60 protein-coding genes and 1 pseudogene (1 of these 61 cut by a window edge) are annotated in these 54,586 nt (G+C 58.1%); 23 read left to right on the top strand and 38 right to left on the bottom strand.

Features of this window, described 5'->3' with window-relative positions; genetic code table 11:
* From VB780_RS05230 to VB780_RS05190, 9 genes are all read left to right on the top strand, one after another.
* On the top strand, positions 1-49 hold the final stretch of the coding sequence (locus tag VB780_RS05230) for a hypothetical protein (RefSeq protein ID WP_323350084.1). Its footprint begins 233 nt before the window's first position; the window shows 49 of its 282 coding nt (coding positions 234-282); its start codon lies off the left edge, out of view; it ends in the stop codon at positions 47-49.
* Between the two features lie 3 nt (positions 50-52).
* A complete protein-coding gene (locus tag VB780_RS05225; RefSeq protein ID WP_323350083.1) occupies positions 53-223 on the top strand; it encodes a hypothetical protein in 171 nt (56 codons plus the stop codon).
* The gene (locus tag VB780_RS05220; protein WP_323350082.1) at positions 220-459 is read left to right on the top strand and encodes a hypothetical protein; all 240 of its coding nucleotides are present in this window, start codon (positions 220-222) and stop codon (positions 457-459) included. Before VB780_RS05225 ends, VB780_RS05220 begins: the two co-directional genes overlap by 4 nt.
* Before the next feature lie 2 nt (positions 460-461).
* On the top strand, positions 462-926 hold the full coding sequence (locus tag VB780_RS05215; RefSeq protein ID WP_323350081.1) for a hypothetical protein: 465 nt from the start codon (positions 462-464) through the stop codon (positions 924-926).
* Between the two features lie 307 nt (positions 927-1,233).
* Positions 1,234-2,493: an IS110 family transposase gene (locus VB780_RS05210; RefSeq protein WP_323350080.1), complete on the top strand. Its 1,260-nt coding sequence runs from the start codon at positions 1,234-1,236 to the stop codon at positions 2,491-2,493.
* Between the two features lie 60 nt (positions 2,494-2,553).
* On the top strand, positions 2,554-3,327 hold the full coding sequence (locus VB780_RS05205) for an ABC transporter permease (RefSeq protein WP_323350079.1): 774 nt from the start codon (positions 2,554-2,556) through the stop codon (positions 3,325-3,327).
* A 127-nt stretch (positions 3,328-3,454) separates the two neighbouring features.
* On the top strand, positions 3,455-4,303 hold the full coding sequence (locus tag VB780_RS05200; RefSeq protein ID WP_323350078.1) for a glutamine amidotransferase: 849 nt from the start codon (positions 3,455-3,457) through the stop codon (positions 4,301-4,303).
* A 58-nt stretch (positions 4,304-4,361) separates the two neighbouring features.
* Complete coding sequence (locus tag VB780_RS05195; protein WP_323350077.1) at positions 4,362-5,243, top strand: NAD(P)-dependent oxidoreductase; 882 nt, start codon at positions 4,362-4,364, stop codon at positions 5,241-5,243.
* A gap of 432 nt (positions 5,244-5,675) precedes the next feature.
* Positions 5,676-5,867: a DUF2949 domain-containing protein gene (locus tag VB780_RS05190; RefSeq protein WP_323350076.1), complete on the top strand. Its 192-nt coding sequence runs from the start codon at positions 5,676-5,678 to the stop codon at positions 5,865-5,867.
* Positions 5,868-5,949: 82 nt separating this feature from the next.
* On the opposite strand, the gene VB780_RS05185 is transcribed toward VB780_RS05190, so the two are convergent.
* The 12 genes from VB780_RS05185 to VB780_RS05130 all read right to left on the bottom strand — a co-directional run bounded on the left by VB780_RS05185 (position 5,950) and on the right by VB780_RS05130 (position 15,594).
* A complete protein-coding gene (locus VB780_RS05185) occupies positions 5,950-6,492 on the bottom strand; it encodes a Uma2 family endonuclease (RefSeq protein ID WP_323350075.1) in 543 nt (180 codons plus the stop codon).
* 48 nt (positions 6,493-6,540) lie between these two features.
* Positions 6,541-7,656 (bottom strand): FAD-dependent oxidoreductase, encoded by a 1,116-nt coding sequence (locus tag VB780_RS05180; RefSeq protein WP_323350074.1) that lies wholly within the window; start codon positions 7,654-7,656, stop codon positions 6,541-6,543.
* Positions 7,657-7,677: 21 nt separating this feature from the next.
* Positions 7,678-8,124, bottom strand: coding sequence for a photosystem II protein PsbQ (gene psbQ / locus VB780_RS05175; RefSeq protein WP_323350073.1), 447 nt, complete (start codon positions 8,122-8,124; stop codon positions 7,678-7,680).
* Between the two features lie 96 nt (positions 8,125-8,220).
* Positions 8,221-8,451 (bottom strand): hypothetical protein, encoded by a 231-nt coding sequence (locus VB780_RS05170; RefSeq protein WP_323350072.1) that lies wholly within the window; start codon positions 8,449-8,451, stop codon positions 8,221-8,223.
* A gap of 36 nt (positions 8,452-8,487) precedes the next feature.
* Positions 8,488-8,748: a type II toxin-antitoxin system RelE/ParE family toxin gene (locus VB780_RS05165; protein WP_323350071.1), complete on the bottom strand. Its 261-nt coding sequence runs from the start codon at positions 8,746-8,748 to the stop codon at positions 8,488-8,490.
* The gene (locus VB780_RS05160) at positions 8,735-8,932 is read right to left on the bottom strand and encodes a hypothetical protein (RefSeq protein WP_323350070.1); all 198 of its coding nucleotides are present in this window, start codon (positions 8,930-8,932) and stop codon (positions 8,735-8,737) included. The genes VB780_RS05165 and VB780_RS05160 overlap by 14 nt, the downstream gene beginning before the upstream one ends.
* Positions 8,933-8,987: 55 nt before the next feature.
* A complete protein-coding gene (locus VB780_RS05155; RefSeq protein WP_323350069.1) occupies positions 8,988-11,720 on the bottom strand; it encodes an NACHT domain-containing NTPase in 2,733 nt (910 codons plus the stop codon).
* A gap of 96 nt (positions 11,721-11,816) precedes the next feature.
* Positions 11,817-12,695 (bottom strand): dihydropteroate synthase, encoded by an 879-nt coding sequence (gene folP, locus VB780_RS05150; protein WP_323350068.1) that lies wholly within the window; start codon positions 12,693-12,695, stop codon positions 11,817-11,819.
* Between the two features lie 88 nt (positions 12,696-12,783).
* Positions 12,784-13,506, bottom strand: a complete 723-nt coding sequence (locus VB780_RS05145) for an amino acid ABC transporter ATP-binding protein (protein ID WP_323350067.1) — start codon at positions 13,504-13,506, stop codon at positions 12,784-12,786.
* Positions 13,499-14,158 (bottom strand): amino acid ABC transporter permease, encoded by a 660-nt coding sequence (locus VB780_RS05140; protein ID WP_323350066.1) that lies wholly within the window; start codon positions 14,156-14,158, stop codon positions 13,499-13,501. Before VB780_RS05140 ends, VB780_RS05145 begins: the two co-directional genes overlap by 8 nt.
* Positions 14,159-14,530: 372 nt before the next feature.
* Positions 14,531-14,881: a DUF2200 domain-containing protein gene (locus tag VB780_RS05135; protein ID WP_323350065.1), complete on the bottom strand. Its 351-nt coding sequence runs from the start codon at positions 14,879-14,881 to the stop codon at positions 14,531-14,533.
* A 119-nt stretch (positions 14,882-15,000) separates the two neighbouring features.
* A complete protein-coding gene (locus tag VB780_RS05130) occupies positions 15,001-15,594 on the bottom strand; it encodes a PAP/fibrillin family protein (RefSeq protein WP_323350064.1) in 594 nt (197 codons plus the stop codon).
* A 119-nt stretch (positions 15,595-15,713) separates the two neighbouring features.
* Here VB780_RS05130 and VB780_RS05125 point away from each other — a divergent pair, with 119 nt between their 5' ends.
* From VB780_RS05125 to VB780_RS05100, 6 genes are all read left to right on the top strand, one after another.
* Complete coding sequence (locus tag VB780_RS05125; RefSeq protein ID WP_323350063.1) at positions 15,714-15,965, top strand: DUF3134 domain-containing protein; 252 nt, start codon at positions 15,714-15,716, stop codon at positions 15,963-15,965.
* 189 nt (positions 15,966-16,154) lie between these two features.
* Positions 16,155-17,249: a phospho-N-acetylmuramoyl-pentapeptide-transferase gene (gene mraY / locus VB780_RS05120; RefSeq protein WP_323350062.1), complete on the top strand. Its 1,095-nt coding sequence runs from the start codon at positions 16,155-16,157 to the stop codon at positions 17,247-17,249.
* Between the two features lie 28 nt (positions 17,250-17,277).
* Positions 17,278-18,063, top strand: coding sequence for an isochorismatase family cysteine hydrolase (locus VB780_RS05115; protein ID WP_323350061.1), 786 nt, complete (start codon positions 17,278-17,280; stop codon positions 18,061-18,063).
* A gap of 346 nt (positions 18,064-18,409) precedes the next feature.
* Positions 18,410-19,081, top strand: coding sequence for a hypothetical protein (locus tag VB780_RS05110; protein ID WP_323350060.1), 672 nt, complete (start codon positions 18,410-18,412; stop codon positions 19,079-19,081).
* 225 nt (positions 19,082-19,306) lie between these two features.
* Positions 19,307-19,645 (top strand): P-II family nitrogen regulator, encoded by a 339-nt coding sequence (locus VB780_RS05105; RefSeq protein ID WP_275332835.1) that lies wholly within the window; start codon positions 19,307-19,309, stop codon positions 19,643-19,645.
* A gap of 197 nt (positions 19,646-19,842) precedes the next feature.
* Positions 19,843-21,177: a folylpolyglutamate synthase/dihydrofolate synthase family protein gene (locus VB780_RS05100; protein ID WP_323350059.1), complete on the top strand. Its 1,335-nt coding sequence runs from the start codon at positions 19,843-19,845 to the stop codon at positions 21,175-21,177.
* Positions 21,178-21,242: 65 nt separating this feature from the next.
* Here the strand turns inward: VB780_RS05100 and VB780_RS05095 are convergent, their stop codons facing one another.
* Positions 21,243-23,111, bottom strand: coding sequence for a metallophosphoesterase family protein (locus VB780_RS05095; RefSeq protein ID WP_323350058.1), 1,869 nt, complete (start codon positions 23,109-23,111; stop codon positions 21,243-21,245).
* Positions 23,112-23,281: 170 nt separating this feature from the next.
* Here VB780_RS05095 and VB780_RS05090 point away from each other — a divergent pair, with 170 nt between their 5' ends.
* The 3 genes from VB780_RS05090 to VB780_RS05080 all read left to right on the top strand — a co-directional run bounded on the left by VB780_RS05090 (position 23,282) and on the right by VB780_RS05080 (position 27,585).
* Positions 23,282-24,130 (top strand): hypothetical protein, encoded by an 849-nt coding sequence (locus tag VB780_RS05090; protein ID WP_323350057.1) that lies wholly within the window; start codon positions 23,282-23,284, stop codon positions 24,128-24,130.
* Positions 24,131-24,223: 93 nt separating this feature from the next.
* Positions 24,224-25,186: an RpoD/SigA family RNA polymerase sigma factor gene (locus tag VB780_RS05085; protein WP_323350056.1), complete on the top strand. Its 963-nt coding sequence runs from the start codon at positions 24,224-24,226 to the stop codon at positions 25,184-25,186.
* Positions 25,187-25,335: 149 nt separating this feature from the next.
* Positions 25,336-27,585, top strand: a complete 2,250-nt coding sequence (locus tag VB780_RS05080) for an AAA family ATPase (protein WP_323350055.1) — start codon at positions 25,336-25,338, stop codon at positions 27,583-27,585.
* Positions 27,586-27,842: 257 nt separating this feature from the next.
* Here the strand turns inward: VB780_RS05080 and VB780_RS05075 are convergent, their stop codons facing one another.
* Complete coding sequence (locus tag VB780_RS05075) at positions 27,843-28,721, bottom strand: LysR family transcriptional regulator (protein WP_323350054.1); 879 nt, start codon at positions 28,719-28,721, stop codon at positions 27,843-27,845.
* Positions 28,722-28,919: 198 nt separating this feature from the next.
* Between VB780_RS05075 and VB780_RS05070 the strand changes: the two genes are divergently transcribed.
* A complete protein-coding gene (locus VB780_RS05070) occupies positions 28,920-29,624 on the top strand; it encodes a pirin family protein (protein ID WP_323350053.1) in 705 nt (234 codons plus the stop codon).
* An 81-nt stretch (positions 29,625-29,705) separates the two neighbouring features.
* Positions 29,706-29,942, top strand: coding sequence for a CDGSH iron-sulfur domain-containing protein (locus VB780_RS05065; RefSeq protein ID WP_323350052.1), 237 nt, complete (start codon positions 29,706-29,708; stop codon positions 29,940-29,942).
* Positions 29,943-30,120: 178 nt separating this feature from the next.
* Here the strand turns inward: VB780_RS05065 and VB780_RS05060 are convergent, their stop codons facing one another.
* From VB780_RS05060 to VB780_RS05045, 4 genes are all read right to left on the bottom strand, one after another.
* The gene (locus tag VB780_RS05060; protein WP_323350051.1) at positions 30,121-30,306 is read right to left on the bottom strand and encodes a hypothetical protein; all 186 of its coding nucleotides are present in this window, start codon (positions 30,304-30,306) and stop codon (positions 30,121-30,123) included.
* Between the two features lie 167 nt (positions 30,307-30,473).
* Positions 30,474-30,941: a hypothetical protein gene (locus VB780_RS05055; protein ID WP_323350050.1), complete on the bottom strand. Its 468-nt coding sequence runs from the start codon at positions 30,939-30,941 to the stop codon at positions 30,474-30,476.
* Between the two features lie 153 nt (positions 30,942-31,094).
* Positions 31,095-33,128 (bottom strand): asparagine synthase (glutamine-hydrolyzing), encoded by a 2,034-nt coding sequence (gene asnB / locus VB780_RS05050; protein ID WP_323350049.1) that lies wholly within the window; start codon positions 33,126-33,128, stop codon positions 31,095-31,097.
* Between the two features lie 274 nt (positions 33,129-33,402).
* A complete protein-coding gene (locus tag VB780_RS05045) occupies positions 33,403-34,002 on the bottom strand; it encodes a hypothetical protein (protein ID WP_323350048.1) in 600 nt (199 codons plus the stop codon).
* Between the two features lie 401 nt (positions 34,003-34,403).
* On the opposite strand from VB780_RS05045, the gene VB780_RS05040 reads away from it, so the two are divergent.
* Positions 34,404-35,120, top strand: a complete 717-nt coding sequence (locus VB780_RS05040) for a DUF1028 domain-containing protein (protein ID WP_323350047.1) — start codon at positions 34,404-34,406, stop codon at positions 35,118-35,120.
* 121 nt (positions 35,121-35,241) lie between these two features.
* Positions 35,242-36,156, top strand: a complete 915-nt coding sequence (locus VB780_RS05035; protein ID WP_323350046.1) for a branched-chain amino acid transaminase — start codon at positions 35,242-35,244, stop codon at positions 36,154-36,156.
* A 14-nt stretch (positions 36,157-36,170) separates the two neighbouring features.
* Here the strand turns inward: VB780_RS05035 and VB780_RS05030 are convergent, their stop codons facing one another.
* From VB780_RS05030 to VB780_RS05005, 6 genes and pseudogenes are all read right to left on the bottom strand, one after another.
* Complete coding sequence (locus VB780_RS05030) at positions 36,171-36,638, bottom strand: GNAT family N-acetyltransferase (protein WP_323350045.1); 468 nt, start codon at positions 36,636-36,638, stop codon at positions 36,171-36,173.
* A 176-nt stretch (positions 36,639-36,814) separates the two neighbouring features.
* Positions 36,815-38,134, bottom strand: coding sequence for a phosphatidylserine/phosphatidylglycerophosphate/cardiolipin synthase family protein (locus VB780_RS05025; protein WP_323350044.1), 1,320 nt, complete (start codon positions 38,132-38,134; stop codon positions 36,815-36,817).
* Between the two features lie 86 nt (positions 38,135-38,220).
* Entirely contained in the window at positions 38,221-39,513 is a 1,293-nt protein-coding gene (gene codB / locus VB780_RS05020; RefSeq protein WP_323350043.1) for a cytosine permease, read from the bottom strand.
* A 160-nt stretch (positions 39,514-39,673) separates the two neighbouring features.
* Positions 39,674-40,255 (bottom strand): annotated as a pseudogene (locus tag VB780_RS05015) (Uma2 family endonuclease).
* A 14-nt stretch (positions 40,256-40,269) separates the two neighbouring features.
* Positions 40,270-40,968 (bottom strand): PspA/IM30 family protein, encoded by a 699-nt coding sequence (locus VB780_RS05010; RefSeq protein ID WP_323350042.1) that lies wholly within the window; start codon positions 40,966-40,968, stop codon positions 40,270-40,272.
* A gap of 147 nt (positions 40,969-41,115) precedes the next feature.
* Positions 41,116-42,522: an SPOR domain-containing protein gene (locus tag VB780_RS05005; protein ID WP_323350041.1), complete on the bottom strand. Its 1,407-nt coding sequence runs from the start codon at positions 42,520-42,522 to the stop codon at positions 41,116-41,118.
* 212 nt (positions 42,523-42,734) lie between these two features.
* Here VB780_RS05005 and VB780_RS05000 point away from each other — a divergent pair, with 212 nt between their 5' ends.
* Positions 42,735-45,047 (top strand): ComEC/Rec2 family competence protein, encoded by a 2,313-nt coding sequence (locus tag VB780_RS05000; RefSeq protein WP_323350040.1) that lies wholly within the window; start codon positions 42,735-42,737, stop codon positions 45,045-45,047.
* Positions 45,048-45,111: 64 nt separating this feature from the next.
* Here the strand turns inward: VB780_RS05000 and VB780_RS04995 are convergent, their stop codons facing one another.
* The 14 genes from VB780_RS04995 to VB780_RS31335 form a co-directional block, all read right to left on the bottom strand.
* Positions 45,112-45,327 carry a hypothetical protein gene (locus VB780_RS04995; protein WP_323350039.1) on the bottom strand — a complete coding sequence of 72 codons (216 nt, stop codon included), beginning with the start codon at positions 45,325-45,327 and terminating at the stop codon, positions 45,112-45,114.
* Between the two features lie 112 nt (positions 45,328-45,439).
* On the bottom strand, positions 45,440-45,928 hold the full coding sequence (locus tag VB780_RS04990) for a hypothetical protein (RefSeq protein ID WP_323350038.1): 489 nt from the start codon (positions 45,926-45,928) through the stop codon (positions 45,440-45,442).
* Positions 45,929-46,111: 183 nt separating this feature from the next.
* Positions 46,112-46,483 carry a hypothetical protein gene (locus VB780_RS04985; RefSeq protein ID WP_323350037.1) on the bottom strand — a complete coding sequence of 124 codons (372 nt, stop codon included), beginning with the start codon at positions 46,481-46,483 and terminating at the stop codon, positions 46,112-46,114.
* 39 nt (positions 46,484-46,522) lie between these two features.
* Positions 46,523-46,870, bottom strand: a complete 348-nt coding sequence (locus VB780_RS04980) for a hypothetical protein (protein WP_323350036.1) — start codon at positions 46,868-46,870, stop codon at positions 46,523-46,525.
* Positions 46,871-46,954: 84 nt separating this feature from the next.
* Positions 46,955-47,326 carry a hypothetical protein gene (locus tag VB780_RS04975; RefSeq protein WP_323350035.1) on the bottom strand — a complete coding sequence of 124 codons (372 nt, stop codon included), beginning with the start codon at positions 47,324-47,326 and terminating at the stop codon, positions 46,955-46,957.
* 453 nt (positions 47,327-47,779) lie between these two features.
* A complete protein-coding gene (locus tag VB780_RS04970; RefSeq protein ID WP_323350034.1) occupies positions 47,780-48,235 on the bottom strand; it encodes a hypothetical protein in 456 nt (151 codons plus the stop codon).
* Between the two features lie 247 nt (positions 48,236-48,482).
* Positions 48,483-49,403, bottom strand: coding sequence for a glycosyltransferase family 2 protein (locus VB780_RS04965; protein WP_323350033.1), 921 nt, complete (start codon positions 49,401-49,403; stop codon positions 48,483-48,485).
* 9 nt (positions 49,404-49,412) lie between these two features.
* Positions 49,413-50,318: a glycosyltransferase family 2 protein gene (locus VB780_RS04960; protein ID WP_323350032.1), complete on the bottom strand. Its 906-nt coding sequence runs from the start codon at positions 50,316-50,318 to the stop codon at positions 49,413-49,415.
* 6 nt (positions 50,319-50,324) lie between these two features.
* Entirely contained in the window at positions 50,325-51,587 is a 1,263-nt protein-coding gene (locus tag VB780_RS04955) for a glycosyltransferase family 1 protein (protein WP_323350031.1), read from the bottom strand.
* Positions 51,584-52,354: a class I SAM-dependent methyltransferase gene (locus tag VB780_RS04950; protein ID WP_323350030.1), complete on the bottom strand. Its 771-nt coding sequence runs from the start codon at positions 52,352-52,354 to the stop codon at positions 51,584-51,586. The genes VB780_RS04955 and VB780_RS04950 overlap by 4 nt, the downstream gene beginning before the upstream one ends.
* On the bottom strand, positions 52,351-53,466 hold the full coding sequence (locus tag VB780_RS04945) for a DegT/DnrJ/EryC1/StrS family aminotransferase (protein WP_323350029.1): 1,116 nt from the start codon (positions 53,464-53,466) through the stop codon (positions 52,351-52,353). The genes VB780_RS04950 and VB780_RS04945 overlap by 4 nt, the downstream gene beginning before the upstream one ends.
* 6 nt (positions 53,467-53,472) lie before the next feature.
* Positions 53,473-53,943, bottom strand: coding sequence for a hypothetical protein (locus VB780_RS04940; RefSeq protein ID WP_323350028.1), 471 nt, complete (start codon positions 53,941-53,943; stop codon positions 53,473-53,475).
* Positions 53,944-54,069: 126 nt separating this feature from the next.
* Positions 54,070-54,237, bottom strand: coding sequence for a hypothetical protein (locus tag VB780_RS04935; protein WP_323350027.1), 168 nt, complete (start codon positions 54,235-54,237; stop codon positions 54,070-54,072).
* Between the two features lie 36 nt (positions 54,238-54,273).
* Positions 54,274-54,408, bottom strand: coding sequence for a hypothetical protein (locus VB780_RS31335; protein WP_416349200.1), 135 nt, complete (start codon positions 54,406-54,408; stop codon positions 54,274-54,276).
* Positions 54,409-54,586: the final 178 nt, after the last annotated feature.

Here is a 54,586-nt window from a genome sequence, read left to right as displayed (position 1 = left end):
GCAAGAGCGCAGCAGCGGCCCAGTTTTGCCCAACGTGAGAGGTTTTTAGCCTATGGAGGAATGGCGAAAGATCGCGATCGCCGAGGTTAACGAGTTGGCCCACTTGCTAAATGAAGGGCCAAGCTTTACCCCCGCTGACCTTTGCGATCGCCTGCATGGACTGCTGGAGTACATGCAGTTAGACCCAACCAAAGAGCCCATCAATGAGGACTGTGATTCATGACCCGAGACGAGTTGATTAGCAGAATTGGCGCGGCCTGCACCGTGCTAGAGCTAGAGCGCCTGCGCCGGGTAGCCAAAGTTGCCTACGAGCAGCTAGAGCACCAGAAGCGGGCGATCGCCCTACAGGCCCAGCTAGATCCCTTCTGGGCAGACAGTGACACCCCCACCACCGCCGACCCCGCCGAGGTTATGGGGGCAGAGCCCGAGAGTGTTGTCTATGCCCCAGGCCAGGAGTAGCCATGACTCCCCAAGAAATTATCGCCCGTGTTGCCCGCTCTCAGGAGTTAATCGAGTTTGCCACCAGCCCCGGTAGAGCGTTCATCCTGATAGCTCAACTCCAGCTGGCGCTGAGGCACCCCGAGAACCGAGGCCCGAGCGCAGAGTTTGCGCGGCAGATCATCACTAACCTAGCGATGGCGATCGCCCAGCAGACCGAAACGCCCGAGTTCGCGGGCATGGTCGCCCAGGGCTATCACCCCGAGTTCGATCTAACCGACGCAGAAGCCGACGAATACTTTGGCGAGAGGCCCAGGCCTAGACGTTCACTAAACCTTTCCCTCGACCTGGCCGAAGATGCCGACCTCGAAGCGATTGGCCAGGCCCTGGCCATGCTCATGCAGCAGACCCCCGACCCCCAAGGCACCTTCGAGCAGTGGCAAGAGGCCCTAGCCAGAGCCAAAATCGAGCCCATTTTCCCCGCCTGACGAGGCCCCTAGCCAGGGCCGAAACCCTCCCTAGGGGGGTAGCGGTCGGCTTCCAAACCCGTATCGTAGGGTGTGGCTGTTTTAGGACTGAAAGATCGCAGAGTCTCCACCACTTTTAGTGATTCTAAAAGTAACCGACAGCCGCGATTTTAATACTACGAGATAGTCGCACCCTTTCAATACCGGCAAATTGTGAACCGCAACGACAGCGAGAGCTGTTTTAAAAGTTCAAGTTAGCTCCAACGGTATTACACCCCGCCTTTAGCGGGGTTTGTCGTATAGGGATGCAGTGATGAGAGTAATTGGAATGGACATTTCTAAAGGCGTTGCGACCTGCGTAATGCTCGAAAGTGTGCCAGAAAATTTAGTGAATTTTGCCCGCTCAAAAGAGTTTGTCTACTGGCATATCAAGCCCTGCACCGAAGACCTAGAGGCGATCGCCCAGCTCCAGCCAGAGCTGATCGCCTTCGAGCCCAGCGGTGGGAAGTACGAGGCCGCATTCAAAAACTTCTTTAGGCAGCGAGAGCTACCCTTCCGGCAGGTGGCAGGGCGAAGGCTAGCCACCTACAGAGCCGAGGCCCAGCTAACTAAGGATGATCATTTCGATGCCCTGGCGATCGCCGCCTATGCCCTGGAAAAACGCCAGGAGCGAGACGCCTTTATCCCCGATACACCACCTGAAATAGAGAATCTACGGCAGCACTGGCTACAGCGCCACAGCCTCATGAAGCAGCGCACCGGCATGATTAACCGACTCAGGCAAAACCTAGCCGCAGAGTTCCCCGAGGCGATGGAGTTTACAGCAGTTTGGGACTGGGGCCAGCAGGGCAGCAGCACCCTAATAGATTGGCTCACAGGCGATCGCGCCGATAAGCACACCCAGAAATGGGAGAACCGCTATTCAGGCGGTAAGCGCAGAGTCAAGGGTAAGACCGTCGAGCAGCCGCCCAGCTGTGGCACCGGCCTAAGCCCCTACACCAAAATGATCGCCCGGCAGCTCAGGGAAGCAGAGGCAGCGATCGCGGAGCTTGAAGGTGCGATCGCCGTCATCATGGCCAAGCCAGAGTATCAGCCCTACATAGAAGCGATGGACAAAATCGGCTTCAGCATCAGCATCAAAGCGATTTGGCTCAGCCGGATATACCCCTTCGATAAGTTCCTAGACGAGGGCAGAGAGCGCACCAGCCAGCGCATGAGCAACAAGGGTAAGTGGAGGACTCACAATCACTCCCTAGCCCAGTTCAAGGCAGCGCTAGGGGCCGCTATCGACATCCCTCGCAGCGGCACCAGTGGGGGCATTGCACCAACCAGACGGCGATCGCGCGGCAAGATCAAAACCGAGGATAAGAAAAAGCCCATCGGTTGCAAATTCTGTAGAGTCGTTTTCTGGCAATGGGCCATGGTCAGGATCGAAACTAAAAACGCTTGCAATGAAGTGGCGATCGTTCTACAAGGGAAGCGCGACGAGTGGAAGGCGGCAGGGAAAAATCTATTCCAGCGATCGGGCCTGCTTCACGGCTATGCCGCAAAGCTGTTGTACAGAGAACTCAAACGTCAGCTAATGTAAGAACGGTCTAGAATCCCTTGCCCACTAGTATTAAGTTGCTTTTACAGTCTACTCATCCCGATGAAATACGCGCGCGAGACCCTGGCGGTTGCCCAGCGAATTTTAGTCGAGCTGGGGCGGCGGCGGCGCAGCCTGGTGTTTTGGGCGATTTTCCCGGTTGTGCTGCTGATTCTCAACAGTTTGATCTTGCAGGAGCGGTTGCAGATTACCCTGGCCGAAGCCTATACCCAGGCGGCCCCCTCAACCCTAGTGGGGGCGGCGCTGTTCTTTAGCGGGCTGGGGGGCAGCGTCGCCACAGTGGTCTCAGAGCGCGAGCAAAAAACCCTGAAGCGCCTCTTTCTGTCGCCCCTGAGTGGGGTGTCCTACTTCTTAGGCATTTGCCTGGCCTACGGGGTGATCGGGCTGGCCCAGGCGGCGCTGGTGTACGCGATCGCCCTTTCCCAGGGGGCCACCCTCGACGGCAACCCCTTCGCCAACCTGCTGATTGTGGTGCTCAGCATCGCCGCCTACGTGGGGGTAGGGTTTGTGCTGGGCACCCAGCTAGCCCGCCGCACCGAAGACGTCAACGCGCTAATCGCCGCCTTTGGCATTCCGCTGATGATCTTGGGGGGCACCTTTCTGCCCACGGCGTTTTTCCCCGACTCTTTGGCCCAGCTCACCCGCTACAACCCCATCTACCACATGATCGAAGCTCTCTCGGGGGTGGTAGTCGAGGGCAGCACCCTGGAGGACGTGGGCGAGCACGTGGTGTTTTTGGGGCTGTTTGCGATCGCCATGGTGGTCACGGGCTGGCTGGCCTACCGCCGCATGGTGCAGGTCGAGCGCCAGCTCTAGCCGCGGCCTAGCTCCGGTTCTGAGCTGAAGCGATACAGTGATAAAGACGCTTCCTCGGGCGATCGCACCCTACCCGGCTAGCGGCCCGAGCTTTAAGAACGCTTGTACAGAAATCACCGCCCCCTCTGTGAGTTCTAATCCCCCTGTTTTAGTCGTTGTGCACCAGGCCACCTCCAACCCAGGCCGGGTGGGGGAAGTGCTGCGCGACCTGGGCTTTGCCCTCGATATCCGCTGTCCGGCCCTGGGCCACCCGCTGCCTGCCAATCTCGATCGCCACAGCGGCACGGTGGTGTTTGGTGGCCCCATGAGCGCCAACGACGACCACCTCGACTTTATCGGTCAAGAACTCGACTGGATTGCCCTGGCCCTGGCTGCCGACAAACCCTACCTGGGCATTTGCCTGGGGGCGCAGCTGCTGGCCCGCACCCTTGGAGCCTCCGTTACCGCCCACCCCACAGGCCAGCGCGAAATCGGCTACTACCCCATTCTGCCAACCCCGGCGGGCCAGGAGCTACTGCCCGGCCCGCTGATGGTCTACCAGTGGCACCAGGAGGGGTTTACGCTGCCCACTGGCAGTCACCTGCTGGCCACCGGCCCCACCTTTCCCCACCAGGCGTTTCGCTATGGGCGGCGGGCCTACGGGCTGCAGTTTCATCCCGAAATTACCGCTGCCATGGTCAACCATTGGACGACCGAAGGAGCCGACCAGCTAGCCCATGCCGGTGCCCAGGGACGAGCCTACCACCTCAGCCAGCATCGCCTCTACGGGGCGGCGGTAGAGCGCTGGCTGCGTCAGTTCTTAGCCGAGTGGCTAGGGGCCACCGCCCAGGCCGAGGCCGCGTGGGGAGAGCACCATTCCCGTTACGCCCGCCATTGTCGGGCTCAGGGGGCCGAGATACTCGTTCCGAGTCGGTTCCCGAACGCTTCGCGAATCGCCCCCGGCCCCGGCCCACAAACCATGACCGAAACCGGCTAAACCGTTCCATTTAACCGTTCCATTTAACCGTTCCATTTATTTAAGGAGGACACCAGGGGTGAACATTGGGGTAATTGGCACGGGGTTGATGGGGTCGCCTATGGCCCTCAGGCTGCTGTCGGCGGGTCATAAGGTTTGGGTCTACAACCGCACTCCGGCTCGGCTCAAACCCCTGGAGCTGGTGGGGGCCGAGGTCTGTGCCACGCCCCTGGCACTAGCGCAGCATGTGGAAGCCATCATCTTTATGGTGACCAATGGCGATGCGGTGCGATCGCTCCTAGAAGCCATGGGTTTGAGCATTCGCCCGTCTCCCCTAGAGCATAAAGCCATCATTCAAATGGGCACCATTGCCCCCCCTGAAAGTCAGCAGCTCGGCCAGATTGTCGCCGCCGCCGGGGGCACCTACCTGGAAGCGCCCGTGCTGGGCAGCATTCCTGAAGCCAAAAACGGCAGGCTAATCATCATGGTCGGGGCCGAAAACGAGTCCTACCAACGCTGGCAGCCCCTGCTGGGCTGCCTGGGCACTACCCTCTACCACGTCGGCCCCGTGGGCAGCGCCGCCACCCTCAAGCTGGCCATGAACCAGCTGATCGGCTCGCTCACCGCCGCTTTTGCCCAGAGCCTGGGGCTGGTACAGGCCGCCGGTATAGACGTAGAAACCTTTATGGCCGTGGTGCGGCAGAGCGCCCTCTACGCCCCCACCTTCGACAAAAAGCTGCACCGTATGCAGACCCGCCAGTTTGCCGACCCCAACTTTCCCACCAAGCACCTGCTCAAGGATATGGGGCTATTTGTGGAGGCCGCCAAAGCCGCCGGGCTGTCCCCGTTCCCCGCCGAGAGCGTGCGTCACCTCGTCGAGCAAGCGGTGCAGGCGGGGCTTGAAGACGACGACTACGCCGCCCTGTTCAATATCGTCAGCCCGTTGCCCAAACCCGAGTAATACTAAATCCGAATCCCATAACCCCGATTCTCAACAGGCCAAACTGTAGGGGCCAATAGCATTCGCCCTGCCAACTAGGGATAGTCAAGCAGGATTTGGCATAGGCCAAACCCGAGCAAGTTTGACCAAATATTACAGGTTCCAACATTCCGTAAAGCAACATCCGAGCTTTGGGGTTGTCTTTGGGCATCTTTTATTACAGCTAAAGGCGAAGACTACTGAGAGGGTGTTCTAGGAGAACTGGGGCTTAGGGGCGGTTGTCTGGCGATCGCCCTCAGGCCTTCTCCAGACTGGGCTCGCCCACCCATCGGTGGCGATGTGATAAAAGTTCAGTTAATCGATCGTGAAATTAATGTTGCCACGGAGGCATCCTTGTGTAGAATCGTGGGCAACATCTGCAAACCCTAGCGACCCAAAGGAGGTGAGATTTATATGACGGTGAGCACCCAACCCAATCTGATTCAGTTTTTACAGGATGATTTGGCCATTTCGGCGGCTTCTATCAAGGTGGCCCTGAAGCATAGCGAGCAAGATCCTGGGCCTTTGCCCATGATTCTTTGGCAGTACGGCTTAGTAACCCTAGAGCAACTAGAGCAAATCTATGACTGGATGGAAGCGGCTTAAGCCAAAGGCACCCCTGACTAAACTCTGTTGAGAGGCGTAGCACCGGCTGCGCCTCTTGTCGTTTTGAGGGGTGGTTTTAGAATTACTCAAATACTAGGGGCCACAGGTCAGCGATCGCGACCTCCCACCCAGGCAGCAGGTCGGGTACCGTAAGGCGATCGCCATCCCCTAAGAGAACCGCCTCATCCCCAGATCGATACACCTCTACACAGCGGGCCTCAGGGTCAATGAGAATACCCACCTGGGTACCCAGAGCGAGAAAATCTTGGATTTTGCTCCGCAGCTTTGTCAGTTTGTCCGTTGGCGATTTCACCTCCACCATCAGATCGGGGGCGAGTTCTGCAAAGGAACGAGGGCTACGCCGCAGCCGCTCGGCTTTAACAAACGAAACATCGGGAGCGCGGGTATCGGCGTTAGGGAGTATGAAGCCAGCGCTAGAGCCTGTGACTCGACCGAGTTGACGGGGGCGCACCCAGTTGCGAATCTGTGCAGCTAACTCAGTAGAGACTTCATCCGCCTCGTACCCAGAAGGGCTCATAATTTTTACCTCCCCGCCCACCAACTCCATCCGATAGTCGGGATGTTCAGCCTGAAGCTTCTCTAATTCGTTAACTGTCATCAGCATGAATCTTCCCTCACAGCAGAGGTCTTTGCCCTATCATAACGACTCATCTCAATTCTCTAGAAAGTCTCGTACAGCTAGGGCAGTGGCTGGGGCAAGGAGGACGCCGTTGCGGTAGTGCCCGGTGGCCAGCCAGATATTGCTATAGCCTGCCAGTGACTGAATGACTGGAGCCGCCTGGCCCTGGGGGCGGGGGCGAAGGCCCGACCAGCGCTGGGTTATCTTGCCTGTCGCTAGGGCTGGACAGTAGGCAATCGCGCCAGCTAGCACGTCATCTAGGCGATCGGCCTCGGGCCGCATAGCCAAGGCATCTTCAAAGGAGGTTTCGGGCGGAAACTCTACCGTGGCCCCGACCCAGTAGTCGCCGTCGCCCAGGGGCACCAGGTGAATGTCATGGCCATTGACCACGGGCTGAAAGTCGAGATGGCCCAGGGGCTGGTCGAGGTGAAGCCGGAGAGCCTGACCCAGCACCGGGCCAATGGGGATCGGCTGGTAGAGCGTTTGCGTGAGGGGCAGAGTCCCTAACCCTGCGGAAATTACAATCGCATCCGCTGCAAAGCTCTGATTTGGCGTCTGCACAGCTGCACAGTGGCGGTCTTCCTGGAGCAAAACTTCAGCCCCATCAAACCCCACGACGGGCTTACCAAAGTGAAACTCAGCCCCGTTTGCCTGAGCACCGGCCACCAGCGCCAGCGTGAGATCGGTAGGATTGACCTGAAAATCTTGAGGCGAGTAGATGCCAGCGGCGACCCCGGTGGTGTTGATGTGGGGGCATCGATCGCCCACCCGCTCCGGTTCCCACACCTCTAGCCGATAGCCCTGGCGCTGGCGGATTTCCTGGAGCGATCGCCACCGAGGCAAGTCCTCAGCTGCAAAGCAGAGACTGAGAATGCCCTGGATATTGTGCTGAATTGCTCTTCCCGTCAGCGCTTCTAGCTCTGGAATCAGGGTTTGATAGCGCTTGAGGCTGCGCTCTCGCAGTCGCCAGTTGCGCCCCTTTACCTTGTGGCTAATCACCGCCATGCCCACCCCCAATGCGGCGGCGGTAGATCCCTGGGCTGGGGCTGTTTGATCGACGACCGTGACCTGAACTCCTTGGCAGAGGCTCAGTTCGTAGGCGATCGCCGCCCCCACAACGCCGCAGCCAATAACGGTGATTCGCTTCAAGGGAGGGTGAACTGAGTCGGGCTATTGAAACGTTGGTACCAGACTCAAGAATGAGTCAAAGTCATCTAGGGCATTGCGGTACTCTTGCCCGGCAATTACCTGCTGGTTATTGGCGGCAGCTTCGTCTAGGCGCTCTAGGTGTACGTAGAGTTCCTTAGCCAGGGATTGGGCCTGGGGCTTATCTTTGGTCAGCAGGGTGTTTGCCAGGCGGTTGACCCGCGCCCGCATTTCGCCCATGGGGCCATGGATGAAGCTCTGCACGTTCACCCAGTCTTTTTGTTGAATGTAGCCCTGAAGCTCGGGGAAGCGATCGCGCAGCTCAGCCACACCGGGGGAATACAGCTCTACCTGCTGCAAAATCTCTGGGGTGTAGGTGGTCGGTATCTTCGCCGCCGGGCCACCGCAGGCCACCAGGCAGGTGGCTACCACCGCCAGCAAAATTCCCAAAAGAGGTCTAAAGCGTCCCATAGTTAACCTTTTGCGCTCTCTACATCAGTCGTCTGTATTTTACGCCGCCGTGGGGACTTGTAAAGCGCCAAGGTGCTGTGGCGGGGGTTGCCAGCCTTAATCGAGGCTGTTGCAGCCTACTCCTCCAAACTCCAATATCTCAAAGATCGCCTCGCGGCGGACTGGCTCGGAGTCTTTGGCTTCATCAATTGCTTTCACCAAGGCAATATCTTCAAGTGCCTCTGCAATCAGGTCTTGGAACAGATCACGACGCTCTTGGAAGATTTCAAGAATCGCTGCTTTTATTGAATCTTTGATTTGAATTTCGCTAAAGCTATATTCCAACATAAAAGCCTCCGGAAGTTCAGATTCTCGATGATATTTTTACTGATAAGCCTCGCGACGGTGCCTGATCCGCATTATCATAATTAGCTGAATATCATCATCAATTTTGTAGATAACTCGATAGTCGCCTACACGAATTCGGCAAAGGTCATCTTCACCAGCTAGCTTTTTCATGCCAGCAGGTCGGGGTTCGGCTTTGAGAGCATTTATAGCTTTTTGTAGTCGGGTTTTGATCTCTAGCGACAGCTTACGAAACTCTTTGGCAGCAGAAGATTTGAACTGAATCTCATACTGCGCCATTGGCCGCATTTTCCTGATTGAGTTCGGATTCCAAGTCGCTCCAGCTTACGGTTTCTTCCTCTGCCCGCGATCGGGCAACCAAAATATCATAAAAGTCCTCCCACAGATCGCCCCATTCTTGCAGGTCCAGGAGAACTGCTGTTTTTTCTCCGTCTTCGTTGACTAAAAATTGAATTCCACGCATAGTTTTCCTCGTTTCTGTTTTTGATAAAAAGTTGCCAGACCCCAGGGTTTTTCCCCTATAGGTTTGCTATTGCATCGGGGACTGGATATTTCTCGATTTCGCTGAGGGGCAACAGCAGGGTGTCTTCGATGTATTGTCGGGTGGCTTTGGTGACGTAGCAATCGCTGTTGAGGCAATCGACCAAAAGCTTGTTAGCGTTGTAATACTGTTCCAGCTTTTCTTTTTGAGCATTAGAAAGTTGCCAGTCATAACCAATGTTGAGCTGTTCAAGAATCGTGATTCTCAAATGTTCAGTCCAATTTGCACCATTTGCCTGCCACCATTGCTTAAAAACTTCACGATTCTTTCGATTGGGTAATTTAGCCCTTAACCCCTGTATTATTAGCTTTAACTCTTGATTATCTTGCTCTATAGATCGTTCAGCACGATCAAGAGCAAGATCGATGTCGCAGTCCAGAGCAAGGTCGAGAGCGCGGTCGAGGTTTAAGTCAAGGGCATAACTAATTATCAGAGCAAGAAAGAGTGCGCGGTCAAGAGCAAGGGCTAGAGAATTAACATGCGAAATAGTACGAGCACGATTTAAGCTACGAGTAAGAGCGCGCTTGAGTTGTAGATCATCAGTGTAGGAGAAGTTATGATCGCGGCCATAGTAAAGGTCACGAACACGGTCACGAGCATAAGAAAGGTCGAGATCGTCAGCTAGAGCCAGACTGAAATCAAGATCATGAGCGAGATCAAGGTCAAGATTATACGCATAGGCAAGGTAAAAGGCCCGAACTGCAGAGGTCTTATAATGAACGTTCACTGATATGTTTTTTTGTTGCATCCAGGCCAACAAGGATTGTAGCTTGAGTGTTTCGAGAGTGGAGTCAGCTACGATTTGGTCAATTTTCTGTTTCATCAGCACCAGCAGGGTATCGGCTTCGGATAGCATGCCTGCCGTGAGAAAAAAGATTTCGCGGTAACGTTTTTCTGTAATGTGGTTGACCAAGCTTTGCAGTGCCTGGTTAAGTGCTGCTGTGGGGCTTATGATGTTCTGAGCGGTGAAGTATTCCTGAAAGGTGAGGTGGGAAAAAGAGTAGATGCCTCTAGCCCGTTCCACCAATAGCCCGTGCTGCGCTTCGATGGATTTCAGCACCGCTTCACCATCCAGTTGCAGGACTTCTTGTTCATCACTAGCTCCCGGCAGGTTGCGAATGTAGCAGATGATATGTTGCTCTACGGTGGCTTGCTTAAAGAAATACTCCCCCCGCTCAAAGGTCTCAAAGGCAAGCTGGCTCAGCAGGTCTTCCTTTCGTTTGAGTGAGAGTTTTTTGTAAACCTGATCTCGCTCGATGTTGCGTTTGCCATCCCACTTTTTAAGCAACACATCCAGCCCTTCTTTATACAGTTCGGCTCGGTTAGCGGGGAAATCTGCTGCTTCGCCAAACACCAGGCACAGGAGCGTCAGCAATAGCGGATTGGTCGCCAATTCTTGAATGGGCTTGTTGTCCTTGAGCCGTTGAATAAAGGTCTTCGCTTTTTTGGGGTCGTGCTTGACTGTAAACCATTTATTAGCAAACTCAGCAATCTGCTTTTGGTTAAAGTCAGCAACTTCCACTTCGGTAAATTGCTCAAAAATGTACTCTCGTGCAGCAATGCGGCAAGTAATTACGCACTGGCAATCTCGGAACTGCTGGGTAAAGGTTTTGATATCTTGCAGCACTCGGTCGTGATCGTTTTCGGAAACCTCATCTAGACCATCCAGCAATACCAGTGATTGGCCGGCGAGGAAGATAGCGGTGAGGACATCGGTTTCTTTCACCCCGCATGCCTGCCTCTGATTTTGGATGTAGGTGTGGAGTTTAGGCTTTCCCTTAGCCTCTGCATAGTCCTTTAGTGTCACAAATACTGGTACCCGCTGAGGCTGAAATTTTCCCTCATTGCACAAAATGGCGAGCCGTTTCATAAAGGTGGTTTTGCCTGCTCCTGGCTTGCCCAAAATCATCAGTTGGCGGTGTTCTTCAACCGCTTGCAAACCGGGAATTCGCTTATGTCGCACTTGGCCCAACAAAAAGCGGTCAAAGTTTTTGGGGTCGCAGTCTTGCAACAGTTCCTCCAGCTCCAACCGCCGACGCCCAGAGATCTTTTCCAAAATATTGACGCTGGTATAGATGTCGCCCAGACCAATAGGCTGCTCCATATCGAGCACGCGCATTGTGCCGCAGCGGCCCTGTATGTCGCCATACACTTGGGCACGGACGGTTTGCACCAGGGCATCAATATCGGGATCGGGCTTGGGATGCTTGGGGTTAGTTGGAGCTTTTAGCCCTGCAATGTCTTCCCAATCTAGATCTAGGGCATTGCAAAAGCTAACAAACAGCTTGTTGCTGACAGGTTTACCTGAACAAAACTTGATCGCGGGCTGGCGACTACAGGCGCATACAGAGGCCAAGTCTTCTCGGCTCCAGCCCCGTTCAGTCAGAGCCCGATTGATCTGCTGGATGCCGTCTGGGGTTACGGTAAGCGATCGCCTTGCTGAAGCTCTAAGCGCTCGAATTTGGATAATCGACTCAGGTGGGTTTGGTAGGCTGTCTAGCTGACTTAACACATCATTTACAAAAGCTAAGTCATGCCTGGGAGAACTTTCGGCCCATTGCAGAAGCTGTGCTGTGCGATCGCCCTGGGTAGCCGTAGGGCCAGCGACAACACCATCGGGTGGTTGAATAGCAAACAGCAGCTTGTTGAACGTTGGAGGTGGCAGCGCAGCCAGGGTATTAAAAAGCTGAAGGCGATTATTGACAGTCATTCCACAACTCACGCAGGGGTGGTTGCCTTCAAGTGTAGCCATCCTGCCTCAGGCAAGCTATCCCTAGACAGCGGGTTCTGCCGAGGATGCGCTGAACTAACCCTTCCCCCGCCACACTGCGTCGGCCACCCGGCAAACATCATGCATCTCCGCCCCATCGTGGACGCGGATAATGTCAGCCCCACCTGCGATCGCCGCACAGCAGGCCGCCGCCGTACCCCACACCCGCTGCTGGGGGTCGGGCTGGTCTAAAATCCAGCCGATGAAGCTCTTGCGCGAGGGGCCAACGAGCAGCGGTCGCCCCAGATCGCGAAATTTGTCAATTTGGCGCAGCAGTTCTAGGCTCTGGGCAGAGGTTTTGGCAAAGCCCAGGCCGGGGTCAACGGCAATCTTGCTGGGCTTAACGCCCACCGCGATCGCCGCCTCGATCTGGTGCTGCAAAAACTCGTAGATTTCGCCCACCATGTCGTGGTAGTCGGTGCGCTGCTGCATGGTAATCGGGGTACCCCGCAGGTGCATAATCATAATCGGCACGCCCAGGTCGGCCACCGTCGAGAGCATACCCTTGTCGTAGGTGCCCGCCGAAATATCGTTCACAATGTCGGCCCCAGCTTTTACCGCCGCCCGCGCCACCGACGATCGGGTGGTATCTACCGAGATAATTGCCTGGGCCAGAACATCGTCGTCATCCCGACGAATGGCTTCAATCACCGGAATCACCCGCTCTAGCTCTTCGGTGCGAGTGATGGACTCGGCCCCAGGGCGGGTAGACTGGCCGCCAATGTCAAGAATATCGGTGCCATGGTGCACCAGATGGCGCGCCTGGGCCACCGCCCGCTCCACCGTGTTGAACTGGCCGCCGTCGCTAAAGCTATCGGGGGTGACATTGAGCACCCCCATTAGGTAAGTGCGGCTGCCCCAGATAAAGGTGCGATCGCGAATTTTCCAGGGAGCAGGGGCCGTAAGCACAGACATAGGAACAATCCATTAGATCTCTGCCTAGCTTAGCTGAAATGTGGAGAGCGTTTGAACGTTCTAACGTTGGCACGTTCTAACCATTTCTCTACAACACCTTCTCCAAAAACTGCTGGGCGCGATCGCTCTTTGGCGCACTAAAGAACACATCCGGCGGCGCGTCTTCTACCAGGTAGCCGCCGTCGAGAAACAGCACGCGGTTGGCCACCTCGCGGGCAAAGCCCATCTCGTGGGTAACAATCGCCATGGTGATGCCCGTTTTGACCAGCGCCTTCATCACATCCAGCACTTCTTTGACCATTTCGGGGTCGAGGGCGCTGGTGGGTTCGTCAAACAGCATTACATCGGGCTCCATGGCCAGGGCGCGGGCGATCGCCACCCGCTGCTTTTGCCCCCCCGACAGTCGCGACGGGTACTGCTCTGCCTTTTCCGCCATGCCCACCTTCTCCAGCAGATCTAGGGCAATTTTGCCCGCGTCGGCCTTCGACAGACTCCGCACCTTCATCGGCGCGTAGGTGAGATTTTCCATCACTGTTTTATGAGGGAACAGGTTGAAGTGCTGAAACACCATGCCCACGTTCTGGCGCACCTTGAGAATGTCGCACTTAGACGACGTAATATCGACACCATCGACAAAGATGTGCCCAGCAGTGGGTATCTCCAGCAGGTTGATGCACCGCAGCAGGGTCGATTTTCCCGACCCCGAAGGGCCGATAATTGCCACTACTTCGCCGCTGCCCACCTCCGTGGAGATGTCTTTTAACACCTCCAGCGGCCCGAAGGATTTGACTAAATGCTCAATTCTAATCACTGCGGCGCATCCTTCGCTCCAGAACGTTGGCGGCTTGGGTCAACCCCATGACCATGACGTAGTAAATCACCCCTACCACAATCAGCGGCTCAAAGTAGAGGAAGGTCTGCCCCGCCACCACCTGGGCCCGCCGCATCAGGTCTAACACCCCAATGGTAGACACTAGGGCCGAATCTTTCAGTAGCGCAATAGTCTCATTTACCAGGGCGGGCAAAATATTCTTAAAGGCCTGGGGCAAAATAATGTCGAGCATCATCGGCCGGTAGGGCACCCCCAGCGACATGGAAGCCTCCCGCTGCCCCTTATCTACCGCCATAATGCCGGCTCGAATAGTTTCAGAGCTGTAGGCCGCCGAGTTGAGCGAGAAGGTGAACACCCCCGCCTCAATGGGCGAGATTCTATAGCCAATCAGCTGGGGGGTGGCAAAGTACACGAGCGCCAGCTGCAAAATCAGCGGCGTGCCCCGAAAAATTGAGGTGTAGAACTCCGCAAACCAGCGCAGTGGCTTAACGCTAGAGATCTTGAGTAGCGACAGCAGGGTGCCCAGGGTAAAGCCAAACAGGGCCGACAGCACTGTGAAGCGGAGGGTAACCAAAATGCCGTTCAGGATGAAGGGCAGCGATGGAATAATCTGGCCAAAGTCTAAGTTCATTGGGCTAAGGGGAGTCGCTCAGGAATAGAGTACCAGTGATTTTCCTAGGGAAGAGGAGGTCGTGGCAGGGTGAGCGCAAGAAAAATGGGTTTGTGACATGCTGAGGGCATCTCTAACCGATTCCCCCCAGCGAGTGTTCATAAGCCAAGGCTTTGCACCTAACGAAGAGAGTGCTAAAGCTGGCCGTGCATGTCTGCATCTTTTGAGACAGTCATCAATTATTGTCTTCGCAACATCCTCAACTACTGCGGCGATCGCCTATGCATCGGTGAAGAAACTTGTGCGCTTTGGGTAGGTGTTTGGGAAGACGGCTATCAGGAAAGTTGGGTCACGCTGGCGCTTCGCCCAACCGACGAAAGATCTGCGATCGCTCTATTGCCGAAGAATCTTTTCTATCTTTTTTCCTTTGGCTAGCTCATCGATTAGTTTGTCTAAGTACCGAATTTTTTGCATCAGCGGATCGTCAATCTCTTCTACGCGCACACCGCAAACGACTCCCCGAATAAGGGACGCATTAGGATGCATAGCCGGAGCCTGGGCGAAGAAACTTTCAAAATCGTTCCGTAGCTCGAGTTGCTGCTGTAGTCCCGCTTGGTCGTAGCCGGTTAGCCAACAGATGATTTGATCAACGTCTGCTTTCGTACGATTCTTTCTTTCTGCTTTCTGGATGTACAGCGGATAAACCTTCGCGAATTCCATTGCAAAAATTTTATGTCTTGCCATCGCCAACCTTCCTATATAGGTTGTTTAGGAAAAAAGTATCAGGTAAGTTGCGTTATGCTGTCGCTTCAGCCAACTTACACAAACCCTAGGTTTTAGTTTTGGCCCTAGACTAGCCCCGCCTACACTTTTTGCAGCACAAACAGGCTGCCCTGGTTGCCGCGCCCAATTCGCAGGTCGTCGTCTAGGTAGGTGACCTCTAGCCAGCCTGCTTGGCGATCGCGGTTAATTCTAAAATCAATGCCCTGAAAGAGCGAAAATTTAGGCGTGGTTTGCATCGCCCCAATGAACTGGGCCGGAGATTTGTACCCCAACCCCTGGCGTAGCCCAATTACGCCCCGCTCAAAGCCCACATTTACCCGCTGGGTAGATACGGCCTCTAGGGTGGCGGCCACCGCCACAATGCCCGACAGCAGGGGCGGCCCATTCACCTCGGCAATGTTGTAAATCCGGTTTTCGGCCAGGCGAACGCACTGGTAGATGGGGCCGAGGGAGGCCAGGGGCAGGCGATCGATATTCAGCAGTTCGCGGCTGGTGGTGTAGAGCAGTCGCCAGTCGCCGTTGAGGCGATCGGTGGCCTGGAGCGGGTCGGGCGTGGGGTTGCGGCCTTCCAAAATCGCAGCAGCAGCCTGTATCGCGGTGCGATCGCTAGAGCTGCTCGCAATCCCTCGATTGACGGGAGCCACAGCCTCCAATAGCTCAGCTTTGCCCAACATGGCCCAGTCTCCACAGCAGTACCGGCATAATAGGGCAAAACTTCGGGCACCGCAGAATAGGGTCTCTGCTACGATGGAATGTCTGTGTATTGCCTCGTTATTGGTACAAGACCACTGCTATGTCTAATAAGTATTACAACCCGTCTTTGCGCCAAGTGCCCCGCAACGCGAAGGCACCAATTTTGCCCTCCAACGGCGACTCATCTATTCTGCACTGGCTAGAGGGCATCGGCCGGCTGCGCAGCCGCGAAGTCGTTGAAACCATCCCCGATGAAGCCGAAAACGAGGAAATTTCCGATCTGATGGGTAACGACGACGCCTTCGAAGACGATGACGATACCGATCTCGCCCTCGACGAGGACGACGATTAACTATTGTTGACTGCACCGGCTGAGTTGGCGGCGTCACGGGCTTGCCGTTAAGTGTTGTTAAACTTCGCTCCTGAGTGAGACTATTCATTTAAGCTTCCTGACTATTTCCGGGCACCAAATATAGTCAATTGGAAGATCATCCAGTAGACTCCTGATGGTGTGTGGTGTGGTTTAAGTGAGGAATTGTTCGTGGATGCGAAGTTTTTGGCATCAAAGGGGCTGTCGCTGAATGGCCAGACGTTATTTTGGCTGTTGGGTCTGGGCCTAACTGCCGCCGCCGTAGGGCTAGACGGTGTTTTAGGTAACACCGCTAGTTTGGGGGCATCGATCACCGTTCCGTTTATTGTGGCCGCCTTGGGCAGCAGCCTGCTCGGTTTTTCGGCGGTGCCTCTGCTGCGGGCGCTCAAAACTGGTCAGTTTATTCGGGAAGAAGGCCCCCAGGGCCATCTCAAGAAAGCCGGCACCCCCACCATGGGTGGCGCTTTTTTTGTGCCGGTAGCGGTGATTGTGGCTCTGCTGGCGACCGGCTTTGCCCGCGATGCAGTGGCCGTGTCGCTGCTCACCCTGGCCTACGGGGCCATCGGCTGGGTAGACGACTGGCAGGTGATTCAGCGGCGGTCTAATAAGGGCATTTCGCCCCGCGCCAAGCTGGCCCTACAGATTGCCGTCGCGGTGCTGTTTTGCCTGTGGGTACTCACCACTCAGCCCGCCAGCCTGACCACCGTGGCCTTGCCCCTCGGCCTCGGCCTACCCCTGAGCTTTTTGTTTTGGCCCCTGGCCGGGTTTGTGCTGGTGGCCGAAAGCAACGCCACCAACCTCACCGACGGTCTGGATGGCCTGATGGGCGGCACGGGGGCGATCGCCTTTATGGGCTTAGCGGCTATTGTGGCTCCCACCCACCCCGATCTGATGGTATTTTGCGCCGCCATGGCCGGAGCCTGCCTGGGCTTCTTACTCCACAACCACAACCCCGCCCGCGTGTTTATGGGCGATACCGGCTCCCTGGCTCTGGGCGCAGCCCTTGGGGCCGTGGGTATTCTCAGCGGCAACCTGTTTGCCCTGCTAGTGCTGACCCTGCTGTTCTTTGCCGAAACCCTGTCGGTGATCATTCAGGTGGGCTACTTCAAAGCCACCAAAGGCTCCGACGGCGTGGGCAAGCGTTTCTTTAAGATGGCTCCGCTCCACCACCACTTTGAGCTATCGGGCTGTTCTGAAATTCAGGTTGTGGCGGCGGCCTATGCCGTAACCGCCCTACTAGCTGTGCTAGCCCTCCAGGTGAGATAGTCTGCATCCCACTCCCAGCATAGTCGCCATGGATGCATCAAACCTTCGCCCTCTGGGTCACCCGCCCAATGCCTGGTGGGTCAACGACCAGGTTGCCGACATCAGCCGTCAAGAGCTACAGCCTCGACTGACCACCCTAGTCACCCAGACCAAGCAGGTGCGGTTTGACCTCGCCAAAACTGCCTGTCTGGTGGTCGATATGCAGAATGACTTTTGCCACCCCGACGGCTGGCTGGCCAGCATCGGCGTTGACGTAACCCCTGCCCGCCAGGCGATACAGCCCCTGCAATCTCTGCTGCCTAAACTGCGATTGGCCCAGGTGCCAGTGGTGTGGGTCAACTGGGGCAACCGCCGCGATCGCCTCAACCTGAGCGCTGGTCTACACCACGTCTACAACCCCAGCGGGGCCGGTGTGGGTCTCGGCGACCCCCTACCGGCCAACGGTGCCCCCGTGCTCACCAAAGGCAGCTGGGCGGCGGCGGTAGTGGATGAGCTAGAAGCTCAGCCCCAAGACATCTGGGTCGACAAGTACCGCATGAGCGGCTTTTGGGATACGCCCCTCGACAGCATTTTGCGCAACCTGGGCAAAACTACCCTGCTTTTCGCCGGGGTGAACATCGATCAATGCGTTCTGGCCACCCTGCAAGACGCCAATTTTCTCGGCTACGACTGCGTTTTGCTAAGCGACTGTAGCGCCACCACCTCCCCCGACTACTGCACCCAGGCCACCGTCTATAACGTCAACCAGTGCTTTGGCTTTGTGGCCGATAGCAAGGCCCTAGCCACTGCCCTAGAACTTTCGGTAGCCACCTAGCTGAGGGCAGGCTACCGTAGGGTGGGCAGTGCCCACCAGTTGAAAAATTGTTTTCCAGAAGTCGCTCAAGCAACACCCTTCCCAACATCTGTGTCCTTGGGAAGGGGCAAAATCCTCGGTTGCTTTCGCAGTCAGAACTGTCCTGGCCCCTGGAACCATTTGCCCTTGGATGCCAAATCACTCCTTGGGTGAGACCGTTGTCCAAATTCAGTGGTCAGAATGGAATTTATCAGGGCCAAAACTTTTCTTGACTAAAACTGGTGCAATTGCTCTAATGTGAACTACCCTTGGGCAGACCAATTTTCAGGCTTATTCTTCGTTCTTAAACGCCCCTTCTACCGTCATCATGAACGTACCCTTTTCTTCCGAATCTGCTTATCCTGGAGCCGTGGCCCCAGAAGCACCCCAGGGCAGCCGTCAGGCTCCTTCGGTGCCTATTTCGGTATACCGTGAGCTAGCCACGGAGCTGCGCGCTACCCAGGCTATGGTCGATTCGCTGACCCAGCAAAATCAGCAGCTCAACCAGCAAAACCAGGTGCTGCGCCAGGAAATGATTCGCTTTGCGGACTCGGCGGCCCGGCTCAAGCAGGCGATCGAGGTCAGCCAGCCCCAGGCGATTGAGCCGGAGAGCATTGCCCGCCCGCTGACGGCACCTCTGAGTATGGAAGCCCCGGCGATGGCCGCTAGCTATTCTATGGACGAAGCGGCTTCGGCCTCTCTGCCAGAACGGCTATCAGAATCTATGGGGGAGGGGGTCTCGACCCTGGCAAGCCAGCTGACTCAAATGGTGAAGCCCAAGGGCAAAAAAACGCCCAAAATGCCTCCCAAGCGGCCTCAAGCAGCGCCTCAGCGGCTTTACACCGAAGAGCGCATCGATGCCAGCCGTCCTGGTCAGCTGAGCCAGCGATCGTCGGATCTCAGCGGGCTGTGGCTGGCGGCAACCATTCTGCTGATTGTGATCAGCGCCTTTGGGGCTGGTTTCTTGATTATGAAGCCGCTGCTGAGCAATTCTCGCTAAAGGGCTGGATTACCGCCTGTAGCTTGCTTTTCCAGCCGCTGTGACTCCGCTTGCCTGACTTTTTGTAGCTGACGATACAGTATTGTAGGGGTCAGGCCCGATACACATAGACCGAAGCTATACCAAGTCCAGCTCGCGATCTGTAGTTTTGCCATAGGTAAACCTCCACTTCTGGGCTGGGATGAGGTTTACAGAGAGACCCGCTGAAGCACCCTGGTTGGATCTATGAAAAAAATAGAAGCTATTATTCGCCCTTTTAAGCTCGACGAGGTCAAGATTGCCCTGGTCAACGCTGGTATTGTGGGTATGACTGTGTCGGAGGTGCGCGGCTTTGGTCGCCAAAAGGGACAGACCGAGCGCTACCGAGGCTCGGAGTACACCGTTGAATTCCTCCAGAAGCTCAAGATTGAGATTGTGGTTGAAGAGGCCCAGGTCGATACCGTAGTAGACAAGATCATTTCTGCTGCCCGCACTGGCGAAATTGGCGACGGCAAAATTTTTGTCAGCCCCGTAGATGAAATCGTCCGCATTCGCACCGGGGAGAAAAACACCGAAGCGGTGTAGCCCCTGCCCCTGGTTTAACGCCTCAACCGGGCGCAGCCTAAGCTGCGCCTTTTTTATGCCCGATCGCACCCCATCCTTGCAAGTTTATGCTGGTGCAGCTAGATCGCGAGGGAGCCGGTAGGTGAGGGGCGATCGCCCTCAGATAAGATGCTTAATGACCAAGCTACCTCGTCCCTCGTGGGCGGAGAGAACTGCCTGTGTATCAGCCGTCCCAGATTGAGCAAGAGCAACAGATTGAGAGCGTCCTGGCTCCCTTTGGGCGGTTTGGGGTAGAGCTGGGGCTAGAGCGTATTCATCGATTGCTGGGAGCCTTAGGCAATCCCCAAGAACGGGTGCCGCTAGTGCATGTGGCGGGCACTAACGGCAAAGGGTCGGTGTGTGCCTACCTGGCAGCGGTGCTGGGGGCAGCGGGGTATCGAGTGGGGCGCTACACCTCGCCCCACCTGGTGAGCTGGCGCGAGCGCATTGTCGTCAATGGCGACCCCATTGCCGCGCCGGATTTGATCGATCGGCTGGAGCAGGTGGTGGCCGCTATAGACCCATCCCACCCCTCGCCCACCCAGTTTGAGGTGTTTACGGCGGCGGCCTGGCTGCATTTCGCTGAGGCTGGGGTCGATGTGGCGGTGATGGAGGTGGGCCTGGGGGGGCGACTCGACGCTACCAACGTGGTGGATGCGCCCCTGGTGAGCGTGATTACCTCCCTCAGCCGCGAGCACTGGCAGCGGCTCGGCCCCACCCTGGCCGATATTGCCCGCGAAAAGTCGGGGGTGCTAAAGCCGGGGCGTCCCGCAGTGATTGGCCCATTGCCCACTGAGGCCGAGGTGGTGGTGCGGGCCCGTCTGGCCGAGTTGGGCTGTCCGGCGGTATGGCCCGCGCCCGCCGTATCTCTAGGCAACGGTCAGGCCCGCTATGACCAGGGCGACGAGGGCATTACCTATCCCCTGGCGCTTTTGGGCGAGCATCAGCTGACCAATTCGGCGATCGCGATCGCCACCCTACAAACTCTGCGCGCCCAGGGCTGGAGCATTTCTGACGCTGCGATCGCCCAAGGCATGGCCAACGCTCGCTGGCCGGGACGCTTGCAGTGGGTGATCTGGGGAGAGGAACCGGAGATATACCCGCTGCTGATCGACGGTGCCCACAACCCCGCCGCCGCCGAGGTGCTGCGCCAGTACGTCGATAGCTGGTGGGCCAGTTGGGTGGGGGATCGGGCGGGGACGGTGTGGCTGATGGGGATGCTCTCGACCAAGGACCACCGCGATATTTTTGCTGCCCTGCTGCGTTCCGGGGATGCCCTACATTTGGTGCCAGTGCCTGGGCACGAGACGGCAGTGCCGGAGGATCTGGGGGCGATCGCGCGATCGGTCTGCCCTGACCTGGCCCAGTGCGAAGTCCACAGTTCTCTCTGGGATGGGTTGCTTGCGATCGCCCCGTCCCCGGCTCCCCTCAAGGTGCTGTGCGGCTCGCTCTACCTAATTGGCCACTTTCTCGCTACCGAACCCTACGAAGATGCAGCAGGGCGGGGAATTTGAGGGTGTGAGAAAAAGAGGCAGAATAACCAACAGCCATACTCAAAAAATCCAATTCCCTCGTCCGATTATCGGCCTACGGCAAACTCGTCAAACTTCACCACCGCTGAGTTCGGCTCTCGGGTGTCAAAGTAGTAGCTGCTGATCGTCCCCATACCCGTGTCAAACACGCTGAAGGCAGTGATGTCGTTGCTGGCCAGGTAGGGTAGTGGATGGCCACTGTCGTCTTGCAGCGGGGCGATCGTGGGCACCACTGGCTCCAGGCCGTTGGGGTCGCCCTGGGCCACGTAGTCGGTGGGGGAGTAGGTCACCGCCGAGCCCTCGATAGTTTCAGGGGGCACCGGGCGAGATTTATCTTTCCAAAACGCGCCGTAGGAATTGCCCACGTTAGAAGTTTCCAGGTAGTGAGTGCCCTGGGGCGACACAAAGCGGTTCCACAGGTGCGAATGGCCATAGAAAACCAGGTCTACCCCGGCCTGCTCTAGCAGGGGCACCAGGTCGCGGGCAATGTAGTCGTCGGCGCGGGGGTACTCGTAGCGCACGGCGGTGAGGCGGCCTTCATCGTCGCGATCGTAGCGGCGCACGGGGTTGGTGAAGGCGGGCACAATGTTGTCGCCCAGGGTGTGGGGCGGGTGGTGCAGCATCACCACCTTGTACTTGGCCTGGCGAAAGGCGTCGCTGGCCAGCTCTTGCTCTAGCCACTGGTACTGCAAACTGCCCCGCTCGATCGGGTCAAAGATGTGCTGGCCGTGGCCCCAGTTCTGCGGTGTGCCCAGGTCGGCTTCGCGCTCCTGGTAGCGGCCCCGCGCGGTGGCATCTAGACTGTAGGGTCGCCAGATTTGGGTGATATAGAGCGACACCAGGCGAACGTCGCCAAAGGTGATGGCGTAGTAGCGGCTGGTGGTCTCGGATCGATCGGGGTTGGGTACCTGGGTCAACGGCAGGCTAAATAGAGCTTCGTAGGTCTCACTGTTAAAGGAATTGTCGATCATCCACTGACGGCGCAGGACGGGGTCGCCGCTGGGGTTAAATAGGTCGGCGTTGGCTTCATACAGGCCGACCGCCACCTGCCGGGGCACGGGCTGGTTAAACTGCTCGCCCAGGGGGGCCGCAGCGGCAAAGCGGCCCATCACCTCGTGGTTGCCCAGGGCTGGAAACAGCGGCGCGTGCTGAATGATTTCGCCCCCCCGGTAGTTTGTGGTACGGCCATTGCGCTCTAGGGCATAGCTGGTATTGCCCTGCAAACAGGGGAAAAAGCCGCAGCCCCGGCTGTCGTCAAACCACTCGGAGGCGCGATCGGGAATATTGACCAGATCGCCCGCAAAAAACACCGCGTCTACTTGGCCCAGGGTCTCGGTCACCTTTTGCAGATTGGCGGCAACCATAGGCATGTTTTGGTGGTCAGAGGTGAGTAAAATCTTGAGGGGCTGCCCGGCTGGGGGAGCCCCAGCTAGGGTGAATACACGGCTTTTGGCCACTGTGCCGTCTGGCCCAGTGCTGGCCACTTGGTAGGGCACCCGCTGCCCCGGCGATAAATCTGTCACCACGGCTTCATGCCGCCAGATCGGGCGCGCTACCGTCTGCTTTAGGTCAGAGAAATTGGGGTGGTCAAGGCGAGACTGGTTATCTTCTCGGGTGCGGGCCAGGCGGGTGGTGATCGCGATCGCCTGATTGGGTAGATTAGCCTCGGATGGCTGATTGGGGGTACCCCACCGCACCCGGTGGTCTCGGCCCTCAAACTCGGTAAACCACACTACTCGCACCGCGCCAGGGGTGGGGTACTGCAAAAACGGGTCGGTCAACAGTTGGGTGGGCACAGCACTGGCCTCGGGTGATGGAGCAACGGATGCCTGGCGAGGCTCCAGGGCGATTAAAAGGATGGCTGTTAGCACGAGCAGCAGGCCTGCCGTGAGTAGGGTCAAGTCTTCTCGCCGCATGGTTGTGAGCCTTTGTGGTAGAGCCTCAACAGCCCTAGCGTAGCGGCAAATAACGACAATATAAAAACTGTCTGCTTACTGATAACGCTATCTAAAAGATGTGCCACCTTTAGAACGTCAAACGCTAACGTTTCGCTAACATTTTTGGGTGCAGAGCAACGGGCATGACCATGGCATTTCCTTTCAAGCTCAGGGTGGGTAAGCGCTCTCTCCGGTGGTCGGGGGGTGGGCTGCTGGCGCTGTTTTCGATCGGGCTGCACGGCGTGCTGCTAGCCTGGCCTGTGCCCGAGACTACCCCAGAGCCCGCTGAGAGTCTGACCGAGATCACCGATTCGTCATCGGTTGTGGGGGTGGTGCGGCTACCGGCTGCCGCTGAGCCCTCCGCCGAGGCGATCGCAGTAGCCCCAGCCCCCCAGGCAACCCAGGCTCCCCCGCCCAAAGCACCGCCCTTAGTTCGTTCTGCGCCTCCCGCTGCTCCCGCTGCCCCACAGTCTCAGGTAGAGCAGCCAGAGGCCGCGCCGCCTGCGCCACCCACGAATGAGGTAACTCTAGAGCCAGTGCCCCCGGAGCCACTACCCGCCACCCTCGAAGATCGCCTGCGGGATCCGGCGCAGTACGAATTTAATCAGCAGGCTAAGTCGCTTGTGGCCAACGAAGTGGCCTTTCACACCTCGGTTGTGCCGACGTGGTTAGAGACCGAAGGGCAGGGTCTAAGCGACACCGAGGTACCTGTTTTGGGCACAAAGCTCGCTCCCTTGCAGGTGCCCTACCCGATCGCCACCTGTCTGACGCCAGCCCCCGCTGAGGGTCTAGTTGGAGTAATTGTCAATGCCTCTGGCCAGCTAGTCAAAGAGCCGGTTTTGCTCGACAGCACAGGCTACACAGTGCTGGATGAAAAAGCGCTAGAACTGGCCCTACAGCGCAGCTTTGAGCCTAACCCTGGCGGCACCCTGCCCAACCCCCAGGCCCACTGGCTGCCGATACAGGTAGAGTACAGCGGGGCCAACTGTAGACCTTAAGGTATCCTTAGCCTTCCTCCCCTTGGGTAGAGGCATGGAATGGCCGGTCTTGTCATAGTGGCAGGTAAGTTGATTGCCACTACTGATTTCCCCATGGCCCTAGCTACTTCCGCTTCCAGCAATTCTGTTCAGGCATACCTGAAAGAGATTGGCCGCATTCCCCGCCTCTCCCGCGACGAAGAGATTTCGCTGGGCAAGCATGTGCAGCAGCTAAATCGTCTCACCGAGATATCGACCCAGCTTACCGACACCCTGGGTCATGAGCCTTCGGTGGATGAGTGGGCCGAGGCGGCCCATATGTCAGTCGATGATTTGAGACAACAGATTGAGCATGGCGAAGCCGCTCGCCGCCGCATGGTAGAAGCGAACCTGCGTCTGGTGGTCTCCATTGCCAAAAAATACACCAAGCGCAACCTAGATCTGATGGATCTAGTACAGGAAGGCACCATGGGCCTGCAGCGCGGGGTCGAGAAGTTTGACCCCACCAAAGGCTTTAGGTTTTCGACCTACGCCTACTGGTGGATTCGTCAAGCGGTAACGCGGGCGATCGCCGAAAAAAGCCGCGCCATTCGCCTGCCCATCCACATTTTCGAAAAGCTGACCAAGATCAAGCGTGCCCAGCGCCACCTGGCCCAAGAGCTAGGCCGCACCGCCACTCTCGAAGAGGTGGCCAACCACCTGGATATGCCTCTGGTGCAGGTGCGTCAGTTTCTCTCGCAGTCGCAGCAGCCGATGTCGCTGAACGCCTTAGTGGGCGACAAGGGCGACACCGAGCTAGCCGATATGCTGGAGGATGAACAGGGGCGATCGCCCGAGGAGTACGCGGCTCAAAACAGCCTCAAGCAAGATATCTTCCGCATTCTCGACCGCCTCACACCCCAGCAGCGCGAGGTGCTGGTGCTGCGCTTTGGCCTTGGCACTGGCGAAGGGCTGTCTCTCTCCAAGGTGGGGCAGCAACTCAATGTCAGCCGCGAACGGGTGCGTCAAATCGAGCGCGACGCCATCAAAAAACTGCGCTATGCCCGCCAAGACTTGAAAGCTTACCTGGCCGGATAGGACGCTAAGCTCAAGCTAGGTCGCAATCTAGACTGAGGGAGTTCGGCAGCGGCGCTGGCCTTTGCTTACGGGCAGCACCTAGGGCTATACCATTAGGAGACAGCCTTGCCAGCATTGATTTGACTGGCCTTCTGGGATGCCTTACCCCAATGGATCTCTTTGACCATAACCGCCAAGAGCAGATTGGCCGGGATGCCCCGCTGGCCGCGCGGCTGCGGCCTCGCACCCTGGACGAATTCATTGGTCAAGACGCGGTGGTGGGGCCGGGGCGACTGCTGCGGCGCGCGATTCAGGCCGATCAGCTTTCCTCGCTGATTTTTTTTGGCCCACCGGGCACGGGCAAAACCACCCTGGCCCAGATTATTGCCAACACCACCAGCGCCCACTTCATTGCGCTAAATGCGGTGCTGGCGGGGGTGAAGGATATTCGCGAGGCGATCGCAGCGGCCCAAGACCTGCGCGGCCAGTACGGCAGGCGCACGATTCTGTTTATCGACGAAGTGCACCGCTTCAACAAGGCCCAGCAGGATGCGCTGCTGCCCTGGGTAGAGAACGGCACGGTGATTTTGATTGGGGCGACCACCGAGAATCCCTATTTTGAGGTCAACAAAGCGCTGGTCAGCCGATCGCGCATTTTTCAGCTCAAACCGCTGGAGTCAGCAGATCTGTATCGGGTGGTGGAGCAGGCACTGGCGGACAGGGGACGGGGCTACGGCGATCGCCCCATCCACCTTGAGCCCGCCGCCCTCGATCACCTAGTGAATGTAGCCAACGGCGACGCCCGCGCCCTCCTCAATGCTCTAGAGCTGGCGGTTGAAACTACTCCTCCTGATGGGACTGGCCAAGTTCTGATCACCCTGGATGTGGCCGAAGAGTCAATTCAGCAGCGGGCGGTGCTCTACGACAAAGAGGGCGACGCCCACTTCGACACCATCAGCGCCTTTATCAAAAGCGTGCGCGGCTCTGACCCCGATGCGGCGCTCTACTGGCTGGCCCGCATGGTCTACGCGGGCGAAGACCCACGCTTTATCTTTCGCCGCCTGGTGATTTTGGCCAGCGAAGACGTTGGCCTGGGCGACCCCCACGCCGTGACGGTGGTGACTAGCTGCGCTGCTGCCTTCGACCGGGTGGGTATGCCCGAGGGCCGCTATCCCCTGACCCAGGCGACGCTGTACCTGGCGACGGCCCCTAAATCCAACAGCACCATGGGCTTTTTCGATGCCCTCGCCGCCATCGAGCAGGAGCGCGAAGCGGAGGTGCCCAACCCCATGCGAGACGGCAACCGCGACAGCAAAGGCTTTGGCCACGGCAAAGGCTACCTCTACCCCCATTCTTATCGAGAGCACTGGGTAGAGCAGCAGTATTTGCCCAGCGGCTTGCAGGGGCAGGTGTTTTACCAGCCGTCGGATCAGGGCTACGAGGCCTCAATTCAAACCCAGGTGGCCCAGCGGCGCGAAGCCCAGCTAGCGGCGATGGTGGATGGCGGTGGCGCACTGCCAGAAGCGCTCACCTACAGCCCCGATGACCCGGCTCGCGATCGCTGGCTCCAGCGCACCCTCAGCCAGGCGGGCGAGCAGCTAGGGGAACTGCGCGATCGCATCTTTGCTCTGGCTCCACCCCAGCGCCATCACCGCATTCTCGACCTCAACGCCCGCACCGGACTGCTCACCTGGGAGGCTCTGCGCCAGGTGCCCGAGGGGGGCGTCTACGCCCGCGTACACACCGCCCAGGACGAAGCCGCCCTGGCTGAACAGGCGGCCCAGCTCCCCGCACTGATCCGTCCCGTGTTTGTACATGCCGACTTTGAGGCGCTGGCGGCGTACCTGGCGGCCCACACGCCAGGCGTTCGCTTTGAGCGGATTGTGGGCCGCAATGCCTTTGCCCAGGTGGTTAACCGCGATCGCTTCATCGAGATTGTGCAGCAGCTTTTGGCTCCAGAAGGTGTAGTGCTGCTGGCCGAGACCATTCCCCGCCACAGCCAGCGGATTTCGGCCCTGGTAGAGACTGCCGATTTGAGCAAAGCCCTGGTCAAGCGCTGGCACCAGGCTGAGGAGGCGATTCACGGAGTGATCCCTTCGGGAATCGCCCATTCCACCACCGACCCTCGCTTCAACTGGCAGGCCGACACCCTAGAGTCGCTGTTTCTCAAAGCGGGCTTTACCGTGCAGCTCACGGAGGATGTTTTGCACAGCAGCATCTACGTGTCGTCAGCGCTGTTGCAGCGGTGGTTTGCGGTGGGCGGCACCCCGCCTAGCTACCGCGATCAGCTGGCGCAGCATCTGCCTGAGAAAGATCTGGCGACGATTCATCAGAGTTGCCAGCGGCAGTTGCAGGGGCAAACGGTGCAGTGGCGATCGCCCCTGGTCTACTTGGTGGCGAGAATTCAGGTCAGCGCCTAACCCTTGCTTTGCCTTCGCTCTGATCGGGCGAACCAGAACCCTTGAGCCATGTTTGTTTTGAAAGGAACTGGGCCGATCCTTAGACTATTTTGGCTACGCTGCCGCACAACGCTGTCTACCCAGATTTCAACGACTAAGCCCACAATGAAGGGGCTATTGTCAAAGTGTCGTCCCTAGATTCAAGGCAGTTGGCACCCACCGAGCACAGACAGCGTAGAAGACTGACAGCGTAGAAGACTGAGCAATGTTTACCCTGGCTAAATTTTCTCAGCCAAAAATTCCACCAGCCGGGTCACCTTTGCCGACAGGTGGCGATTGACCGGATACAGCGCATAGATGTTGATCGTCTCAGGCGGATACGCCGTCAGAATCGGGCGCAGTTGCCCTTCCGCTAAATCTTTCTCCACAATGAAATCGGGCAGCATGACAATACCCAGGCCCGCCAGGGCAGCGGCCCGCAGCACCTCGCCATTGTTGCAGCACAGCGGCCCGTTGATGGTGACGGTGTGGGGCTCATCCCCTATCAGAGTCCAGCTATTGTCTTGGGCGCGGTGGCCGTAGTGCAGACAGTCGTGCTGCTTGAGATCGTCTGGATGGGTTGGGGTGCCGCGCTGCTGTAGATAGCCGGGAGCCGCACACACCACCAGCGGGCAAGGGGCCAGGGTGTGGGCGATTAGCCCAGGGCCGGGGGGCTGGGCGGCAATGCGAATGGTGATATCGAAGCCTTCTTCGATGGGGTCAATGCGGCGATCGTTGAGCACCAGCTCAACGTAGAGGTCGGGGTACTGGGCCATAAACTCCACCACCAGGGGGGCCAGGTGCAGGGTGCCAAAGGTCATGGGCGCATTGATGCGCAGACTGCCGCGTGGCTCCTGGTGCAGGCGGGTGAGGGCCAGCTCAGCTTCCTCGAGGTCAGCGAGAATGGCGAGGCAGCGATCGTAGTAGGCCCGCCCGGCGTCGGTGGGGGAGACTTTGCGGGTAGTGCGCTGCAAGAGTTGGGTTTGCAGGTGCTCTTCGAGGTTGAGCACTAGTTTGTTAACCTGCGATCGCGACAGATCCATCTGGCGAGCAGCGGCGGCGAAACCACCGGCTTCGACGACCTGGGTGAAGGCGCGCATGCTTTCGAGCTTGTCCATGGCGGGGATGGTGAGGGAGATGGGGATGGTGAGGAGAGTGGGGTTGGGAGATTTTCTAGAACAAGACGATGGCTTTACTGTCTTCTAAAAGGCGACAATCTGTTTACAATGCTGGGTATTGTCTATTAATTGGATTCAGTATATCGTTAATTTATTCGGATGTTTCCAATCCATTGACGCTACTAGGAGGTGTCTCTAATGATTACGGTTCGTCCTGCTAATGAACGTGGTGCCGCCAACTTTGGCTGGCTCGATTCTCACCACACTTTCTCGTTTGGCAACTACTACGACCCTAAGCACATGGGCTTTGCCAGCCTGCGGGTGATCAACGAAGACAAGGTGACGCCGAGCCAGGGCTTTGGCACCCACGGCCACCGCGACATGGAAATCATTACCTACGTGCTGGATGGCGCTCTAGAGCACAAAGACAGCCTTGGCACCGGCTCCGTCATTCGCCCTGGGGATGTGCAGCGGATGTCGGCAGGCACGGGCATTCGCCACAGCGAGTTCAACGCCTCAGACAGCAACCCGGTGCATTTCCTGCAAATTTGGATTTTGCCTGAGACGGAGGGCATTGCCCCCGGCTATGAGCAGATCTCGATCGCCCCAGAAGCCAAGCAGGGGCAGCTGCGCCTAGTCGGTTCCCGCGATGGCCGCGATGGCTCTGTCACCATCCACCAGGATGTGAGTTTGTATGCCACCGCGTTGGGTGAGGGCGATCGCGTCGAGCACACCCTGGCTTCGGGGCGAGTGGCCTGGGTGCAGGTGACCCGTGGCGCGGTCAGCCTCAACGGCCATGCCCTCACTGCTGGGGATGGCGCTGCTGTCAGCGACCTCGACACCCTGAATCTGACCGGGGCTGCCGATGAGGCCGAGGTGTTGGTGTTTGATATGGCCGCCTAACAAACTTGCGGCGGCGGGGGAAGTTTCCCTCGCCGCCGTCGGATGTTCGCGACAAGAAATAAATTAAGAGAGGAAAGACCGATGGCTGAGCCTGTAATTGCCGACAATAAGCCCGTGGTAATGGAGCTGGAGGCGGGGGACTACTACTGGTGCACCTGCGGCCAGTCAACTAACCAGCCTTTCTGCAACGGTGCCCACAAAGGTACCGACTTCACGCCGATGAAATTTACCCTGGAGGAGAAAAAGCAGGTGGCGTTGTGCGCCTGCAAGCACACCCAAAACGCGCCCTTCTGCGACGGTAGCCACACCAAGCTTTAGGGAAGAACTGCTCCCCTGGAGTGGTTAGGCCACAGTTGTTGAGCCAGGGTTAGGATGCGGTTCCCCTTTGGGACAGTTCGTGAACGCCCTGGGGAGGACAGTCCTCGCCACCATAGCAAAACCCATCGCCAACTTTCTATAGCCTCAACTATTGAGCCTGGGAAAGCTTGGCGATGGGCTAGTAGTTCTGACGCAGGCGGCCTCGGGTGCGACCGCTGAGGCGCTCAGACACCAGGTCGCGGTCTTTGTCGTTGAGGCCGCTAATGCGCTGCTGGGCCTGGTTGAGCTGGTGGTTATCTGACAGGCGGTTGATCAGATCGGCTTCGTAGGATCGCTGACGGGGACTAAGGCGAGACTTTCCCATGGTTGAGGTGCTCTGCAAGAAATCAATGAACGGGATCTGACCATAGTCTAATTTCAAATTAGACACCTGGGGAGTCAAATGATCTCTGGCAAAGAATTGTTACTCGGGCGGTAGCGGCCTGCTCTATGAACGGAAGGCAACCGCCCGAGCGAAGCGGAGCAATCGCGCTAAATGCCGCTTTCTAGCGCCTCAGTGAGCTTGTCTAGATAGAGCATCATAAGATTGCTCTGGTCGCTGGGAAGGGTGCTGCGGACTTCTTCCTTCAGCAGCCGGTAGGCCACTACACAGGCCGACTGACGATGGAAGGCGCGAATAATATTCTGCATCCACACCAGGTACTCTTCCATGAACCCGTCTTCGTCGTGGAGCAAAATGCCCTTGGCCACGTACTCCAGGGTGTAGGTCATGTCGCGCTGGCACTGCTGGGCGTGCTCTTGTACGACCTGGCGATGGGGGGTCTGCATGAGCCGCCGCAGCGTGTTGAGCACCAGATCTTTGCCCTGGTCTCGAATGTGGTTATAGAGATTTACCCGGGCTTGAAAGGCCTCCGTCATGTGCTCGAAGGGGCGCAGCTCAACATCACTCAGATAGCGACCATCGGCTTCACGGACAGAGGCGAGTAGTGCATTATTCATGGCGGGTAAAGGCGCGATCGCGCGGCCTGGATGGGTTCTATCCCAAGATGCCCAGGGCAGCTGGTGTGATGCGTTATACCTAAATATTTCTTCACCCTGAGATCAGCAGCCCTGCCGCAGCAGGATTCAGCCTCGCTCAGACTCCCCCGGGCGTTAAGAAACCCGAGCCGAGGCCACCGCATCGGCCCAGCCCAGCTTTTCTGCCGTAGCTTTAGCCTGCTCTGTGACATCCTGAGCGACAAAATGCTGGTGCAGAATCTGCACGCTGAGCAGGTGGTTGATCACGGCGTCGAGCTGAACCCGCTCGGCGACGGGGGTGGCCTCATCTTGGTGGTGGTGCAGGAGGGTTTGCACCGCGCCGTGGTCGAGCAGGGCGGCGGCCTCGACGGCCTCGCGGTTGAGGTAGGTATGGGCCAGATCCTGCATGGCTTTTTGCTTAACGCGATCGGTGTGGGAGGGCGGGGCCATAAAGGCAAATTTTTGCCGCTTGTAGAGGGTCTCGGGCAGCAGATCGCGCATGGTTTCGCGCAGAACGTATTTGTCCTGGTGGCCGCGAAAGCGCAGGCTGGGGGGCAGGGTGACGGCGAACTCCACCAGGGGGTGGTCGAGAAAGGCGGGGCGAGCCTCTAGGGAATTGGCCATATCGACGCGATCGCCCGCCCAACCCAGCACTTGCGACTCAAACTGGGTTTTTATCCACACGTACTGGGCCTTGTCGAGGGGGTGGCGATCGCGCAGCTGGCGCTCATCTAGGGCGGCGGCGATCGCCCCTCCGGGCGCGTAGCGCCCCAGGGCTTCGCGATGGTGGGGGTGCAGCAGATCGGGCACCCGCTCGGCAGAACTCAGCCACGACTGAAGACAGCTGGGGGTAAAGCCCACCACCGCATTTAGAGCAGGGTCTTCCAGGGGCGTCTCGGCCAGCAAATTGCCTTTAAAGAGCTGGTTGCTCTCCGCCAGCCAGGCTTCCAGATCGGCCCGCTCCTCTGGCGTGGCGTGGGCCATGCCGTGGCGAATCATATCCAGCCGCAGCTGGGGGTAGCCCGCAAACAGCTCGTCCGAGCCTTCCCCAGTGACCACCACTTTGTAGCCCGCCGCGTTGACATGCTCGCTCATTAGCAGCTTGGCCACCGTGAAGGTGTTGTAGATGCTGCGCTCGGTGTGCCACAGGGTGCGGGCAAAGTGGTCGTAGAGCTGGGTGCCGTTGACGGTGAGAATCTCCTGGTCGGCCCCCACGGCGGCGGCCATTTCGCGGGCGATCGCGGTTTCGTCGTAGTCGCTGTCGTCGAAGCCAATAGTGAAGGCCTTGACCGGCGACTGCTGGCAGGCGGCGGCCACCCCCAAAATGGTGCAGGAGTCGATGCCCCCCGACAGGTAGCAGGCCACCGGCACGTCGGCCTCCAGCCGCAGCTGAATCGCCTCCACAAACCGCTCGCGCAGCTCTTCTATATAGTCTTGGTCGCTGCGCTGGGGTCGGGTACCCAGCAGCGGAAAATCGAGATCCCAGTACTGTTCTTTGTGCAGGATGAGCTGGCCGTCGCGCCGCTGCACCACCACCTTTTGCCCTGGCTCTACCGCATAGATGCCCTCGAAACCTGTGGTGCCGGGCACCATGGTCTGCATCAGCTGGTGGTAGAGCCCCTCCGACGAAAACTTACCCCGCACCGAGGGATGGGCCATCACCACCTTGATCTCTGAGCCAAACACCAGGCCTTCGGCGGTGAGGCTGTAGAACAGGGGCTTGACGCCAAAGCGATCGCGCACCAGAGTCAGCCGATCCTGCTGGTGTTCGTAGACCGCAAAGGCAAACTCACCGCGCAGGTGGGGCAGCGCGCCGTCAAGACCAAAGCGATCGGTCAGGTGCAGCACCAGCTCGGTGTCGCTCTTGGTGCGAAAGCTGTAGCCCCGGGAGGTGAGGTCGGCCCGCAGTCGCTTGTAGTCGTAAAATTCGCCATTGTGGGCGATCAAAAACTGGCCATCCTCAGAGCGAAAGGGTTGCCGACCCCGCTCAGGATTTAGATCAATGATTGACAGGCGAGCATGGGTAAAGCCGACCCCGCGCCCCTCAACAATGTCGTAGCCAAAACCGTCGGCCCCCCGGTGGTGCTGAATGGCGGCCATACCCACCAAAATCTGCGGATCTACAGGATGAGCTGGGTCTGCGTATATGACGCCACCAATACCGCACATAGGCTTTTCCTCCGGGGTTAAGTGGTCATCCTAAAAGCCGTGGGCGGGCAAAGCTGACTTTTTTTAGCAAAACTCAAGGGTTACGACGATTCTGACTTTGCCACCAGAGATGATTGCTGCCCGTTAACTACTAATTAACCGTAGAGACAAAAGTCCCCTGCATTAAGGGACTTTTGTCTCTACGGTTTTAAGGGCTGTGGGGACAACTACGGCGGCATTGGTTAATGTCGGTTCCCCAGTATCTGCATCGCTCTCGTGAAGAGGCAGCTCATATTTAGGTGGTTCGATCGTAGATTTGACGGCCAGCACTGAGTTCAGGCGCAATTTCTTCCCGGCTGCCTATGAAGGTATATTGCTCGTTGAAAATACTTTCAGGGCGTTCACCGACGATAAAGTGCCGTATGGACATGTCTGGTGCATTCAGCACAATTCGATCTGAAACCCGATTGACTTCTGCGGGGGCGTTAGCATCTACTTCCTCTAACTGGGAAACAACCCAGAGTTCATCATCGACAACGTATACACCTTGAATGGCCAGATTGTATCCTCCGGAAGGCGCTTCAACCTCTGAGGTGATAGTGCGTTCGATTCGTTCGGCACCGGGCACATCTACATCGATATAGGGAACTTCAACAGTTTGCTCTTCTTGAACGACAACTACCCTAGGCACCGTTACCGTCCGTTCTGTAACGCCGACATTCACATCGGGGCCTTGGATATCGTACTCAGGCAGGTTCCCGGGCTCTACCTGAACGTCTACGTCGGGCAGGCTGCCAGTTTCTTCTTGTTGAACTCGACAGGCCGTCAGCGGCATTGCAATCAACAGAACAGAAAGCGGAAGGAAGTATTTGGGACGAGATATGCGTAATTTCATCGCGTGGCCTACTTTGATACAACAGTGGCCCTCTCAACTCGCTCGGGAACAATTCTTCCAGCTATCTTGCAATACCAAAAACTACAGACCAAAAAGGCGACTCTAGAAAAGGCAACGGCGAGTACTGATGAAAATCTAAAGACTTGTTCCGGCTCGCCTGGGAGGACTCATTAGCATCTACATTGTGATCAAATGCCTTTGAATCGCCATCCCTCATCACGCCAGGGTTGACGAGAAACGCGCTCTCTCAAAAGACAGACCTTTTCAGATCAGCCCAACCAGACTAGAGCCCTGCCGCTAGGGAACAATTTGTATGATCCACAACAATGCTTCGGTTTAGAATCCGCTAACAATTACATTACTCTGTGTACTGCATACATTTCTTTAGCCGTGGCACAACTATGACCTTCTCTATTGTCGCTTGGGATCCCCAGACGGGCATGACCGGGGTGGCGGTGGCCACCAAGCACCTGGCGGTGGGGGCGCTGGTGCCCCACGCGCGGGCAGGAGTAGGGTCGATCGCCACCCAGGCCCAGACCAACCCCCTGCTGGGCATTTGGGGGCTGGAGCTACTGGAGCGTCGCCAGGCTACCGAAAGCCCCTTTAGCGAGGCTTCTGCCGAGGTCGTGCTCGACTGGCTCTTGGAAAATGACTGCGATCGCCACCAGCGCCAGGTTCACCTGGTCGACCACACTGGCCATATTGCGGCCTGGACGGGCCGCGACTGTGTGGGCTGGGCGGGCCATCGCACGTTCCCAAACCTGTCGGTGGCGGGGAATATGCTGACCGGGCCAGCGGTGCTGGAGGCTATGGCGGTGGCGTTTCAGGAAAGTGCGGCGGCTGGGTTGAGCGATCGCCTTCTTATGGCCCTAGAGGCGGGTGAAGCCGCCGGGGGCGACAAGCGCGGTCGCCAGTCCGCCGCCCTCTACGTGATGGATCAAGCCCCCTACCCCCACCTCGACCTGCGGGTTGACCACCACGATAACCCAATTGCCATGCTGCGTACTCTCCACGGCGAGGCCAACCAAGACTACTACCAAGCCTTTCGTCAAACGATGCCCAGACAGTTGGTTATGCCCCGCCCCGCCGAGCCCCTGCCGCTGCCGAGAGCGGTGTAGAAGCTCGGTTTCAGGCCAGGCCAGGCTCAACTGTAGCGGCGTAAGTCGCCGGGCCTTAGTTTAATAAGGCTGTGGATTGGGTCTATTCTGTAAAGATGCCGAATTTTGCCCAGCCGTAGCCATGCACAACTTTTTACCCGTCGCCTACTTCGAAGGCCAGTTTTGCGATTTTAGCGACGCTAAGATTTCTATTGCCACCCACGCCCTGCACTACGGCACCGGGGCCTTTGGCGGGCTGCGCGGTATTCCTGACCCGGCGGCGAGCGGGCGCATTCTTCTCTTTCGCCTCGATCGCCACTGCCAGCGCCTCAGCACCAGCGCCCGGCTGCTCAACTACGACCTGCCCGCCGACAAAATTCAGGCGGTAATCGAAGATTTCGTCCGCAAAAACAGCCCCGATAAGTCGTTTTACATTCGGCCCTTTGTGTACACCTCAGACCTGGGCATTTCGCCCCGGCTGCACAACGTCGAGAAGAACTTCTTTGTCTACGGCCTGGAACTGGGCGACTACCTCTCGCCCGAGGGTGTCACCTGCCGCATTAGCTCCTGGTACCGGCAAGAAGACCGCAGCCTGCCCCTGCGGGGCAAAATCAGCGGCGCTTACATCACCTCGTCGCTGGCCAAAACCGAGGCCGTTGAGTCGGGCTTTGACGAATCGATTTTAATGAACTCCCAGGGCAAGGTCAGCGAAGCCTCGGGGATGAACGTGTTTATTGTACGCAACGGCAAGCTGATCACCCCCGGATTCGAGCAAGACATTCTCGAAGGCATTACCCGCGACAGCATTCTCACCGTGGCTCGTAACTTGGGCATTGAGGTGGTTGAGCGCCCGGTGGATAAGTCGGAGTTGCTAATTGCCGATGAGGTATTTCTCAGCGGCACAGCGGCCAAAATTACCCCGGTGCGTAAGGTGGAGTCGTACAACCTGCCCACCAGCCGCCCCGTCACCGATCGCCTGCGGGAAAAACTCACCGCTATCACCGAAGGGCGCGACGACGAGTACAAGAACTGGGTATTTGCGATCGATTTGGGGTAGCCTCACCGCCGAGATCACTCCCCTAAAACTTTGCGAAATGCCACTTTGTCGTAGTCCGCTGCGTAGAAGTCGCGGATACGCCCTTCCGCTTGATAGCCGCAGTTAGTGTAGAACCTTCGTACCCCCTCAAAGCCAGAGGAACCGGAGGTTTCGACTATTAGCATACGCTCACCTCGGGTCACCAGCGTTTGCTCGACGTGGCGCAATAGCGCTGTTCCTCGCCCCTGCCCTTGGTGGCTGGGGTGAATAGCAATTAGTTGCAGATTCCAGGTGCGATCGGTCATCCGTTCAGGCTCACAGTAGGCGACCCCTACTGGCCCCTGGTCGTCATCGGTAAGCCAAAATGCCCCGGCTTTGTCACCGTTAAAGTAGTTGGTTAGTATGGTGCTCAATTCTTTGAGCTGGGTTGGCTCGAACAGCCCAGTCGCCTTAGCCAGAGAAATTAAAGCGCTGATGTCAGCATGGGCAGTAGGGCGAATCATTCTAAAACTCAGAGTTTTTGTGGGGTTAGCGCCGCTAAGCCACTATCTCTAACGGAGAGGGATGTGACCTTGTCAGCTTATGCTACAAGATGCTACATTGGCCCGCTTAAAATTCCCTGAGTTTTACTCAAACATTCCTAGACCCGCTGTCATTAGCGGTATCAGGATAAAAAAGATCACAGCAGATTTCTAAAGACGAGCGCTAGCTGGCCCTTAATCTTTTGGTCGCGGGGGCGTTTTTGCCAGGTTTCGGGGGTGAGGCACAGGCTGTTCTCTAAAGCATCGAGGAAAAACTGCTCCACCTTTCGAGCTAGCTCAGGGTAGTTGCCTGAGATATTGAGTTCGTCGTTATGGAAGTAGCTGCGGGGGTCGAAGTTGGCGCTGCCGGTGCTGACCCAGTCTTCATCGACCAGCACAAATTTGGCGTGCATCATGCTGGGCTGGTGCTCGCAGATTTTGACCCCGGCCCGCAGCAGGGGGCCGTAGAGTTCGCGGCTGGCCAGGTGCACTATGGTTTTGTCGGTGGCGGCACCCATGGTTAAGACGCGTACATCCACGCCCTTTTGGCAGGCTTCAATCAGACAGTGGGTGGTGTTGTGGTCGGGCACAAAGTAGGGGCTACCAATCCACAGTCGCCGCTTGGCCGTGAGCATGTGAAGCTGCATCAGCAGGCGGATAGATGATTCGTTGAGGGTGGAAGAATTGTCGGTGATGAACAGGGCAGTATTGCCCTCTGTCTGCACGGCATGCAGGCCCTCCTTTAGAGAGATAGACCCGCCTGTGGAGGCCCAATTTTGCAAAAATTTGCCCTGGAGCAGGTTTACCACTTCCCCTTCGTAGGCCAGCTCAAAGTCGAGCCAGGGGGCGGTGTCGTGATCAAAGGCGGTACCATCCCAGTAGTCGGAGATACCCGCCCCGCCAATGAATACGCGCTGCCCGTCAATAATCAGCAGTTTGCGGTGCGATCGCGAATTGTATTCTAGCGGCGCGCGCCAGTTGGGCTTGCGAAAAAACCTGATCTCAATGCCCACGTTGCGCAATCGTTGCCAGTACTTGGCTGGCATGTCCTGAGTGCCCTGGTGGTCAAACAGCAGCTGCACCTTAACGCCGGCCAGGGCGCGGTCGGTGACGCCCTCGGCAAACGCATTGGCCCGATGGCCCGGGGTCATAAAGTAGGTTTCGTACTGAATCAAATGCTCGGCCTGACGAATGCCCGCGGCGCGGGCCGCATAGACTTCATCGACGGTGGGCCAAAACCCCACCAGACGTCCGGTGGTGTCTGCCGAGTTGGCCAGCCCCTCTAGGCTGAGGGCAAAGCGCGGGTCATGGACGCTGGGAATATCTGCGATCGCGTAGTCGGGTTCTGCTCGAAAGGCTCCGGCCAGGTAGGCGTATCCCAGTCCCAGCAGCAGCAGCCCCAGCCCAATACCAACTATCCACCAGAGCACAGGGGGAGGTTCCGAGTCATCGTCTGAGGCCACAGAAGACGTAGGCATGGTGGGTGATAGCACATACAGTAGACCTTAGAGTAGCGTCGATGGTCCTCCTAAGGCTCTACTCCCAAAGACAGAAACCCATTGTCCTAGACCGCCGATCGCGACGACGGCAGCACCCGACTCAGCACGATGTAGAGCACCAGGGCCGACAGAATGCCGTTGATGGGCACAATGCCCCAGCCCGCCTGGCCGGTCAGGTAGGCGATCGCGGAGGATCCTACGTAGGCTATTACCCCGGCCCAGTTGAAGGCCGGCTGCGGCTCCGCCAAGCTGGGAAACTGCCCCTGCCGGTTGACCCAGTAATCGGCCATAACAATGCCGCCAATGGGCGGAATAAATGTCCCCAGCAAAATCAGATACTGCACCAGCCCTTCGTAAATACCGCCCCAGGCCATGAACAGGGCGATGGTAGCGCCCCCCAACACAAACAGGGTGCGGCGGCTCGAGCGAAACATATTCGACCCGGCGATGGAGAAGGCGTAGATGGTGTTGTCCTGGGTCGTCCACATATTTAAAAAGAACAGCACCAGCCCGCCAACCACCAGACCCTGCTGGGCCATCACCTGCACAATGTCGGGCTCGCCGTAGACCTTGGCACAAAACGCCCCGGAAAAAATCAAAAAGCCGTTGCCCAAAAAGAAGGCGATCAGCGTGGCGATAAAGCCCATCTTGCCGTTCTTAGCAAACCGGCTCCAGTTGGTCGCCTGGGTACCGCCCGAGACAAAGGTGCCGACAATGATCGTAATCGCTGCGCCTAGGGGCAGCGGGTCGGCGATCGCCGCCTGCTGCAATCCCTCAAATCCGCCCACATCCCGCGAGGCCACCGTCAGGCTCATCAGCATCAGCAGTACCATGGCGGGCACCGCCACCCGGCTCAGCCAGTCCATCGCCCGATAGCCAAAGTAGGCAGTCGAGCAAAAGGCATAGGTAAAGAACAAAATAATCAGCCAGTTCCACGACTCGGGCACCCCAGCCAGGGTGTTGAACAACTGGGCCATTAGGGCCGACCCCCAGGCATACCAGCCAATCTGCGTAAAGCCGAGGATAAAATCGACCCAGCGCGACCCCACGTTGCCAAAGCTAAACCGCGCCATCAGCACCGTAGACAGCCCGGTTTGACCGGCAATGTAGCCCAGCAGCGCCGCGTACAGCCCCAAAATCAGGTTGCCAATAACAATCAGCGCTACCAGGTTTGGCCAAAACTGAAACGACGGGCCAATTAACCCACCGGCAAACAGCGTGCCCGAGTACAGGGTAAAACCTACCAGAATTGGGGCCAGGGAAATCAGCGATCGCCGCGACAATTCGGGTACGGGACTGAGCGGATAGTCTTCAGTAGCTTTGCCCTGGGACACAAATGATTCGGTAGTGGTAGACATGGGTTCAAAGAGCGCTTTGGCCGCATTGTAAGGATAGGCCAAAGCATAGAAAGTATTCCACTAAACATTTGGCTAAGAGAGAACTCAAGCCAAACCGATATCTAAGGGGCGACCCCGGCCTTGGGGTTGAACTAGATTTGCCGTAGGGGCCGTCTGTTTCCTACGTCGCTAGAATCTGAGCAGCGGCAAGATCTAGATGGGGAAATGTAGGCGACTGAATCAGATCATTCCCTTGAAACACGGCTGAGTCGTAAAACTGGTGGTCTAATACGCAGAGCGTGATCAGGTTCTGGATGGGGTCAACAATCCAATACTCAGGAATTTCTAGCAGCCCATATTCAGACCGCTTAGAGCGGTAATCGTCCGTCTCTGTGGATGGGCTGATAACTTCAACCCCTAACAGCGGCGGTGGTTCATGGAGATCGATTACCGCTTCTCGATGGGCCATGGCATCCCACTGGGCCTGGGGTAGAACGATAATATCGGGGATGCGAGACGTATCCTAACGCCGACCCCGAGGCGAACGCACACCCACCATCATGGCCTTTGCTGTCCAGGGCAACCCCTGCCGATCAATTTCGTCCCGAAATTGATCGTTCAAAAATTCGACAATGGCCCCGTGACGCCCAGTTCCCAACGACATAGGAATTAGTTCCCCATCCACCAGTTCGTAGCGGGTGTCGGTACCATCGCCATAGCTCAGGTAAGCTTCAAAGGCCAGTTTTTGGGCGGTGGTGGTCATGACTAATCTCCGCCCTAGGCCGACGGTGGCAGACTATCCTGCGCTCCGCCCTGGCCTGCCAGGCGGTTTTTCATTGCCGCCAGTTCGTTATCCACTGTGGTCGATCCACCTTCAAGGGCAGCAAACTGGCGCTCTAGGGGGTCGCCGCTAAGTTCTTCGAGAGCTTCAGATTTGGCTTCTAAATCCATGACCCGCTCTTCCATGCGCTCAAAGGCGGCGATCGAGCCGCTGGTGCCGGTCTGACCCAGCATGTCTTGAATGCGCTGGGAGGCCTCGGCAGAGCGGGCGCGGGCAATGTACAGGTCTTTCTTCGTGCGGGCGTCAGAAATTTTGGCCTCTAACCGCCGCATGTTGTCCTTGAGACCGTTGACCACGTCGCGCTGCTGATCGAGCTGGGCATCCATGGCCTGGGCCGATTGCAGGTAGGTTTGGCGACGGGTAAGAGCCTGACGAGCCAGGTCTTCTTCACCCTTTGCAATAGCGAGTTCAGCGCGGTTGTACCACTCCTGGGCAGTCGATTGAGCCTGGGCGCTCTGGCGCTCGGTGCGCTTTTGGGTGGCGATCGCCTGGGCCACCGCCTGACGCAGCTGAATCAGGTTGGCCTGCATATCGGCCATCGCCTGCTCCAGCACCTTTTCGGGGTCTTCGGCCTGGTTGACGGCGCTACTTAGGTTAGCCCGTAAAACTCGCCATACCCGATCAAACAACCCCATCGAGCCTCTCCCACAACGGTGATTTGCTTCAGCATAACAGGCGGGTTCCGGTAGATGTGCAAGTGGGTGATTGTGTAGGTGGGGTAAGGATAAGTTGAGCTGTTATTCCACCCACTCACTCGCTCACCTGCCCACCCACTACCCCACTTAGGGCGAAATCACCTGGGCCGGAATCCCCTGCCCCTGGAGCTGATTCACCAGGTTTTGGGCCGATGACTGCTGGGAAAACGCGCCCATTTGAATGCGGGTGCCGCTGGAGAAATTGCGCACGTAGGCATCGCCCACCGCGCTGCGGGCCGACTCTAGGGACTGGGCACCGCTGTAGTCGGTCACCACGTAGTAGCTAGGAGCTGCCGCCTGGGGCGGAGCCTGGGTAATGGGGGCCGGAGGCGCTACAGCGGGAGGAGCCACAGGGGTCGCAGGTGCTGCTGGGGCTCGGTTGGAGGCCAGGGGTTGAGGGGGTTGGGCATTGACGGCAGGGGGCGCTACGCGAACAGCGGGAGGCGCGGTGACAGGGGCAGGAGCCGATCGCGTCGCAGGGGCAGCGGTCGCGGCTGGCCTCGGGCTGGCGGCGGTTCTAGGAGCGGCCACAATTTCGGCCCGCAGCACCCCGCCACTGCCCCCCGCCGGGGTAAGCACGCCAGGGCGAGGCCCGGTAGTTCTGGGCTCACCGGGGCGCTGGCCGTTGATTGGCAAGGGCTGACCCTCGACCATTGTGGGTGAAGTGGTTTCTGCTGGAGCGGCGGCTCCGGCGGGTGAATTGGGCGAATCGGCGGAGGGCAGAGTGCTGATGTTGTTCAGATCGAGGGAGGCAAACTCTTTTTCTGACAGATCGGGGCCAAGGGGCGTGAAGCCGTCCTCTCCCTGGCCCTCTATACCGTTTAGGGCTACGGAGGTTTCGGCATTGTTGTCTGCTGTCGGGGTGGGGGCACCCTTAAGGCGGCGGGTGATGGCGTTGTCGGTCAGGTGCTGTATTGCCTGGGGCGAGGTCACCAGATAGCCAAATCCAGCGCTGGTTACCAGTAGCAGTAGCAGAGCCCCCATTCCCAAGGGAGTGGTTAGCTGGCGCAGTAACGAGGGGGCGTACTCGGGCTCGCCGGGGTGGTGTCCAGCGGTGGGCAGACTGCCCAAGAGCGCTTCGGTACTTTCTAAATATTCGTCTGGGGCCGGGCGATAGGTGGTTAGGGTGCCGCCGTGACTAAGGCGCACCTGGTGGACAGAGGCCTGGGGCGGGTAGACCTGGCCGTTGGGCGCTGAAGCCTGTCCGAGAACTTCTTGCAGCCGGGCGTTGGGCGGGGGCGGTGGAGCTACCGCTGCCGTCGCCGCTGGGGTGACCTTGACGGTAATTAAGTCGATAGGTTTGCGGTTGGGCCGCAGCTGTAGGCGAGCCGGGGTAGGGGCAGCCTGACCCGAGCGGGCTTGCCGATAGCGGTGCAGTTCGTCATCCAGGTTGAGGTTGAGACTTTCTACCGCCCGCTGCAGGCGAAGGTTCGACTCGCTGGCGGGAGCAAAAGTCTCGGGTCTGGTGGATAGACCAGAGGGCAATTGCGTCATGGTTCTCATCTCCCTGGATGTAGCACTGATTAATACTACTGATTTCTCAAAAGTTGGCAACTAAAAATCGTGAAACGCAAACTACGAGATTTCCTACATCTCAAGGGATAGTCCGATCTGGGAACCACCCAACGTCTGGAAGGCTGTGAGTCAAGCATTGGGTTCGGGCTTTCTAAACGTAATAACTGGGTGCAAGGTGCAGAGAAATAGCTATGGGCGGAATTGCGGGGTCGCTGTGGGCTAGCGCGTACTGCGCTGGGCTACTTTGGGTCAGTCTTTGGGTGCGTCATCTGGGGTTGAATCTCTGGGTTGGGGTGGCTGTTGCCAGTGTTGGGGCGATCGCAGCAGCAGGTTTAGCGGCCCTGGTGCTGCCCCGTCGCTGGCGGCGGGGGCCAACGGCGGCGCTATGGCTGGGGGCAGGGGCGATCGCCCTCCTAGCTGCCCTCAACTACGGCCTGCGTTACCCGGTTCCTGGCCCTCTCGACATTAGCCAACTGCTGACCCAGGGAGAGGCGGCTGGGGCACAGCAAATTGTTTGGGGCGAGGTGCAAACGCTGCCTCGCCTGACCCGCAGCGGTCGTGGGCAGTTTTGGCTGACCACCAACCAGGTGCGCCGGTTAGATGCCGAGAACAATCCTTTGGGAATCCCCAGCCTGGTGCGGGGCAGGCTCTATGTCACCGTGCCGCTGGAGAAAAGTGAAGGGCTGTTTCCGGGGCAGCGGGTGCAGGTGCAGGGCCAGCTTTACGAACCGGCCCTGCCCAAGAACCCCAATGCGTTTAACTTTCGGCAGTACTTGGCTAGCCAGCGCTGTTTTGCTGGGTTGGTGGGCGATCGCATTCTGCCCGACCAGGGCCAGATACCGCCCCGGTGGGCACTGTGGCGGCTGCGGCAGCGCATCGCCCGTGCCCAAGCGGCTCGACTGGGCAGCCCGGTCGGGCCTTTGGTTAGCGCCATGGCCCTGGGCCGCCAGGCGGTGAATGTGCCCTACGACATTCAAGATATGTTTATGCAGGCGGGCATGGCCCACACCCTGGCGGCCAGCGGGTTTCAGGTGTCGCTGATCTTGGGGGTGGTGCTGGCGATGGTGGGCCATCGGGCGATCGCCTCCCGGCTGCCCCACCCGGTGACGACCAAGGTGGTTGCGGGGGCAACCGCTCTGGTGGTGTTTGTGCTGCTGACCGGCGTACAGCCCAGCGTCATGCGAGCGGCGGTCATGGGGGCGGCGGTGTTGGCCGGCATTGCCCTAGAGCGCAGCATTAAACCCCTAGGCTGTCTGCTGCTGGCGGTCACTCTGCTGCTGCTGTTCAACCCAACCTGGATTGACGACATTGGCTTTCGCCTCAGCGTGATGGCCACCCTGGGGCTGATGGTGGCGGTGACGCCGATTACCGAAAAGCTGGAGTGGCTGCCGACCACGCTGGCGGCGGTAGCGGCGGTGCCCCTGGCCGCCTACCTGTGGACGATTCCCCTGGCCTTGTTCTATTTCAACACCCTCACCACCTACAGCATTCTGCTCAATATTGTCGCTACGCCCCTGGTGATGGTGATCAGTCTAGGCGGTATGGCCAGCGGGCTGGCGGCGGCAGTATGGCCGTGGCTGGGGGGCCTGCTAGCCTGGCCCCTGTGGCTGCCAACTCAGATTCTAATTGCCCTCGTGCGATGGGAAGTTGGCTTACCCGGCAGTGCCCTGGCAACGGGCCACATCTCGCTGGTGCAGATGGTTGGCCTCTACGGTCTTTTCTGGGTGTGGGGTTGGGGGGCGGTGCGGCGACGGGGACTGATCGCCCTGCTGATTGTTGTTATGTCCCTGGGGCCGCTGCTGTACCGAGGGGCAACGCTCTCTCAGGTGACGGTGCTGGCGGCGGGCAGCGATGCGGTGATGGTGGTGCAGGATGGGCGTTCCCCGCTGATGATCAACAGCGGCACCGACAAAACCGCGTTCTACACCGTGGTGCCTTTTCTGCGGCAGGCGGGCATTAACCAGCTCACCAGCGCTATTCACGGCGACGACAGCGATCGCGACAACTGGCGCACCATTGCTGAGAAAACCCCGATTCGCAATTTCTATGGCGCTAGCTCAGCCCTGGCGGTGGCCCCTGCGGTCAAACAGTTTCACCCGCTGACCGCAGGCCAGGTGCAGCCGGTGAGCCGTCAGCGGGTGCAGTACCTACAGGATGGGGCGCGGGGTCTGAAGCTGGATCTGCTGAATCGCCACCACTGGCTGCTGTTACCCAAGCTATCCCCCGAGCAGCAAATGCCCTGGGTAGCGGCGCACCCTGGCCTACAAAGCGAGGTGTTGTGGTGGCATGGGGAAGCGCTGGCGGAGGAGGTGATTACCGCGATTGGGCCAAAGGTGGCGATCGCCTCGTCTGCCACCATTGATCCCGCTACGGAAGACAGGCTCAAGCGGCGGGGCATAGAGGTTTTCTGCACCGAGCGCGACGGAGCCATCACCTGGAACCCGCGACGAGGCTACCGGGCCTACCTGGCGGCGCGATCGCACCCCATCGCCTCCTTGGAATAGTCAGAATAGCCCCGTCTGCTCCGGGTTGTGTTGTTAGGAAGCTTCGGATTACCCGACGACATCGTCATGCAGAATACAGACCTTCGTCTTCAGCCGCATAGCTGTTTAAGAATGCCTGATGGTCGCGGGCAAGGGGCGCGATCGCCTCAGCAGTTAGAGGTTCTATGGGCACTTTCCCACGACCTGCCCCAAGGGCAGATACCCAATCTGGCGGTAGGGAAAATGCCTCTCCCGGCTGAAGTTCAATTTCGTAGGAAAGGCTCAGCAGCTGGCTTTTCATCGGCAAATTTGCAGGTTTGTGGAAGTGCAACCACACCCAGAATAAAAGGGTTCTATGCTAACTGCCTGGCCCCTGTGTGAGATGAAGCCAGGTAGTCAAGCCTCTCTCAATCCTACTGCACCAGCAAATTGAGCTGGTAGTTAATGCGTCCGGTGCCGCCGGTCTGCTGCTGCACCACCGTATTGGGGCCGTTAAAGGCGATCGCCACCGAGGCTGAGGCGGGCGAGTAGCTGCCCACAATGGTGACGCGGGTAATCGACTCGCTCAGGTAGGGGCTGACATCGACAAATTCTGAATTGGTGCCCAGGGGCACTCGGGTGTGGCCATCGATTTCAATATAGCCCTGCAGGGATGCGCCCCCCGGCACGCTGACAGAAAGTAGATGGGGCTCGTCTAAATTGGCGCGATCGAGACTAATAGTATTGGTTTGGCGTTGGTAGGAATCCATAACATCCTTGGCGCTGGCCTTAGACAAAATGGCGCTCAGAGCCTGGTAGGAAACCCCAAACGACTGATTACCGTTGGCTGAGGAAGGCCCCACCGCCGCAGTAACCGCCACCAAAATCAACAGAGAAACCCCAAGGGCCGACGGATGTTTCATGACAATGACATCTCCAGGAAAAGGGGAAGGCCGCACCAGGACTAGCTATAGGCGCAAGCTCGGCCAGGTTACCATGGCCATAAATAAGCGACACAGCCTGCAAAAACCGGTGCTCGTACCCCGACCAAGTCAGGCTAGATAGACACTGTCTTTGGCCATCAGGTTCCCTCCCCTGGGTAATCACTACCGCCGCAGGCGTTCGGCAGGGTTATACACATCGACCTGGACATTGACAGGCACAGCTACGGTTGGCCCCGAGGCTGAACCAGCGCTCTGTTCAGAGCCGCGCAGCTGGTGGCGACTCTGGCGAGTCTGGCGCACTTCGCCAGTGCCCCCCACCTGAATTTGGCGGTTGGTACTGACGCTGGTATTGCCCACGCAGCGGCCTTCGGCATCAATGGCGACATCATTGACCTGTTCGGCGGGTCGGTTGCCGCCGTGGATGGCCGCCTGAATAGATACATCGGCAACCACACACTGGGCCAAGGCCTCTGGGGCAAACGACCCTAGGGCCCCAGCACAGAGGAGCCCCAGCAGATACTGAGGTTTAATCATAGTTACGGCACGGTATAGAGGGTTTGAACGAGGCCAGGGCTACTGGCACACCCGCGTGGTGCTGCGGTTTTCGCTGTAGACCACGTTGCCCCCCGGCGTAGACCGAGTGGCGAGGGAGCTATGCGATCGCGCTGTGCAGCCCGGCGCAAAGTTGGCCCTGGGCAGCGGCAGAATGCCATCGGCCTGGGGGGCGATTGCCGCCGGACGTGGCAAACTTAGCGGGCCATCATTGTCGGCCAGAGTGCGGATGTAGACCTGCCCATTGTTGCCCACCTGAAGCTGCACCCGGTCGGTGGTGATTGACACCGAGCTGGCGATCGCGGCGGGTGCTAGGGCAGCGAGGGCGATCGCCCCCACCAGGCCCACCTTTAGAGTTGAAATCATCATGGTCGTCTCCTTGCAATAGCAGGAAATGTGCGGCGGAGCCACCGCACGCAGAAGAGACTCTGCGTGCGGTGGCTCAGTTAAGGGCTAGTTCCGAACGTCGATGCGGGCACCGCCACGGCCATGTCCCCGACCGTGACCACGGTTGTCGGGACGGCTTTCGCGAATGACGTTGACCTGGTTGCTCTCTTGGTAGGCGGCGTTGTCGTCACCCACCACGGTGCCGGTCTGGTAGATGTCTTGCACAATGCCCGTGCTTTCTACCCGCCGACCGGCGGGGCCACGGGTCTCAATGCGGTTGACTTGCTGGCTGCGCTGCACCGTAGCGTTGCCGTCCCCTTGAATATAGATATCTTGGGTGCCCTGCTGCACTACGGCGGTGTCAGCGCTGGCGGGCATGGCCACAAAACCCAGAGCAGCAAAACCCAGTAGACCCAGAGTAGAGATGTGCTTCAGCATTGAAACGTCCTCAACGATTAATTGTGAAAATGAGTGAACTCGTGAATTCAACTACTAAGGATTTGATTTTAAGAGCAGTTTTTTGCGCTTCTTAATTGGCATCCATTTTCATCGATTCACACCCCCTATGACCCGTGAAAATACGCAAAGGTTCCGGAAATTAAAAAATAAACTTTTGTGATTATGAGCCAACAAAAATCTCCAAAGGCGCACAAACCTTTGGAGATTAAAATTAACCCCAAGAGAAAAAGTAAGCTATGGATTACTAGCTAATTGCCTACACTCTTTAAGAATTAGGCAATTAGCAATTTTTCCATGACTACAGATGGATAAGCCTTCGCTTTTCTGCCGCAGACTTTCTATGGCAGCATCAAACCAGCAATCCTTAAGCAAATTGCTTGGTTGAGTAATGGAAATGGCTAAGGCGATCTATAAGGCTAACTGCAAAGCAGTTTAATCATCATCGTCGTCATTGTCGCGATCGCGGTCATGCCCCCGCCGCTGGCCGCGATCGCGTCTATTGCCCCGCTCATTATCGTCGTCATCGTCTTGATGGCGAGCGCTGTTACCCCGGCCCGGCCCAGTGCGGCCTGGCGTCTGCTGCTGATTAATTTGATTGGTTTCTTGGTAGACACTATTGCCGTTGCCATCGACAGTGGCACCTTGGTAGCTGTCCTGTACAGTGCCCTGCACGGTGGTGCGGCGATCGTTATTGCCTAGCCCTCGGCCCAGGCCAGGATGGCTAATATTGACCTGATTAATAACCTGAATGACTTGGTTATTGCTGCCATTAATAGTTGCCGACTGTGTGCCAGTTTGCTGAGTGGCAGTGTTGGCAAAAGCGGGAAACGCCAGCGTGCTAATAGCCGCTGCTCCTAATAGGCTAAATGCTCCATGTTGCTGTTTCATTATGGTGTAATCCCTAGGCAAATGAGTCACTTTAATAGACCCCTACTGATGCCTTTAAGGTTCCAAATGCTACGTGAAGCTTATATGAAGCTAATTATTTCTACTGTAAAATTACCGAATTGTTGATGGGGTATTTGTGCGTATATTCCGCTTTTATGCGCGCCGGGGATAGAGCAATACAGTCTGCTATGTTCCTATGAACGGAGAATTTTCAACCAGGATCTGAAATTGAGGTCTGTTGCAGGTCTCAGCGAAACCGCTTGGCCAGTTGAGCCATGGGCTGAAATAAACCAGCGGGTATTGCCAGAGCGATCAGCGACGAGAGCTGAAAATTGCCGCGAGCGATGCAGGCTAGCAGATCGCGGCGATGACGACGAATGTCTTCCCTATGATTACTCCATTTGCTGCCCAGCAGCAGCAGTTCGTGGGCCCGGTACTCTAACCCATTTTGACGATAGACCTCAAAGTGTTTTTGGGCGACGCGGTACCACGACATGGGGTTGACTTTGCGGCTGTTGCTGCCTAAGTACTTACGCCAGATGTAAATCACCGCTGGGGTGCTGTAGTAGCCGCAGGGTAGGGCCATGGCCCGCACCCAAAACTCCAGGTCGTGGAGGTCTTCGGCCCCCAGTGCTGGGTCGCTGTGGCCCACCGTCTCCCACAGGGATTTGCGCAGGGGGGCAGTGCCAATCAGCGTCCAGTTGGTGCTGAGCGAAAACCGTCGCGATCGCAGCAGAGAGTTGAGCGAAATTGGCGCTGCTTTGACCATGCGGGTGTCCCCTGGATGGCGCTGGCACAGGTAGCTGCCGTAGATAAACCCCGCATCGGGATGGGCCCCAAAGGCCTGTTGTATGTGGCTGAGGGCATCGACAGGCAGCAGATCGTCGGCGTCGAGGGGCACCAAAATGTCTCCCTGGGCCGCCGCGAACCCGGCGTTGCGGGCTATCGAGGGGCCGCCGTTGACGGTCTGCCACACTAGGGTAATGTCTGACTCAGTCTCTAGCTGGCGGCAGATCTGGTTGGTGCGATCGCTTGGCGAAGCGTCATTGACAATCACAATCTCCAGAGGCGGCTGGGTTTGCCGCCGCACGCTCTCCACCGCCTCTAGCAGCAGGTCGCCTTCGCGGTAGCAGGTGATGACAACGCTCAGGGTTGATGAATCGGCCATTGTGCTCCCTCAGGTTGGCTGGTTAGAGGATACTTGCCCCGGCCGAAACAGCCGCTGGCGGGTGGCGACGGGCAGCAGCCGTAGCAGGGTAAGGGGGAAAATGGAGAGGTACTTTTTGAGAAACATCACTATTCCCCAAGGGCCAAAGGCCAGCCAGTTGAGCCGCCACCACAGCCGCCAGCTCAACCCCGAGTAGGGGTTAAAGGCTAGCCGCACCAGCTGCCACGGGTCTCCGGGGGTCATTAGCCAATCGCTGGGGCACAGGCGCGCCTCGGCGGCGTGGTTGGTGACGGTGTAGCGGCTATCCACCCAGAGCTGAAACCCGGCTTTTTGGGCGCGCAGCAGATACAGCGAGTCACCGCCGTAGTGGGGGCCGGTTTGCGGATCGGGGTAGCCGATCGCATCCACCACCGCCCTGGGCAGACAGACCAAATTGCCGCTGAGCAGATCGCAGGGCCAGGTTTGGCCGGGGGGCAGGCTCAGAAAACGGTAGCCCTGCCAGGTTTTACGCTTGCCGCCGAAGGAGAGGCGATCGCGATCGTCCTGCTCAAACCCCTGGGCACCAACAATGGCGCAGGGATGATCGGCGCAAAACTGCACTAGCCCATCCAAGGTATCGGGGGCCAGGCGGCAGTCGTCGTTGAGCCAAATGAGGTAATTTGCGTCTTGGGCGATCGCATATTCCATCCCCAACCGCATTGCCCCTGTCCACCACAGGTTGCCGTCGCCCGCCAGCACCGTCACGGTGGGGAATTGGTTGGCGATCGCCTCCCCGGTGCCATCGGTGGAGCCATCGTCGATCACCACTACCCGGTGGCGGGTCAGGTCGCCGTTGCGATCGAGATCCTGCAAACAGCCCAGGGTAATCGCCCTGCGGTTGTGCACCGGAATTAGAACGTATGCCTTGTCATCCATAAGAACTTAGGTGTTACCAGGGTGACTGGTGCTGTTGGGCCAGCAGTAGCGAATACTCTCAAACTCATCCAGAAGCGCGATCAGCCGCTTTGCATAGTCCTGGGGTTGCCAGCTTTTCGCCCTCGTTAGGCCCTTTTGAATCAGCCTATGACGTAAGGCTTCGTTTTCACAAAGCGATTTCATTTCCTTTGCCATTTGGGTAACATCGCGCTGATCGACCAGTAGAGCCGCATCGCCCAGCTGTTCCGCAGCCCCTGGTACATCGGAGGCAATCACCGGGCAGCCCAGGGAAAATGCTTCCAAAGGCGGCAGGTTGTCTGGGCCAAAGTGGGTGGGAAACACCAGCGCCAGGGCGTGCTTGTAGAGGTTGGCCAAGTCTGCCTTCGAGACAAACCCCAGGATGTGTACCCTAGCAGCGAGGTCTAGATCCTGGATTAGCTGCTTGATGTAGCCTGCATTGCCCTTGTCGGAGCCCGTCAGTACCAGGGCAACATCTGCACCATGCTGATCGACCAATGTTTTGAAGGCGTTGAGTAAGGTGTAGTGGTTTTTGTGGGGCCAAAACTGGGCCGGGTAAAAGAAGTATTGGCTGGGTAAACCGTGCTGAGCCAGAAATTCTTCCTTTGTGGAAGCGTGGTTCGCAATTGCATCCCCCAACCTCGGCGTTGGGAACGGAATCACCTGAATGCGCTCGGGGGCAATTTGGTAAAAACGATCGATCTCAGTCTTGCCTCGCTCAGTGCCGGTAACTACGTAGGTGGCCCGAGGCAGGTTCGCCCGGTAGAAGCGATCGCGCTTGCCCCACTCGCGCCCCTGGCTCACCTCGGGAAAGTAGGGCTGAAGCCGATGCTGCAAATCCCAGATCGTCAACGCGTAGGGAATATGGCGAGTCGGGCACTGAATTAGCGCGGCAGGGGCCAGCACCCAGCAAAAGTCGAAGTGGTTTTGCTGAAGAAAGCGCCGCACAAAGACGGCCTGAACCTTGTCGGCCTGGTTGGCCAGCTTGGGGGAACCGCTGGTGTAGGCCAGATCCATACCCCACCGCAGCGCCGCCGGGCCAGCCCCCGTCATCAACTGGCTGGGGGGGTGAAGGATGGTGAGATTGGGGTGAGGGGTCACGGCTCCGTCGCCCTGAGCCCCGCTAAAAATCGTAATCTGGTGGCGCATCGCCGGGGCCAGGTCGATCAGCGCCGCCACAATTTCTGACTCAAAGGTGTAGCCGCCCCCGGCTGACGGAAACGCTGAGGAAACCGGGATCGCAACCTTCATGACTTCACGGCAACAAAGTAGACGCCCCAGGTGTCTAGCCCGGCGGGGCGATCGCTCATCCACTCGCCGCAGGTCACCAGATCCATCCCTGCCTGGTGGAGCAGCAGCTCTAGCTCGGGTTTAAACAGGTAGCGCATGCGGTGCAGTTCGCGCAGCTCTTGCCAGGTGTCGGTGTCCGACGGCTGGAGCAAAACCTGATAGTTCACATCCACAATGTTGTCGTTGGGGTGCAGCACCGGCTCGGCAATGCGGGTGATGGCCAGGCTCTCGTTTCGCAGGCGCTTGACCCGCACCGCTGGTGGGTCGTGCAGCACCGCAGGCCCGTACCACACATCAAAAATGAACACACCCCCCGGCTTGAGGTGCTGGGCTACAGTGGCAAAGGCCGCCGCCAAATCGGCGTTACTGGTCTGGTAGCTAATCACGTGGAACAGCGACAGCACACAGTCAAAGGTTTGCTCTAGCCGCACCTCCCGCAAATCGCCCTGGAGGAAGCTGAGCCGCTTGGCAACTTGGCTAGATTGACCAGCCTGCCGTTCGCCACAGCGGGCCAGCATCTCCTCACTGCGCTCGACCCCGGTAACCTGGTAGCCCCGTTCAGCTAAATATTCGGCGTGCCGACCGGTACCGCTGCCCAGCTCTAGCAGGCGCTGGGCCGTAGGGGCATGGGTCTGAAGCAGCTGCTGAATAAAGTCGGCCTCTTGTTTGTAGTCTTTGTCCTGATACAGCAGGTCGTAGTACTGGGCATAGGCATTGAACACGCTCACGCCATCACCTCCTGAACGGTAGTAATCACTTGGTCGATTTGCCCATCGGTGAGGGCCAAACCGCTGGGCAGGTAGAAGCCCCGCCGGGCGATGCGCTCGGCCACGGGGTGCTTTTCGCCCTCAAACAGCCCCATTTTGTGGAATACAGGCTGCTCGTGCATGGGCCAGAAAAATGGCCGGGTGCCAATGCCCTGGGCCTTGAGGCGCTGCATGGCCTCAGTGGCATCAAAGGGCACCTCGTCGTCGAGCACCAAACCGTAGACCCAGTAGACATTCTCGGCGTAGTCGGTACTGGCCAGCGGCAGTTGTAGTCCCGCTATCCCGGCCAAGCCCTCGGTGTAGCGCCGCCCGATCGCACGTTTGCGGGCAACAAAGCCGTCGAGCTGCTCTAGCTGGGCCACCCCCAGGGCCGCTTGCAGATTGCCCAGGCGAAAGTTCCAGCCCAGCTCTTCGTGGACAAAGCGCTGCTGGGGCTGAAAACACAAGTTCCGCAGGGAGCGGCAGCGTTCCGCTAACCCCGCATCGTCGGTGAGCACCATGCCGCCTTCGCCCGTGGTGATGTGCTTGTTGGCGTAAAAGCTAAAGGTGCTGATGTCGCCAAAGCTGCCGCAGGGCTGTCCCCGGTAGGTTTGGCCGTGCATTTCGGCAGCGTCTTCGATGATGGCCAGGTGGTGGCGCTGGGCGATCGCCAGCAGCGGTTCCATATCCACCGGCAGGCCGTAGATGTGCACCACCATAATCGCCTTGGTCTGGGGGGTAATGCAGGCTTCGACCTGGCCCACATCCATATTCCACGTAGTCGAGTCGGCATCGACGACGACGGGTTTGGCTCCAGCCCTCACGATCGCCGCTGCGCAGGAAATAATCGTAAACGTGGGCAAAATCACCTCGTCGCCTGGCCCCAGGCCCAGGGCGGCCACCGCCACATCGAGGGCGGCGGAACCGTTGGCCACCGCCACGCCGTGCTGGCGATTCACCCGCTGGGCAAACTCGGTTTCAAAGCGATCGACAAACGGCCCCTCTGACGAAATCCAGCCGGTGTCGAGGCATTCTAGTAGGTACTTTTTTTCGTTGCCGTTGAGGGCGGGCTCGTTGACCGGAATAAACGCCATAGCTGCCTAGCCTGTAATGGTGGCCTGGCTAGACGATATCCCAGAGAAGCGGGTTTTGTCTTGGTCGCCCATATAGGGGCCTTGCTTGACCTCGACCATCTCCAAGTCTTCGATCACCTCAAAGCCGTGGCCGCCCGTCACCAGCAAAATCACGTCGCCGCCCTCTAGCACGCGGCTCTCTAGGTACTCTTGCTCTTGGCTGTAGAAATCGACCCGCAGCTTGCCCTTTTTGATGAACAGCACTTCCTGGGTGTGAAACACGTCGCGGTGCACGGGGTTGTGAACGTGGGCCGGAATGGTTTTGCCAGCGTCGTACTTCATATAGGCGAGCTGCTGCGATAGCTCGTTGGGGGTAAAGAAGTGAATACCCGGCTCGGCAAAGCGGTGGGAGAGAATCAGCGCCAGCATTTCGCTGTTGTGGACAATCTGCTGCACGGGGGAGAGCTGAGCGGCGGTGGCGGTGGGAAACGATGGCATGGGGGCAGGGCCTTTGGGTAAAGGACAGTAGGCAGCGCCTGCGAAAGGGCAATGCGGCCTGCTGGTTCTAGTCTGCCCAGGATGGCGGCGATCGCGTAGCCTGTTTAACTAAATCAACAGATGGGGCTACATCTCGACCCAAGGCAGCTTTTCTACCGCTGGCAGACGCTCTTTTTGGCCCTGCAATACTTTAGGATGGGTAAGGCACGACTGCACCGATACCTCAGGTAGCAGCTCGTCACCCAATCCGTTGGCGACAAAGAAGGCGTTGTAGCCGTACTGGTTGCAGCCCACCAGCCGATAGCCTTTGGCGGCAAGGCAAACGCATACTCACCCTGCCGCGGCCAGGACTTTGGTGAGATAAGTATTATCCCATCCGGCTTTGAGGCGTTTCGCCTTCTTACCAACCTTGGCTGAGGATTCTCGGGAGAGCAGGTTGAGCACCACGTGCCGAATGACAGCCATGGTCTGGGGGGGCATAGCCGTTGCGAATGCGGGAGTCATCCTCATGAAAAACCACATCCAGGCACCAGCGGAGATTATTCTCAATGCCCCAATGGCTACGGGTGGCTTGAGCAAAGCGCTCCACGCCCGCTTCGAGGTTAACGAGATAGTAGCGTTGGGTAATCGTTGGGGGTTGGCC

This window comes from Leptolyngbya sp. CCNP1308 (assembly GCF_034932455.1).
In the GTDB taxonomy this organism is placed as follows: Bacteria; Cyanobacteriota; Cyanobacteriia; order Phormidesmidales; family Phormidesmidaceae; genus Nodosilinea.
This window is presented reverse-complemented; position numbering and strand designations above follow the sequence as displayed.

Coding starts and splice junctions, on each gene's coding strand:
- VB780_RS05225 (WP_323350083.1), top strand. CDS start 53: ATGGAGGAATGGCGAAAGATCGCGATCGCCGAGGTTAACGAGTTGGCC.
- VB780_RS05220 (WP_323350082.1), top strand. CDS start 220: ATGACCCGAGACGAGTTGATTAGCAGAATTGGCGCGGCCTGCACCGTG.
- VB780_RS05215 (WP_323350081.1), top strand. CDS start 462: ATGACTCCCCAAGAAATTATCGCCCGTGTTGCCCGCTCTCAGGAGTTA.
- VB780_RS05210 (WP_323350080.1), top strand. CDS start 1,234: ATGGACATTTCTAAAGGCGTTGCGACCTGCGTAATGCTCGAAAGTGTG.
- VB780_RS05205 (WP_323350079.1), top strand. CDS start 2,554: ATGAAATACGCGCGCGAGACCCTGGCGGTTGCCCAGCGAATTTTAGTC.
- VB780_RS05190 (WP_323350076.1), top strand. CDS start 5,676: ATGACGGTGAGCACCCAACCCAATCTGATTCAGTTTTTACAGGATGAT.
- VB780_RS05185 (WP_323350075.1), bottom strand. CDS start 6,492: ATGCTGATGACAGTTAACGAATTAGAGAAGCTTCAGGCTGAACATCCC.
- psbQ (WP_323350073.1), bottom strand. CDS start 8,124: ATGGGACGCTTTAGACCTCTTTTGGGAATTTTGCTGGCGGTGGTAGCC.
- VB780_RS05170 (WP_323350072.1), bottom strand. CDS start 8,451: ATGTTGGAATATAGCTTTAGCGAAATTCAAATCAAAGATTCAATAAAA.
- VB780_RS05165 (WP_323350071.1), bottom strand. CDS start 8,748: ATGGCGCAGTATGAGATTCAGTTCAAATCTTCTGCTGCCAAAGAGTTT.
- VB780_RS05160 (WP_323350070.1), bottom strand. CDS start 8,932: ATGCGTGGAATTCAATTTTTAGTCAACGAAGACGGAGAAAAAACAGCA.
- VB780_RS05155 (WP_323350069.1), bottom strand. CDS start 11,720: ATGACTGTCAATAATCGCCTTCAGCTTTTTAATACCCTGGCTGCGCTG.
- folP (WP_323350068.1), bottom strand. CDS start 12,695: ATGTCTGTGCTTACGGCCCCTGCTCCCTGGAAAATTCGCGATCGCACC.
- VB780_RS05140 (WP_323350066.1), bottom strand. CDS start 14,158: ATGAACTTAGACTTTGGCCAGATTATTCCATCGCTGCCCTTCATCCTG.
- VB780_RS05135 (WP_323350065.1), bottom strand. CDS start 14,881: ATGGCAAGACATAAAATTTTTGCAATGGAATTCGCGAAGGTTTATCCG.
- VB780_RS05130 (WP_323350064.1), bottom strand. CDS start 15,594: ATGTTGGGCAAAGCTGAGCTATTGGAGGCTGTGGCTCCCGTCAATCGA.
- VB780_RS05125 (WP_323350063.1), top strand. CDS start 15,714: ATGTCTAATAAGTATTACAACCCGTCTTTGCGCCAAGTGCCCCGCAAC.
- VB780_RS05115 (WP_323350061.1), top strand. CDS start 17,278: ATGGATGCATCAAACCTTCGCCCTCTGGGTCACCCGCCCAATGCCTGG.
- VB780_RS05110 (WP_323350060.1), top strand. CDS start 18,410: ATGAACGTACCCTTTTCTTCCGAATCTGCTTATCCTGGAGCCGTGGCC.
- VB780_RS05105 (WP_275332835.1), top strand. CDS start 19,307: ATGAAAAAAATAGAAGCTATTATTCGCCCTTTTAAGCTCGACGAGGTC.
- VB780_RS05095 (WP_323350058.1), bottom strand. CDS start 23,111: ATGCGGCGAGAAGACTTGACCCTACTCACGGCAGGCCTGCTGCTCGTG.
- VB780_RS05090 (WP_323350057.1), top strand. CDS start 23,282: ATGGCATTTCCTTTCAAGCTCAGGGTGGGTAAGCGCTCTCTCCGGTGG.
- VB780_RS05085 (WP_323350056.1), top strand. CDS start 24,224: ATGGCCCTAGCTACTTCCGCTTCCAGCAATTCTGTTCAGGCATACCTG.
- VB780_RS05080 (WP_323350055.1), top strand. CDS start 25,336: ATGGATCTCTTTGACCATAACCGCCAAGAGCAGATTGGCCGGGATGCC.
- VB780_RS05075 (WP_323350054.1), bottom strand. CDS start 28,721: ATGGACAAGCTCGAAAGCATGCGCGCCTTCACCCAGGTCGTCGAAGCC.
- VB780_RS05070 (WP_323350053.1), top strand. CDS start 28,920: ATGATTACGGTTCGTCCTGCTAATGAACGTGGTGCCGCCAACTTTGGC.
- VB780_RS05065 (WP_323350052.1), top strand. CDS start 29,706: ATGGCTGAGCCTGTAATTGCCGACAATAAGCCCGTGGTAATGGAGCTG.
- VB780_RS05060 (WP_323350051.1), bottom strand. CDS start 30,306: ATGGGAAAGTCTCGCCTTAGTCCCCGTCAGCGATCCTACGAAGCCGAT.
- VB780_RS05055 (WP_323350050.1), bottom strand. CDS start 30,941: ATGAATAATGCACTACTCGCCTCTGTCCGTGAAGCCGATGGTCGCTAT.
- asnB (WP_323350049.1), bottom strand. CDS start 33,128: ATGTGCGGTATTGGTGGCGTCATATACGCAGACCCAGCTCATCCTGTA.
- VB780_RS05045 (WP_323350048.1), bottom strand. CDS start 34,002: ATGAAATTACGCATATCTCGTCCCAAATACTTCCTTCCGCTTTCTGTT.
- VB780_RS05040 (WP_323350047.1), top strand. CDS start 34,404: ATGACCTTCTCTATTGTCGCTTGGGATCCCCAGACGGGCATGACCGGG.
- VB780_RS05035 (WP_323350046.1), top strand. CDS start 35,242: ATGCACAACTTTTTACCCGTCGCCTACTTCGAAGGCCAGTTTTGCGAT.
- VB780_RS05030 (WP_323350045.1), bottom strand. CDS start 36,638: ATGATTCGCCCTACTGCCCATGCTGACATCAGCGCTTTAATTTCTCTG.
- VB780_RS05025 (WP_323350044.1), bottom strand. CDS start 38,134: ATGCCTACGTCTTCTGTGGCCTCAGACGATGACTCGGAACCTCCCCCT.
- codB (WP_323350043.1), bottom strand. CDS start 39,513: ATGTCTACCACTACCGAATCATTTGTGTCCCAGGGCAAAGCTACTGAA.
- VB780_RS05010 (WP_323350042.1), bottom strand. CDS start 40,968: ATGGGGTTGTTTGATCGGGTATGGCGAGTTTTACGGGCTAACCTAAGT.
- VB780_RS05005 (WP_323350041.1), bottom strand. CDS start 42,522: ATGACGCAATTGCCCTCTGGTCTATCCACCAGACCCGAGACTTTTGCT.
- VB780_RS05000 (WP_323350040.1), top strand. CDS start 42,735: ATGGGCGGAATTGCGGGGTCGCTGTGGGCTAGCGCGTACTGCGCTGGG.
- VB780_RS04995 (WP_323350039.1), bottom strand. CDS start 45,327: ATGAAAAGCCAGCTGCTGAGCCTTTCCTACGAAATTGAACTTCAGCCG.
- VB780_RS04990 (WP_323350038.1), bottom strand. CDS start 45,928: ATGAAACATCCGTCGGCCCTTGGGGTTTCTCTGTTGATTTTGGTGGCG.
- VB780_RS04985 (WP_323350037.1), bottom strand. CDS start 46,483: ATGATTAAACCTCAGTATCTGCTGGGGCTCCTCTGTGCTGGGGCCCTA.
- VB780_RS04980 (WP_323350036.1), bottom strand. CDS start 46,870: ATGATGATTTCAACTCTAAAGGTGGGCCTGGTGGGGGCGATCGCCCTC.
- VB780_RS04975 (WP_323350035.1), bottom strand. CDS start 47,326: ATGCTGAAGCACATCTCTACTCTGGGTCTACTGGGTTTTGCTGCTCTG.
- VB780_RS04970 (WP_323350034.1), bottom strand. CDS start 48,235: ATGAAACAGCAACATGGAGCATTTAGCCTATTAGGAGCAGCGGCTATT.
- VB780_RS04965 (WP_323350033.1), bottom strand. CDS start 49,403: ATGGCCGATTCATCAACCCTGAGCGTTGTCATCACCTGCTACCGCGAA.
- VB780_RS04960 (WP_323350032.1), bottom strand. CDS start 50,318: ATGGATGACAAGGCATACGTTCTAATTCCGGTGCACAACCGCAGGGCG.
- VB780_RS04955 (WP_323350031.1), bottom strand. CDS start 51,587: ATGAAGGTTGCGATCCCGGTTTCCTCAGCGTTTCCGTCAGCCGGGGGC.
- VB780_RS04945 (WP_323350029.1), bottom strand. CDS start 53,466: ATGGCGTTTATTCCGGTCAACGAGCCCGCCCTCAACGGCAACGAAAAA.
- VB780_RS04940 (WP_323350028.1), bottom strand. CDS start 53,943: ATGCCATCGTTTCCCACCGCCACCGCCGCTCAGCTCTCCCCCGTGCAG.
- VB780_RS31335 (WP_416349200.1), bottom strand. CDS start 54,408: ATGGCTGTCATTCGGCACGTGGTGCTCAACCTGCTCTCCCGAGAATCC.